Annotated in this window: 50 protein-coding genes, 1 other RNA gene and 1 pseudogene (1 of these 52 cut by a window edge); 34 read left to right on the forward strand and 18 right to left on the reverse strand. The window is 68.2% G+C overall.

Translation table 11 applies throughout. The annotated features are described in order from the left end of the window. The 3 genes from coaD to IPK71_11965 form a co-directional block, all read left to right on the forward strand. Positions 1-145 (forward strand): pantetheine-phosphate adenylyltransferase (gene coaD, locus IPK71_11955; GenBank protein MBK8214447.1); only part of this gene is annotated, 145 nt, incomplete at its 5' end. Positions 146-270: 125 nt separating this feature from the next. Next, positions 271-2,058: an ABC transporter ATP-binding protein gene (locus IPK71_11960; GenBank protein MBK8214448.1), complete on the forward strand. Its 1,788-nt coding sequence runs from the start codon at positions 271-273 to the stop codon at positions 2,056-2,058. Between the two features lie 106 nt (positions 2,059-2,164). Then, positions 2,165-2,845, forward strand: coding sequence for a CBS domain-containing protein (locus IPK71_11965; protein MBK8214449.1), 681 nt, complete (start codon positions 2,165-2,167; stop codon positions 2,843-2,845). 10 nt (positions 2,846-2,855) lie between these two features. Here the strand turns inward: IPK71_11965 and fbp are convergent, their stop codons facing one another. Continuing rightward, entirely contained in the window at positions 2,856-3,869 is a 1,014-nt protein-coding gene (fbp, locus tag IPK71_11970; GenBank protein MBK8214450.1) for a class 1 fructose-bisphosphatase, read from the reverse strand. Positions 3,870-4,097: 228 nt separating this feature from the next. On the opposite strand from fbp, the gene IPK71_11975 reads away from it, so the two are divergent. The 11 genes and pseudogenes from IPK71_11975 to IPK71_12025 all read left to right on the forward strand — a co-directional run bounded on the left by IPK71_11975 (position 4,098) and on the right by IPK71_12025 (position 13,925). Beyond that, a complete protein-coding gene (locus tag IPK71_11975; protein MBK8214451.1) occupies positions 4,098-5,390 on the forward strand; it encodes a hypothetical protein in 1,293 nt (430 codons plus the stop codon). Positions 5,391-5,517: 127 nt separating this feature from the next. After that, positions 5,518-6,210 carry a hypothetical protein gene (locus tag IPK71_11980; protein ID MBK8214452.1) on the forward strand — a complete coding sequence of 231 codons (693 nt, stop codon included), beginning with the start codon at positions 5,518-5,520 and terminating at the stop codon, positions 6,208-6,210. A gap of 41 nt (positions 6,211-6,251) precedes the next feature. Then, positions 6,252-7,286 (forward strand): hypothetical protein, encoded by a 1,035-nt coding sequence (locus IPK71_11985; GenBank protein MBK8214453.1) that lies wholly within the window; start codon positions 6,252-6,254, stop codon positions 7,284-7,286. 111 nt (positions 7,287-7,397) lie between these two features. Beyond that, complete coding sequence (locus IPK71_11990; protein MBK8214454.1) at positions 7,398-7,616, forward strand: hypothetical protein; 219 nt, start codon at positions 7,398-7,400, stop codon at positions 7,614-7,616. Positions 7,617-8,165: 549 nt separating this feature from the next. Beyond that, positions 8,166-8,249 (forward strand): annotated as a pseudogene (locus IPK71_11995) (tyrosine-type recombinase/integrase). 659 nt (positions 8,250-8,908) lie between these two features. Next, positions 8,909-9,619 (forward strand): hypothetical protein, encoded by a 711-nt coding sequence (locus tag IPK71_12000; protein ID MBK8214455.1) that lies wholly within the window; start codon positions 8,909-8,911, stop codon positions 9,617-9,619. 274 nt (positions 9,620-9,893) lie between these two features. Continuing rightward, entirely contained in the window at positions 9,894-10,085 is a 192-nt protein-coding gene (locus IPK71_12005) for a hypothetical protein (protein ID MBK8214456.1), read from the forward strand. Between the two features lie 461 nt (positions 10,086-10,546). After that, positions 10,547-11,695 carry a hypothetical protein gene (locus IPK71_12010; GenBank protein ID MBK8214457.1) on the forward strand — a complete coding sequence of 383 codons (1,149 nt, stop codon included), beginning with the start codon at positions 10,547-10,549 and terminating at the stop codon, positions 11,693-11,695. Further along, on the forward strand, positions 11,688-12,518 hold the full coding sequence (locus IPK71_12015) for a hypothetical protein (protein MBK8214458.1): 831 nt from the start codon (positions 11,688-11,690) through the stop codon (positions 12,516-12,518). The genes IPK71_12010 and IPK71_12015 overlap by 8 nt, the downstream gene beginning before the upstream one ends. Positions 12,519-12,628: 110 nt before the next feature. Then, complete coding sequence (locus tag IPK71_12020; protein MBK8214459.1) at positions 12,629-13,108, forward strand: hypothetical protein; 480 nt, start codon at positions 12,629-12,631, stop codon at positions 13,106-13,108. A gap of 382 nt (positions 13,109-13,490) precedes the next feature. After that, entirely contained in the window at positions 13,491-13,925 is a 435-nt protein-coding gene (locus tag IPK71_12025; GenBank protein ID MBK8214460.1) for a GCN5 family acetyltransferase, read from the forward strand. A gap of 73 nt (positions 13,926-13,998) precedes the next feature. Here IPK71_12025 and IPK71_12030 read toward each other — a convergent pair whose 3' ends face one another. The 3 genes from IPK71_12030 to IPK71_12040 form a co-directional block, all read right to left on the reverse strand. Beyond that, positions 13,999-14,940: a hypothetical protein gene (locus IPK71_12030; GenBank protein ID MBK8214461.1), complete on the reverse strand. Its 942-nt coding sequence runs from the start codon at positions 14,938-14,940 to the stop codon at positions 13,999-14,001. Positions 14,941-15,018: 78 nt separating this feature from the next. Beyond that, on the reverse strand, positions 15,019-15,759 hold the full coding sequence (locus IPK71_12035; GenBank protein ID MBK8214462.1) for a hypothetical protein: 741 nt from the start codon (positions 15,757-15,759) through the stop codon (positions 15,019-15,021). Between the two features lie 517 nt (positions 15,760-16,276). Next, entirely contained in the window at positions 16,277-22,138 is a 5,862-nt protein-coding gene (locus IPK71_12040) for an HNH endonuclease (GenBank protein MBK8214463.1), read from the reverse strand. A 221-nt stretch (positions 22,139-22,359) separates the two neighbouring features. On the opposite strand from IPK71_12040, the gene IPK71_12045 reads away from it, so the two are divergent. Then, on the forward strand, positions 22,360-23,649 hold the full coding sequence (locus tag IPK71_12045; protein ID MBK8214464.1) for a hypothetical protein: 1,290 nt from the start codon (positions 22,360-22,362) through the stop codon (positions 23,647-23,649). A 13-nt stretch (positions 23,650-23,662) separates the two neighbouring features. On the opposite strand, the gene IPK71_12050 is transcribed toward IPK71_12045, so the two are convergent. After that, on the reverse strand, positions 23,663-24,490 hold the full coding sequence (locus tag IPK71_12050; protein ID MBK8214465.1) for a hypothetical protein: 828 nt from the start codon (positions 24,488-24,490) through the stop codon (positions 23,663-23,665). Between the two features lie 237 nt (positions 24,491-24,727). Next, on the reverse strand, positions 24,728-25,645 hold the full coding sequence (locus tag IPK71_12055; protein ID MBK8214466.1) for a transposase: 918 nt from the start codon (positions 25,643-25,645) through the stop codon (positions 24,728-24,730). A 335-nt stretch (positions 25,646-25,980) separates the two neighbouring features. Between IPK71_12055 and IPK71_12060 the strand changes: the two genes are divergently transcribed. The 7 genes from IPK71_12060 to sppA all read left to right on the forward strand — a co-directional run bounded on the left by IPK71_12060 (position 25,981) and on the right by sppA (position 33,451). Next, on the forward strand, positions 25,981-26,556 hold the full coding sequence (locus IPK71_12060; protein MBK8214467.1) for a hypothetical protein: 576 nt from the start codon (positions 25,981-25,983) through the stop codon (positions 26,554-26,556). Positions 26,557-26,860: 304 nt separating this feature from the next. Continuing rightward, positions 26,861-27,934, forward strand: coding sequence for a hypothetical protein (locus tag IPK71_12065; GenBank protein MBK8214468.1), 1,074 nt, complete (start codon positions 26,861-26,863; stop codon positions 27,932-27,934). A gap of 87 nt (positions 27,935-28,021) precedes the next feature. Next, entirely contained in the window at positions 28,022-28,390 is a 369-nt protein-coding gene (locus IPK71_12070) for a hypothetical protein (protein MBK8214469.1), read from the forward strand. 166 nt (positions 28,391-28,556) lie between these two features. Next, positions 28,557-28,961 carry a hypothetical protein gene (locus IPK71_12075; protein ID MBK8214470.1) on the forward strand — a complete coding sequence of 135 codons (405 nt, stop codon included), beginning with the start codon at positions 28,557-28,559 and terminating at the stop codon, positions 28,959-28,961. A gap of 165 nt (positions 28,962-29,126) precedes the next feature. Further along, the gene (locus IPK71_12080) at positions 29,127-30,269 is read left to right on the forward strand and encodes a UTP--glucose-1-phosphate uridylyltransferase (protein ID MBK8214471.1); all 1,143 of its coding nucleotides are present in this window, start codon (positions 29,127-29,129) and stop codon (positions 30,267-30,269) included. A 22-nt stretch (positions 30,270-30,291) separates the two neighbouring features. Next, complete coding sequence (locus IPK71_12085; protein MBK8214472.1) at positions 30,292-30,801, forward strand: DUF2505 family protein; 510 nt, start codon at positions 30,292-30,294, stop codon at positions 30,799-30,801. A 91-nt stretch (positions 30,802-30,892) separates the two neighbouring features. Then, entirely contained in the window at positions 30,893-33,451 is a 2,559-nt protein-coding gene (sppA, locus tag IPK71_12090) for a signal peptide peptidase SppA (GenBank protein ID MBK8214473.1), read from the forward strand. Positions 33,452-33,518: 67 nt separating this feature from the next. Here the strand turns inward: sppA and IPK71_12095 are convergent, their stop codons facing one another. The 3 genes from IPK71_12095 to IPK71_12105 all read right to left on the reverse strand — a co-directional run bounded on the left by IPK71_12095 (position 33,519) and on the right by IPK71_12105 (position 38,026). Next, on the reverse strand, positions 33,519-35,081 hold the full coding sequence (locus IPK71_12095) for a delta-60 repeat domain-containing protein (GenBank protein ID MBK8214474.1): 1,563 nt from the start codon (positions 35,079-35,081) through the stop codon (positions 33,519-33,521). 128 nt (positions 35,082-35,209) lie between these two features. Then, positions 35,210-36,841 (reverse strand): delta-60 repeat domain-containing protein, encoded by a 1,632-nt coding sequence (locus tag IPK71_12100; protein ID MBK8214475.1) that lies wholly within the window; start codon positions 36,839-36,841, stop codon positions 35,210-35,212. Between the two features lie 57 nt (positions 36,842-36,898). Further along, a complete protein-coding gene (locus IPK71_12105; protein ID MBK8214476.1) occupies positions 36,899-38,026 on the reverse strand; it encodes an NADPH:quinone oxidoreductase family protein in 1,128 nt (375 codons plus the stop codon). A gap of 182 nt (positions 38,027-38,208) precedes the next feature. On the opposite strand from IPK71_12105, the gene IPK71_12110 reads away from it, so the two are divergent. Together IPK71_12110 and IPK71_12115 are read left to right on the forward strand one after the other, a co-directional pair. Next, a complete protein-coding gene (locus IPK71_12110; protein MBK8214477.1) occupies positions 38,209-40,047 on the forward strand; it encodes a DUF4091 domain-containing protein in 1,839 nt (612 codons plus the stop codon). A 162-nt stretch (positions 40,048-40,209) separates the two neighbouring features. Next, positions 40,210-41,301: a hypothetical protein gene (locus IPK71_12115; GenBank protein ID MBK8214478.1), complete on the forward strand. Its 1,092-nt coding sequence runs from the start codon at positions 40,210-40,212 to the stop codon at positions 41,299-41,301. Positions 41,302-41,384: 83 nt separating this feature from the next. Here IPK71_12115 and IPK71_12120 read toward each other — a convergent pair whose 3' ends face one another. Then, entirely contained in the window at positions 41,385-42,107 is a 723-nt protein-coding gene (locus IPK71_12120; GenBank protein MBK8214479.1) for a hypothetical protein, read from the reverse strand. Then, the gene (locus tag IPK71_12125; protein ID MBK8214480.1) at positions 42,104-42,796 is read right to left on the reverse strand and encodes a hypothetical protein; all 693 of its coding nucleotides are present in this window, start codon (positions 42,794-42,796) and stop codon (positions 42,104-42,106) included. Before IPK71_12125 ends, IPK71_12120 begins: the two co-directional genes overlap by 4 nt. A gap of 203 nt (positions 42,797-42,999) precedes the next feature. Between IPK71_12125 and IPK71_12130 the strand changes: the two genes are divergently transcribed. Together IPK71_12130 and IPK71_12135 are read left to right on the forward strand one after the other, a co-directional pair. Next, complete coding sequence (locus tag IPK71_12130; GenBank protein ID MBK8214481.1) at positions 43,000-44,202, forward strand: C1 family peptidase; 1,203 nt, start codon at positions 43,000-43,002, stop codon at positions 44,200-44,202. An 88-nt stretch (positions 44,203-44,290) separates the two neighbouring features. Continuing rightward, positions 44,291-46,147, forward strand: coding sequence for a CRTAC1 family protein (locus IPK71_12135; protein MBK8214482.1), 1,857 nt, complete (start codon positions 44,291-44,293; stop codon positions 46,145-46,147). Between the two features lie 4 nt (positions 46,148-46,151). On the opposite strand, the gene IPK71_12140 is transcribed toward IPK71_12135, so the two are convergent. Beyond that, positions 46,152-46,781: a TetR/AcrR family transcriptional regulator gene (locus IPK71_12140; protein ID MBK8214483.1), complete on the reverse strand. Its 630-nt coding sequence runs from the start codon at positions 46,779-46,781 to the stop codon at positions 46,152-46,154. Between the two features lie 66 nt (positions 46,782-46,847). Here IPK71_12140 and IPK71_12145 point away from each other — a divergent pair, with 66 nt between their 5' ends. From IPK71_12145 to IPK71_12155, 3 genes are read left to right on the forward strand one after another with little or no spacing between them, the layout of a single operon-like run. Beyond that, on the forward strand, positions 46,848-47,090 hold the full coding sequence (locus IPK71_12145) for a hypothetical protein (GenBank protein ID MBK8214484.1): 243 nt from the start codon (positions 46,848-46,850) through the stop codon (positions 47,088-47,090). After that, the gene (locus IPK71_12150) at positions 47,090-47,617 is read left to right on the forward strand and encodes a DUF3995 domain-containing protein (GenBank protein MBK8214485.1); all 528 of its coding nucleotides are present in this window, start codon (positions 47,090-47,092) and stop codon (positions 47,615-47,617) included. The genes IPK71_12145 and IPK71_12150 overlap by 1 nt, the downstream gene beginning before the upstream one ends. Continuing rightward, a complete protein-coding gene (locus IPK71_12155) occupies positions 47,614-48,021 on the forward strand; it encodes a hypothetical protein (GenBank protein ID MBK8214486.1) in 408 nt (135 codons plus the stop codon). The genes IPK71_12150 and IPK71_12155 overlap by 4 nt, the downstream gene beginning before the upstream one ends. Here IPK71_12155 and IPK71_12160 read toward each other — a convergent pair. The 3 genes from IPK71_12160 to IPK71_12170 all read right to left on the reverse strand — a co-directional run bounded on the left by IPK71_12160 (position 48,005) and on the right by IPK71_12170 (position 50,335). Further along, positions 48,005-48,802 carry a hypothetical protein gene (locus IPK71_12160; protein MBK8214487.1) on the reverse strand — a complete coding sequence of 266 codons (798 nt, stop codon included), beginning with the start codon at positions 48,800-48,802 and terminating at the stop codon, positions 48,005-48,007. The two genes, IPK71_12155 and IPK71_12160, sit on opposite strands and share 17 nt — an antisense overlap. Positions 48,803-48,899: 97 nt before the next feature. Then, on the reverse strand, positions 48,900-49,427 hold the full coding sequence (locus IPK71_12165) for a hypothetical protein (GenBank protein ID MBK8214488.1): 528 nt from the start codon (positions 49,425-49,427) through the stop codon (positions 48,900-48,902). Between the two features lie 50 nt (positions 49,428-49,477). Continuing rightward, positions 49,478-50,335, reverse strand: a complete 858-nt coding sequence (locus IPK71_12170; protein MBK8214489.1) for a hypothetical protein — start codon at positions 50,333-50,335, stop codon at positions 49,478-49,480. A 118-nt stretch (positions 50,336-50,453) separates the two neighbouring features. Here IPK71_12170 and IPK71_12175 point away from each other — a divergent pair, with 118 nt between their 5' ends. From IPK71_12175 to IPK71_12185, 3 genes are all read left to right on the forward strand, one after another. Further along, on the forward strand, positions 50,454-50,888 hold the full coding sequence (locus tag IPK71_12175) for an acyl-CoA thioesterase (protein ID MBK8214490.1): 435 nt from the start codon (positions 50,454-50,456) through the stop codon (positions 50,886-50,888). Then, the gene (locus IPK71_12180; protein MBK8214491.1) at positions 50,885-51,460 is read left to right on the forward strand and encodes a molybdenum cofactor guanylyltransferase; all 576 of its coding nucleotides are present in this window, start codon (positions 50,885-50,887) and stop codon (positions 51,458-51,460) included. Before IPK71_12175 ends, IPK71_12180 begins: the two co-directional genes overlap by 4 nt. Positions 51,461-51,732: 272 nt before the next feature. After that, complete coding sequence (locus IPK71_12185) at positions 51,733-52,419, forward strand: hypothetical protein (GenBank protein MBK8214492.1); 687 nt, start codon at positions 51,733-51,735, stop codon at positions 52,417-52,419. A gap of 76 nt (positions 52,420-52,495) precedes the next feature. On the opposite strand, the gene IPK71_12190 is transcribed toward IPK71_12185, so the two are convergent. Beyond that, the gene (locus tag IPK71_12190; GenBank protein ID MBK8214493.1) at positions 52,496-53,152 is read right to left on the reverse strand and encodes a hypothetical protein; all 657 of its coding nucleotides are present in this window, start codon (positions 53,150-53,152) and stop codon (positions 52,496-52,498) included. A gap of 169 nt (positions 53,153-53,321) precedes the next feature. On the opposite strand from IPK71_12190, the gene IPK71_12195 reads away from it, so the two are divergent. Together IPK71_12195 and IPK71_12200 are read left to right on the forward strand one after the other, a co-directional pair. Further along, positions 53,322-53,705 carry a hypothetical protein gene (locus IPK71_12195; protein ID MBK8214494.1) on the forward strand — a complete coding sequence of 128 codons (384 nt, stop codon included), beginning with the start codon at positions 53,322-53,324 and terminating at the stop codon, positions 53,703-53,705. 221 nt (positions 53,706-53,926) lie between these two features. Continuing rightward, a complete protein-coding gene (locus IPK71_12200) occupies positions 53,927-54,715 on the forward strand; it encodes a hypothetical protein (protein ID MBK8214495.1) in 789 nt (262 codons plus the stop codon). A 21-nt stretch (positions 54,716-54,736) separates the two neighbouring features. On the opposite strand, the gene IPK71_12205 is transcribed toward IPK71_12200, so the two are convergent. Next, a complete protein-coding gene (locus tag IPK71_12205; protein MBK8214496.1) occupies positions 54,737-55,924 on the reverse strand; it encodes a DUF4238 domain-containing protein in 1,188 nt (395 codons plus the stop codon). 527 nt (positions 55,925-56,451) lie between these two features. After that, positions 56,452-56,797, reverse strand: a transfer-messenger RNA (tmRNA) gene (gene ssrA, locus IPK71_12210); it runs 13 nt beyond the window's last position.

A 56,797-nucleotide genomic window follows, 5' to 3' on the forward strand; every position in this document is an offset into this window, starting at 1 on the left:
CATCGACACGGTGTTTTTGCCGACGCGCACCAACTACGGGTTCGTCTCGGCGTCGCTCGTGCGCGAAATCGCGAGCCACAAGGGCGACGTGTCGCGGTACGCGCCGCTCGCCGTGCGTGAGGCCCTCTCCAAGAAGTTCGCGTGAACGCGGGCGAGGGGCGCCGCACCCCGGTCGAAGGTCGACTCTCGCCTCCGTTCCTGTAAAACCGAAGCGTCAACCATGCCGAAGCCCGTGCTCCACGCCGACGCGACACCAAAGGGGCGCTCCTCGTGAGCACGTCGGCCGCCGGATCGAGCCTCGCCGCGAAGCCGGAGCCCGCGCCGCTCACCTGGCGCGAGCCTCGCCGAATTTTCCGCGGAGCGACGACGCTCGCGGGGCGAAAGGCGCTCACGTGGCTCGGCATGGGGACGAGCGCGTCCCTCGCCCTCGCGATGGTCGAGGTCGCGGTCGCGGTGGTGCTCCAGGTCCTCTTGAAGACGCTCGGGCTCATGTCGGTCAACTCCGAGAGCCTGCCCTTCATCCAGAAGCTCGCGCCGACGAACCTCCAGCTCGGCGGGGTCCTGCTCGTCGTGGCGTTCGTGCGGCTCGTCTGCCAGTACACGAGCACCCAGGCGGCCTGCGTGGCGCAAGAGGCGATCGTGGCGCGGCGGCGCAGGTACGCCATCTACGAGATGCTGCTCGCGCCGAAGCGCGGCCCGGTCAACGCGGCCCTCGTGCAGGCGCGCGTCGGCGACACGGCGCTCAAGGCGTCGCACTTCGCCTACTACTTCTCGAACATGCTCGCCGCGGCGGTGCAGGCGGGCGTGCTGCTGCTCATCATGTTCCTCGCCACCCCGCGCGAGGCGCTGATCGCCCTCTTGGGCCTCGGCCTCGTGGGCGTGGTGGTGCTCAAGGCGAGCCGCAAGGCGCAGGCGATCGCCGAGAAGGTCCCGGAAGAGCTCAAGATTTTGACGGAGGGCATCGAGCGCATCGCCCGCAACGCGACGCTCGTCCGCGTGCTCCGCACCGAGCGCCTCGAGCACCACAAGCTCGCCACCTCGATCGACACCTACGAGAAGCACTTCGTCGACGCGGCCGCGCTCGGCTCGGCCTCCATGGCGGCTACGCCGTTCTTCGGCATGGTGCTCATCTTGGTGGTGCTCGGCATGAGCCAGAACGTGCTGCACACGCCGCCCTTGCTGCTCATCTCGTTCCTCTACCTGTTCATGCGGTTCGTGCAGGCGCTCTCGGTCACCGTGTCGATGTTCTCCATGGCGAACCAGGTGACGCCGCAGTTCCGCGAGTCGATCCAGTACGTCTTGACCCTCGAAGAGGGCGAGTCGGCCGTCGCCATGGAGGTGCGCCCGGCCCCCGAGCTCTCGAAGGAGAACCGCTCGCGCGAGGAGGGCTCGGCCCCGAGCATCGTCGTGTCGGGGCTCTCGTTCCGCTACCCCGGCGCCGAGACCGACACCTTGACCCACGTCTCGCTCGACATCGCGAAGGGCTCGCAGCTCGCCATCGTCGGGCCGAGCGGCTGCGGGAAGAGCACGCTGCTCGGGCTGCTGCTCGGGGTGCTCGCGCCCTCGGCCGGCGGGGTCACGGTCGGTGGCCAGAGGCCCGCCGAGTACTTCGCGCGAGAAGACGTGCGCGTCGGCTACGTGGGGGCCGAGTCGTTCTTGGTCGCCGGTACCATCCGCGACAACCTCATGTATGGTGCACGCATTCCCGTCGGGGACGACGACCTCTGGGAGGCGCTCGGGAAGGCGAGCCTCGGCGAGGTCGTGAAGAAGCTCCCGGGCGGGCTCGAGTACCCCATCGGCGAAGACGGCTCGGGGCTCTCGGCCGGGCAAAAACAGCGCCTCTGCCTTGCGCGTGCGCTCCTCACCGACCCTCACGTGCTCGTGCTCGACGAGGCCTCGGCGAACCTCGACGAGGCGACCGAGCTCGAGATCGCGGGCTCGCTCGCGGCGCTCGTCGGCAAGACCACCGTCGTCATCGTCTCGCACAGGCGGGGCATCCTCCAGCACGCGACCCACCACCTCGATCTGTCCGAGGTGAAGGCGCGCAGCGTGGCGTAACGGACCTGATTTCTGCGCCCTCGCGCAAAGGCTGCGTGGCGGATCTCGGCCATGAGCGGCCGTCTGCGTTCCTCCGTTGGCGCCGAAGTTGCTCCTCGGGATCGCCATGCGCGACGCGGCACTCGGCGAGGGCGACACGACCGAATCGATCGAGCCCGGGATGGGCGAGGTGTTCGTGAGGAGCGCCGTGAAGCGGCGCGTGGTGCTGAGCGGCCACGGTGACGCCGCGCGCGCCGAGTACGTGTTCTGCAAGCAGCGCGGGTGCAGCGTCCCCTTCAGCGACTGCCACGCCTGCCGCCACGTGGTGTCGTTCCCCGAGACCGAAGGTGACGCGCGCACGGTCGTCTGTCAGCTCGCGTCCCCGAAGGGCGCCGATCTCGCGGAGCGCACGGTCCTCGCGGAGCGCACGTTCGCGTGCGTCGAGGGCGACACCCCATTCGCGGCCCTTCAATCTCTCTTCGTGGACGAAGCGGTCACGGGGGTGCCGGTCGTCGATGAAGCGGGGCGCCCCGTCGGGATGCTCGAGAGGTCGGATTTCCTACGCGGGTGCGCGAGCGAGCGGCGGCGCGACGGCCGGGCGGAGCTCGTCGCCCGCGACCTCATGCGCCCCGTTCCCTACACCCTGCGCGAGGACGCGCCGCTCGCGACCGTGGTCGGGCTGCTGACGAACCCGGAGATCGAGCACGTGCCGATCGTGTCGAGCAACGGCAAGATCACGGGGCTCTTCTCCGCGTGCGACGCGCTCCGGTGGCTCGCCCAGGAGACCGGGTATCCCGTCGCGCGCTGACCTGCGACCGTCAGCGTTTGCCGGCGACGAACTCTTTGTAGAATGCAACGTCCTCGGTGGATCCGAGCACGAGCGGCGTGCGCTGGTGCACGTCGGTGGGCTGGACGTCGAGGATGCGGTGGGTGCCCGTGGTCGCGGCGCCGCCGGCTTGCTCGAGCAGGTAGGCCATGGGGTTCGCCTCGTAGAGGAGGCGGAGCTTCCCGGAGGCGGCCTTCTCGTCGGCCGGGTAGGCGAAGATGCCTCCCTTCATGAGGGTGCGGTGGGCGTCGGCCACGAGGGAGCCCACGTACCGTTGGCCGTAGGGGGTACCTCGCGCCGGATCCTCGGCCTTCATGGCGTCGGCCCAGCGGCGGATCTCGGGGGCCCATCGGGCGTAGTTGCCCTCGTTCGCCGAGTAGGTGGAGCCCTTCTTGGGGCAGCGGATGTTCGGCATCGACAAGAAGAACTCGCCCACGTTCGGGTCGAGCGTGAAGGCGTGCACGCCGTGGCCCGTGGAGAGGACGAACACGGTGGATGGGCCGTAGAGCGCGTACCCGGCGGCCACGATCTCGCGGCCCGGGCGGAGGGCGTCGTCGACGATGGGGGTGGGCTCGCGCCGCCGAAGCACGGCGAAGATGGTGCCGATCGAGACGTTGGTGTCGATGTTGCTCGAGCCGTCGAGCGGGTCGAACAGCACGACGTACTTGCCGCCGTGGTTCGAGTAGATGGGCTCGTCGTTCTCTTCGCTCGCGATGACGCCGCAGTGGCCGCTCCGCTGGAGCACGCTCAACATCACGTCGTTCGCGTACGTGTCGAGCTTCTGGACGCGCTCGCCCTGAACGTTCGTCTCGCCCGTGTACCCGAGGAGGCCGGCGAGGCCCGCGGAGCGGACGCGCGAGTTGATGATGCGGACCGCGAGCGAGACGTGGTTGAGGAGGGAGGTGAACTCCCCCGTGGCGCCAGGGGCGGCCTGCATGCCGGCGAGCACGTGCTCGCGAAGGGTGGTTCCGATGAGCGAGTTCGGCGGGCTGGCGATGGAATCCATGGGCAGGCCACACACTATTTTTCTTTTCGGAGGGCGCAAGCCCCGTTTTGGCCCCGTAGGGCTGCGTTACGGCCGCGTAGGACGAGGCGATATTCCGCCTATTTCGGGGGGCTTCGCGTACCCTCCCGGCAAGTGTTTTTTCCAGGGGAGAAGTTTCTACGGCGTGCGTAGGACGAACCAGAAGGAGAACAAGGCACCGTGCAATACCTCGGCTTTTTCCTGATTTTCGTGGCCCTGATCGCTGGCGTGGTCGGGCTCATGCAGCACCTGAAGATGAAGAAGATCCTCGCCGCGCCGTTCAAGAAGACGGGCGAGATCGCCTCGAACCCGAGCGTCGCCGACGCCCAGGGCCGGATCAGCACCGAAGGTGCGGTTCAACCTGGCCAGCAGCAGCTCGTGGCGCCCTGCTCGGGCAAACCCTGCCTCTACTACGAGATCGAAGTCATCCAGCACTGGCACCGTTACGTCACCACCGAGAACGGCACCAAGAAGGAGACCGGCAAGAACACGATCACGACCCAGAAGGTCGGCTCGCAGTTCTTCGTCAACGACGGCTCCGGTCCGGTCGCGGTCGACGCGACCAAGGGCATGGACGTCGAGCTCGAGAAGTCGTTCAACCAGAAGCAGGGCGTCTCGTGGGGCGACGTGCAGTTCGGTCAGTTCCGCACCAGCGTGAGCGTCCCCGGTGGCGACAAGACGGGTGACGGCGTCGAGTGCATCGAGAAGCTCGTGGCCCCGACCGGCAACCTCTTCGTCATGGGCAAGCTCGCGGGCGGCACCATCACCAAAGAAGACGGCATGCTCGGCAAGCTCCTCGCGTCCACCAAGGGCCGCGACAAGCTCGTCGGCTCCACGAAGACCAAGGCCATGGCCGGCTTCATCGGCGCGGGCGTCTCGTTCCTCATCGGTCTCCCGGTCTCGATCTTCGCCGACCCGCCGGCCCCCGGCGTGAACTACTGCGACATCACCGACCAGACCGAAGCCGGCCACAAGTGCACCGGCAAGATCTACAACGACTCCGGCGAGAACGTGAAGCTCAAGGTCACGAAGGCCGGCACCTACCACATCCACGCCCAGGCCCCGTCGACGGTGAAAATCCCGCTCCAGCCGGTGCTCAACGTGACCGACTCGACCGGCAAGAGCTTCGTCAAGGACGAGCACGACGACGCCGAGGTCCACCTCGAGCCGGGCGACTACAAGATCAACATCACCGACGCGTACAAGGGTGACCCCTCGCACTTCAAGGGAGGCTTCTCCTTCGAGCTCGAAGTGAAGCAGACCTCGGTCGCCGCGGCCCTCACGAGCGCCGCTCCGGACGACAGCGCGGCCCCCGCGGACAGCGCCTCGGCCAAGCCCGGCACCGCGAAGCCTGCCACCGGCGGCGGCGCGAAGCCCACGACGACCGCGGCTCCCGCGGGCAAGCCCTCCGCGGCTCCCTCGGCCAAGCCGGCCGGCTCGGCCCCCGCGGCCAAACCCTCGGCGGCCCCCGCGAAGCCCGCGGCCTCGGCTCCGAAGAAGTAACGAAAACGGACAGTTGGCGAATCGGGCAGGGAGCTTCGGCTCTCTGCCCGACGCGCTTTTGTGGGAAGCACTTTCGAGCGCAGGCCGCTATGCTCGAGGCGTGAAGGATCAAGGACCCCGGCCTCCGATGCGCTCGACCTCGGGTGAGTCTCCGCTTCCCGGCAAGGTGTCCGCCGGAGCGCAGATGCCGTCGAAGGGGGGCGTTTCGCCGCGCGCGCCCATGAAGTCGAACCCGGAGCACACCGAGCCCGGGGGATACCAGCTCCCACGCGGCGTCGCGCCACGCGCGCCTTCGGCCTCGGTCACCTCGGTCACCGAGCGCCCTGGCGGTCTCTCCGAGGGAGACGTGCGTATGCTCGCGCAGGCGGTCGCCCGCGAGCTCACGAAGCCGCTCGAGGATCACGTGCGCGCGCTCGAGTCTCGCATCGCCTCGCTCGAGGCCAAGCTCGATCGCACCGAGCGCACGCTCGAGTCGACCGATCCGGGTGGTGTGCCCGCCGTGGCCGCGCCTGCGCCGGTCGCTGCCGCCTCTGCGTTCGTTCCTGTTCCTGTACCCGGGCCGCTCCTCGCCGCCACGCCCGCGCCGAGCCCCGTGCTCGCCGCGCCGAGCCCCGCGCCCGCGCCGGTCGCGCCCAAGCCGGCCGCGTTGGCTCCCGCGCCGAAGGTCGATCCGTGGGCCGCCGACGTGCACCTCTCGAGCGACGAGCTCGGCATGTTCGACGCGGGCAAGCGCCGCTCGCGCATCGCGGTGACGCTCGTGCTCGTCGTGCTCGTGATCGGCGGAGCCCTCGTCGCCGCGATGGTGGCGAGCCGTTCTTAGCAGCCCGAGGGCGCGCCTTCGAGTAACTCCTCGGGCAGGTCATGACCCGTTTCTGCCCAAGATGCAGGCACCCGAGCCTCACCTTCGCGCACGAGGACCGTACGCGCGCCGGCCGCGTGGAGGTGTGGCGTTGCCGCGAGTGCGGGGCCGAAGAGAGCCGACCGACGATCGTCACGACGGCCGTGTTGGTCGCCATGGGGAGCGTATTCCTCGCTGCGCCGTTCACCGCCCGTTTGTCGGGAGGCGAGGGGGCACGCGCGCTCATGACCTTGCTTCTCCTTGGCATGGGCTTCGGGTGCGTCGGTTGGCCGCTCGCGCGGCGGCGGGTGTTCGCGACGAAGGCCACCCTCGCCGAGCCCGGCGCGACCGAGCCTTTGCCGCCCTCGGACGAGCCCCGGGGAAGGTCGTCGGTGCGCTCGGTGGTCGGTGCCGTCGCCGCGGCGATCGTGCTCTTCGCGGTGGTCATGTTCGTGCGTGAGCGTCGAGACCAGGCCGCGCTCGACGAGGCCGAGGTCGCGTTCGACGTGGCGCGCTCCGCCGCGACCGACCACTTCGCCCCGCTCGCGACCCTGGTCGGAGCTCGTGCGCCCGCGGCGCCGTGCGTCGGACCGCGTGTGACTTTGGCGCTCGCGAGCGCCGCGCGTGTCCCTCGTGGTTCGAAGGGAGACACGTCGCCGGCCTTCGTGGAGTCGCCCGTGTTTCGTCTGCTCCACCAGACCACGACACCCGGGCGGAGCGTGTCGGCGCTCGCCGCGGCCGAGGCGGAGCTCACCGCGGCGCTCACGGTGACGCACGTCGGTCTCGTGCGCCTCTCCGAGCGCGACGCGACGAAGGCCGGGGCCGTCCTCTCCGGCACGATCGACGTGGTCGACCTCGCGGCCGCGAAGATCGTGTGCGCGGTGCCGTTCGAGAGCGGCGGGCCGGGCGTGGCCGTGTGGGTGAAGAGCGGCGATCGCGTGGGCGACGACGGGGCGCGGCAGCGTGCCCTCGGGGAGGCCTCGGAGCGGGCCTACTTCGACGGGGTCGAGGCCGCGGTGCGTGCGGCGGGCTTCGCCGGTGTCACGAAGGCACGCTGACGCGGGGCCGGTGGTGGGACCGTGAGAGAGGTGCCGTCGACTCCGTCGTGATCGCGATCCGACCGTCTCGAAAGTCGGATCGAGCCTGTCGAAAGCGGGGGAGGCCCCCTCGTGGAGGCGATCGGGGTGCTTGTGGAGGCGATCGGGGTGCTTGTGGAGGCGATCGGGGTGCTTGTGGAGGCGATCGGGGTGCTCGTGGAGGCGATTTCACGAGGCTCGGGTCGTGAAGGTGCCATGGGCGATGCCTTGCAGGGGGTGCACGACGAAGACGGCGCCGAAGTCGAGACCGAGGCCGGCACATGTGCCGGGAGTTGCGCCGCACGGCGTTAGCAGCCTGTTGATTTTTCGGACCGAGGCCGTTCGACGCCCGCGCCCGAACGCCGAGGCGCGATCCGAGGAGCGCGCGGAACCTACTTTTGTAGGTGAGCACGCACCGCAGGATCGCAACGAAGGCGCTCGGGATGCGGCGGCGAGCGGCCGACGGGAGAAAATCAACGGGCTGTTAGGGCGCGCACAGCCCGCGTGCGGGGGGCGATGGAACGCCGTGGAGGAGATGCATGCGCGTCAGAATGGGGAGCGATCGGCCCGCAGACAAAATGTTCGAGCGCGCGACGTAAAGAGTTGACGCCCCGCGGGCCCTCGTGTGGTCTTGAGGAACGGTGGGCGTGGTGTGAGGGTCTCGCGGTTTCTGGGGAGGGTGCGATGGTGGGGGCTTCGGGGGCTGCGGGCAGGCGAGGGAGGGCAGGGGTAGCGTTCCGGCTTCCGGCGCTGGGTCTGCGGTCCTGTGGCCCGTTCGCGGGAATGGGGCGCTTGTCGTCCGCTGAGCCGGGCCGCCGGGCGAGAGCTTTGGCGGGGGCGATCGGGGTGAACGTGAAGGAGCGCGCCGGCACCGACATCCGTGCAGTCCAAGAGCTCCTCGGCCACGCTGACGTCTCGACCACCATGAGCGACACCCACGTGCTCTACCGAGGGCCTCTGGCCGGCCGAAGCCGCTCGATCGCCTTCGGCTCCGCGAGTCCGCTGGACCGGGGTATGCCGGTCTGCCTAACGCGCCATTTGTGCGCTGGGATGTTGGGGATGAAGAGTGGGAAAAGCTTGGGCCAGACCGGCGAGCTGGCGCATGAGGGTGGATGAGATAGGCTGCAGAGGAGGTCTGGATAGGCTGCGGGCGTCGGATAGACGGGGCTGTCGAATTTACGTTCGAGGAATTCAAAATTGTTCGAGAGGTCTCTATTTCGGGGGAGGGGTCGACGACTTGAACTGGCACGGTCATGATGGGTCTCTTGGGCTTGAGGCGCCTCGTCGCCTCCCCTGTCCAAGAATGGCAACCACTGCCGGTTCGCTGGAACGGCAGGGTTCCTTGGCGGGGACGTCCTCGTGCTCCTTGCGGACAAGAAGCCGTCTACCGCCGGGAACGCTCAGAGTCGATGTCTTCGCGTGGCCGCTTTCGGGATTAGACAGGTCTGCTCAATACTGGCGACGTTGAGGGAAAACCGTAGAACAGCATGCCGACACCCCCTTCATTCACTCGAAGCCGCAGCAGAGGCGAGGCTCATGCCTTCGAACAGAGCGTTGCAGCGGACACTGAACGCTAACGTTAGATCCCGAGAGGTCCCTTCTGCATGAACAAGCTAAATCCAAAAGACGTCGCAGACGACTTTGACGCTGAGATTAGGAAGCTGGTGGACTACTACCTGCGGTCCGCCAAAAGTCTGGTCGGTTTACCGACCGAAAAGTCGGACACCTCTCTGCTGGCAGAGCACGTCTTTCTATCAGGCGCCATCTTGTTCGAAGGAGCGCTTTCTGATCTGTACTTCTCGTACATCAACAAGGACTCCAGCGTCTTCATCGCCAAGAAGCAGAGCTTGATTCAAGATCTAGTCAAACGGGAGTTTGGTGTCTGGTACGCGGGTAAGATCGGCCTTGGGTCCATCAAGCACATTAAGGCCGCCGACCTGTATCCGCTCTTGGATCCACGCGGCCACAACATCACCTTTTACGATGCCAAGCAAATGATTGATCGCGCCGGAAAGAACCTGCTCCCTGCGCACGCAGCAAAGTACAAGGCGCTATCGTCCTCCCATCAGAAAGTCATGAACGCAGCGAAGTTCATTCGAAACTGCATAGCGCACAGAAGTACGTCCAGTTACGAAGCAATGATGGACGCTCTCGTTAAATTGCAGAGCACCAACAAGGCGCTCGCACGGACCGCCGACAAGAAGGTAACCAGCATAGGCGCGTATCTCAAGGCCGCCACCGGCGCGTCGAAGACCACGCGTATCGAGGTCTACCTCTCCGAGCTGAAGGCAATCACTGCTGCGCTTGGGGCTTAACATTTGCTGTAGTGAACTGCCTAGACCCGAGCGCGAGCCGAAGGCGCCGCGGAACCCGGCATACCCGTGCACCATGCACGCAATCGAGAGACTCAAATCCGCAGCCGAAGAGGCGGGGCTCTCGTCTTCGAACAGAGCGTTGCAGCGGACAAAGAACCGGCAGTCGCCCCGCTTCGCGGGCTCCTTTGGTTATTGCCGCTGAACGCAAACGTTAGGCCAACATGGAGTGCCGCGCCACAGAGGCCAAATCAACCTGCGGCAATAGGAGAAGCGTATGGCAGATCAAGAACTCAGAGACAGGACGGGTAGGCTGCTCGGCAAGATCAAGACTCTCTCGGACGGTAAGTTGGAGCTTCGAGACCACACAGGTAGCTTGAAGGGAACCTACAACCCGAAGAACAACGAAACACGTGACAGGACGGGTAGTCTCGTTGGCAAGGGAAATCTTCTCACGACCTTACTCTAGCCATCGATGGTTCGGGCTGCGGCTGCTATCTCAGCAACCGCAGTCCGCAGTCCATCACAATTTGGAGAATCACGCTTGGAAAATTCCACCTTTATACATGAAGACAAGACCTTTGAAGTGCGCGTCGCAATTCTCGATGGTCGGTATTGCGTAAAGGTATTTCTTGCTGGAGCGCAGGTCAGTCCAGAGTATTCAGCGACGCTAGAGGTTGGCCAAGACTATTTTTCGCAGCACCAGGAGAGTATCGTCGGCGAATTGACGAACATTGCGGAAGCCGATGTGCGCAGAGGCATATATCTCAAGGCCTAACAACCGGTTGCAGCGGACGGTCCGCTGCGCGGCCCGCCGCTGAACAGGGGCGTTCGCCGCAGAATTCGGATTGCTCGAGAACCAGAATGAGAACGAGGAGCGACGGCGGTGGTCGCTGTTGGCCCAACAGTTGCTTGGAAGGGGCGACCTTCATGAACCCTCGAACACGGCGCTCCCGACGTATTCGCCGAAAGGCGCGCCGCAAGATGTATGCGCTTGATGGGGCCACCTTGCCTTATGCCACTCTCGAGGATGTTGTGGGCGACTGTCGTAAGCTGGTGGCCTTCATCAGCACAGCGTTCAGTATTCACTGCAAGATCGAACGTCCAGAAGAGCTCCTCCGCTTCGAGGTCAGAACCGACGCCTCGTTCAACGCTAGTTGCAGCCTGGAACCTAACGGTCGCACGCTGGTCTCGGTGAACCTCGGTGTGTTTGTTATTAGCCGTGACATATTCTTTCGGCTGCTATCACATCCGCAAGTCTGGCCCGAGATAGGCGACGCGAGCCTTGAAACCGAGGTTCCATCCCTCTTCGACTACTTTACGAACGCAAATGACTTGATCTGGCAGGGGTCGACAACGGACATGCCGCTTTCCCCAGTCTCCCCGAAGTGTCCTGTGCGGGCCGCCTACGCGGATTGGCTCGACTTCATTGCATGTTCGTTTGTCATCCTTCACGAGCTCGGACATGCATTCCACGGACATCTGGCTGTTGTTGGACCCGGGAACGCACTTCTCGAGGTAGACCCGGAAGGGACGGCGACGGCCGATTGTCTCACGAGACAGGCGCTCGAATACGACGCGGACAACTTCGCAACCAACATGATCCTCCGCTTGCCGAATTGCCCGACCGACCTTCTTGGTCGCACGACGACGCAGCAACAGGACCTCGGTACGGCTATTGACGTATTTCGGGCAGTCGGGACCCAGTTTCATCTGTGGTGCGCTGGCGCGAAGGACATCAGTGTACATCGTCTAGACCTGAATCATCCACCGCCTCGCATACGCCAGCAGGCGATATCAATCACCCTGAGCATGTTCCTGCAAGCACGCGGTATTCCTCCGGCCAAGGGAAGTGGCTTCTCCGACGAGTTTGCTTGCATCGAGGGGAACTATGCTCGTCTAACTGGCCGAGAGATCGACGTTGCGCAGGCTGCCACCCGGTTCTTTGACATGTACGGGCCTGGCATCGTCAGAAGATGGGCGGAGATTCATCCTAAGGTCAACGCCGTGGCGTGGATTCCGATTCCGGCGCCGGGCGATGCTTTGCAAACGTTCGGCCTCAAGGAAACAGATGACTGAAGAAGCGAACAGACCGCCGACAATCTTTGAAGCCGACACAGCAGCGTCGGCATCGGAGCCTTCGGGTCAAAGTGCCGAAGGAGTCGAATTCGACGTTGGCACCGATGTCTGGGTGCCAACCCGCTACCTCGATGGCGAGCAGCCCTTCGCTGTGACCTGCCGTAAGATTACCCAAGTTGGTGAAGACACCGTCGATGTAGCGGGGGGTACCTCGCCGATCAAGAAGGCTAGAGTTCGTAAGGTATTTCGAATTGTCGTTCTAACGTGTGGAGACTTCGCCTCTGAATTCGGAACGCTTGATCCATTGTCGAAAAGTGTCGTCCAGTTTCTTCGGCTTATGGTTCCCGATGAGGCTCTTACTTCGTACAAGATTCGCAGCGCGTCCGAACTCGACCCCCTGTGGAAGCGAGAGCGCGAAGCAGCAACAATTTTGGTTCTCGCCGGCCACGCGTCAGCCGACGGCATGGTGCTCGGCGGACAACCGAACGCGCTCTCTGCCGATGCAATTGTCACGTCACTTGAACTCAATAGCCACGCCCTGCCGCGACGAACAATCGTTTGCCTCGCGTGCCAGACTGGCACCGCCCCATTCGCGAGAACGATCTCAGCCGCCAGCGCGGTGGACCACGTAATTGCGCCATTTAAACCTGTCCACGCGGTGGTCGGGAGCCTATTTGCTCAGACCTTCTTTGCCTGCCATCTTCTTCAAGGACTCACGGTACCTGTCGCATTTAATCGCGCACTCTCGGACCGGAACGTGGCTGATGCCCGGTACCGCCTCTGGACTCGAGGTGAGCTGGCGAAAGGCGCAACGGGTGGATAGAAAGCGGACAACCGCCCACAATCACGCCCCTGCGCAGCGCGGTGGCGGTTGCCGCTGAACGCGAGCGTTGGGCAGACGCGGAACCATCACGCATCTTCTCGGAGCTGATTATGGCGTACAAGCTGGGCTTTGGTAAACATGCAGAACGAACCATAGAGTGGCTCTTCTTCAACGACCCTGGCTACGTGTGGTGGATGATCGCAAACAACGCGGACAAGAACCTCCACGGGGCCGCTCGACAACGCTTTGATGACCTCGTTCGACGAGCGCGCCACCTCCGAGTACCCGGGAAGTGCTGGCAGTGTCGAAGCAGACCCATTGCGCGCATGTTTCTTACCAGGCACATCAGCGGCGGGCTCGGCCGGGTGGACTTCTTCTGCGATACTTGCAAGTATGAGGGAGGCTCTCCATCCTACTCCACAACCCCAGCGTTCTACACGCCCGACTTCTTCCGCGACTACGACAAGACCGGCGGTCGCTTCTTGGTTGACGAGATTAAGTGCGCCTACTTTGGCAATTCTAAACATCGGATGACTCAGTCTCGGATGGAGGAATTCTTCGACACGCCGGGCAACTTCATCAACTTCTGAGCCGCGGGCCGAGGTGCTCAAATGCCGAAACGCTCCCTTCCAATTGTGAGAGGAAGTTGAAGGAAACCGCATGGCTTCGACGGCCTTCAGAAACAGAGTGGTGCACGGGTTGCTTTAGCAGATTTGCTATCGGTCTCGCGGTGCCGAACATGAGTTGGGCAGTCATGTCTACCATAAACACCGCTCCAGGCGGAGGGTCGATTTGCACGATGTCCGATGAAAGCACCAAGTCGCCCTCCCAGAGGTCAGATAGGTCCAAGGCCGACGTTCGCCGCGTTCGCCGCAGGATTCGGATTGTTCGAGCACGAGAATGAGAAGTCTCGATCTCGAGCGAGGATGGAACGACTGGACTGATGCTCGGTCCGACTCTGAAAACCAAAACATGACCCAGTCACTCTATCCAGACGTTCTCGACCCTGACCGGGTCGGGCGGTATCCGGCAGCTGCCAACGCAGGCGGCGGATTCGTGTGGGACGCCGTGCTCGAGTATCGCGTCTGGTGCCACCCTGATCGAGGCGCGCCCGATGCTGAGCACGGAGACGACTACTTCCACGCCTTTTGTTCGGCAGAGGATGCGCTTGCCTTCGCCGAGACGGCGCCCGGCGCGGGGGAGCCGCTCGCCCTTGTCCTCCAAGAGGAGTACATCGACGAGCCCGAGCCGGGAAGGTACGTGCACGTGCCGGAGCGCCGCGTCACCGAGTGGCCGCTCGAGCTCCTTCGCAGGCCCCGGAGGAGCCCGCGTACCATCCCCGACTTCCTCGCACCCGATGCTCCGACGAATCGTCTCGACGTCCTGCGGGGCACGGCTCCCAAGTGAAGAAGCGCGTGGCCGTACGCGCACGAGGCAGCCCCCCCGGCTCCCTGCCCTCGGCGCCCCCCCCGCACACCCATCACGTCGTGGGCGCGGCCTCGTCGTCGGCGTCGTCCGCCTCGCCCGACCTCCCGATGCCGAGCCCTCGGAGGATGGCCGGGGAGACCTGGAGCGTCAGCGCGGACTTCCCCTTTCGCCTGGCCGCCTTGAAGTCGTCCCAGAGCCACTTCATCGCGAAGAGGAGGCGACCTTCGGCCTCGTTCTCGGCCGGAGAGTCGCGGTCGATCTGGGTGGCCGCGCGTTTCGTGGCGGCGGCGTCGTCGAGGGCTTTTGCGGCGGCTTCGAGCGCGTTGGTCGTCTCCGGCGTGATGTCCTGGAGGCGGAGGCGCAGGCCGAGGCCCTTCTCCCTGAGCCACCCCTCGAGCAAGCCCTTGGTCGCGCGAAGCGCCTCGGCCTTGGCGTCGCGGGCCTCGGGCTTGAGCGCCTGCATCAGCGCGTCGAGGCGCGCTGCGTCGTCGCCGAGCGCGCGCCTCGCGGCCCGCCTGACGTCGACCGTGAGATCGACGGCGTTCCGGTAGGCCTCGGTGTCGACCGTGGTCACGGAGGGATTCCTGAGAATGGTGTTGCCTGCCACGAGCTCGGCGAGCGCGCTCGTGCAGTCGAGGAACCAGCGAGCCCGCTTCGGGTTTACGGCCGCATCGGCTGGGTTTTCACCGAGGGTGCGCGCCCACGCCACGGCCATCCGGACCACGTCGCGCGCTTTGGTTCCATTGCCCTTCGCGCGGCAGGTCTCCGGGGAGCTCGTCGCGAGAAAGGCGTCGGACTCCTCGAGTGTGAGCGGCGGAAAGGCGTCCCGCAGCGCGGCGAGCTGCTCGCGCTCTCCGCGGAGCCCCCCTTCGTTCAACGGATGGGCGGCAGCGGAAGGTGCGCTCTTCTTCGAGGAGGCACCCTTGCCCGCCGACGTGGCCTTGGTGGTGGCCGTCTTCTTCTTCGTGATGCTTGTGGATTTCTTCGTCCCCATGCCTGAAGACACTATCCGAGGAGCTGGGCGCGCGTCGAGGGCAAGGTGCGGCCGGAGGGGAGGGCGCGGGAGGGCCTCTCACGCGAAGCGATCGCGGCGCCGACGCGGCATCGAGCCCCTCTTGTCGGCTCCTCCGGGAGCCCCTGGCGTCGAGCTGCCTCGCCCGGTCTCCAGGCGAGAAAAAGCGATTTTTGTCTCTACCCGCTTCCGGGACGGAACCCCGTCCCTTGCCGGGACGAGGAACCCCGTTCCACGCAGCTCTTGCCCCTCCCGCGACCGCTCCGGCGCTGCGCCCGCGGCCGCCCCTCGGCCTGCAGCCGAGCGTATCGCACCACAATCGAACCCCGTTCTCCCGGGGTCGAAGGCTTGGTCCATGACCTCGTCGGCTGCGCCGAAGACCGCTCTGTCCCACGCCGACCGGGGGGTAGCCTTCCGCCAGCTCGTCCGCGACGTCGCCTGGCCCGACTTGTTGCTCCCGAAGGCACCGCCTCTACCGACAGCCGCCGCCGCTCCGGCGGCTGCGCCGGCGGCCGCCCCTCGGCCTGCAGCCGATCGTATCGCGGCGCAGTCGAACCCCGTTCTCCCGGGGTCGAAGGCCTGGTCCAAGACCTCGTCGGCCGCTCCGAAGACCGCTCCTTCGGCCCCACCGACCGCCGCCCCCACCACCACCGCCGCGACGAAATTTCCGTCCGGATCCCAGTAGTTGACCGGGTCTCCTCCCGCGTACGCGTACTGGTTCTCGCCTCCCTCGAGGCCGCTCGGGTCGCGCCTCGTGAACGCTCCGGTCTCCGGGTCGGACTCGCGTGCCCCGAGGTGCAGGAGGCCCGTGTCGGGGTCGAGAGCGAGAAGGGGTGCCCCACCCGCGGGTGCGCGGCCTCACGGCCTCCGCCCCCGCGGCCTCCCCCAATGGCCGTTCTCGGCTTCGCTCTCCAGCGTCACCGCATGCTACTCGCGAACGCGAAGCCTCCGAGCGGCCAGGGGGAGGCACATCGGCGCGCGTGGCGACCCACCCCGGAAGTAGTTCCCTCGACTCACAGGCCCTTTCATCACCCAATCTCCTGGGACGGTGGGAACTACACCCATGCGACTGGTCGACGTTTCCAAGCCTTTCCGTGGGCCGGGCGTTCGGCTTCCCAGTCCGTGGGAAGATCCAGAATTTCGCGAAGGCTGGGGTCATCATCCAAGAGGTGGTTGATGCCGACAACGCGCGGGACTTCTCCCTCCTCATGCGCACCTCCACAGATCAGTTGCCAGTCCCCGTCGGCACGAGAAACGAACAGCACAGAACTCCCCTTTTCGAACACGTGCGAGCACACGAACGCCAGAACTTCCCTGCTCATCGGTTCCACTCCTCCGGGGTCTTGGCGCCCTTGGCGCGGTTGCATGTGCGGCAAGACGCGGCGAGGTTATCGGGCGTCGTTGGGCCACCCCTTGAGTAGGGGTCCCGGTGGTCGGCCTCGTAGGAGTTCGGCCTTCCCGCCGTCGGGTCGATTTCCTGCCCACAGTATTCACATCGCGGAGCTCCGTGCGCGTCCTTCGCCTTCTCCAATCCCGCCGCGCGATCAGCCTTCGAGAAGGAGCGCTTGCTCCCCCTTACCGCCGCCCCGATTCCCCCCGCGACCGCGCCCGCCGCGGCTCCGGCTGCGGCGCCGCGTTTCGCCGCAGCGCGTATGGCACCACAATCGAACCCCGTTCTCCCGGGGTCGAAGGCCTGGTCCAGGACCTCGTCGGCTGCGCCGAAGACCGCTCCCTCGGCCCCACCGATCGCGGCCCCCGCCGCCGCTCCCACAACCACCGCCGCGACGAAATTTCCGTCCGGATCCCAGTAGTTGACCGGGTCTCCTCCGGCGTACGCGTACTGGTTCTCGCCTCCCTCGAGGCCGCTCGGGTCGCGCCTCGTGAACGCTCCGGTCTCCGGGTCGTACTCGCGTGCCCCGAGGTGCAGGAGGCCCGTGTCGGGGTCGTGCATGCCGCCCACGAACCCGAACGGCTGGAACCCGGGGCTCGTGTCGCTCGTGACCTTGCCGAACGGGTCGTATTCCAGCGCTTGCGCCACCACGCCGCTGAACACGTCCACGACGAACCGCACGCTCCCGCGCTCGTCCTTCAGGAGCGCGTACGTCGCGCCACCGCGCTCCATCAGGTCCGGCCCGAGCTCCCCGCGCGCGTACACGTACCTCGTGACCACGTTCCCCGAAGCGTCCACCTCCGCCGCGGGCTGCAGCGCGTTTCGGTACAAATAGCGGTTCTCGACCGTCCCGCTCCGACGCTTCGCCACGCGCCGCCCGTACGCGTCCAGCTCGTACTCCACGCGGATCCCGCTCGGCAGCTCCACGCTCGCCAAGTGCCCGCGCCCGTCGTACCCGTACCGCGTCAGGCTCGCGCCCTCCGCCTTCGTCGCTCGCTCCCCCTTGCCCGTGTACGTGTAACTTGCACCCGTCTTCGACACCACGCGGTCACGCCCGTCCGTCGTGACGCCGCTGTCGGTGCGGTTTCCGTTTCCGTCGTACGTGTAGGCATGCGTCGTCGTTCCGTTTCGCGTCACGCGCGAGAGGCGACCGCGGGCGTCGTAGGCGTAGCCGTACGTCACGCCGTTCTCGCGCTTCTCCTCGAGGCGGCCGAGCGCGTCGTACGCGAGCGCCATGTCGAGCAGCACCCCGCTCGCGCTCCGCGCCTGGTAGCTCGCGAGCTCGCCGTACGCCGTGTACCCGAAGGTCTCCCCCGCGAGGCCAACGCTCAGGCTCGCGAGGCGGCCGCTCGCCGGCTCTCGCGTGAGGAACATCGAGCCCGCTCGCACGAGGATCCCGTCCGCGTCGTACCCGAACGACACCACGTTGCCCGATGCGCTCTCCGTCGCCCTTCGCAGCATGGTGTCGTACGTGGACGAAACCACCCCGGGAGCGACGCCGCTCGCCGTCACGTCGCGCAGGAGCGCGCCGTCCCACCCGAACGCGAGCCCCTGCCCACCGCTCGTCGTGAGCGTGCGGAGCTGGCCACTCGCACCGTCGTACGCGAACGACACCTCACCGCCCGCGTAGACGAGCCGCGACGGCCTGCCTGCGCCGTCGCGCACGATGTCCGTCGCCGTGCCGTCCTCGTAGGTGACTTTGGTGAGGTCGCGATCTCCGTCGTACCCCACCGCGATCGGGCTCGCGCCCGGGGCAACGTACGTGGCGAGCTGCCCGTCTTTGCCGTAGGTGAGCGCGTGCGCCCCCTTTCCGGGTGGCGTGACCTGAGTGAGGTCGTCCATCGCGCTCCACGCGTACGCGCTCTTCGCGCCATCGGTGTGCACGAGCCCGATCGCGCGGAGCGCTCCGTCACGCTCGATTCCCACCCGCCGACCGACGGGGTCCTCCACGCTCGCGAGTGCGCCCGCGGGCCCGTACCCCAACGTCGTACGGCGCGCCCCCGTCGTCGCCGAGGCGAGCCTGCTGCGTGCATCGTACACACGATCGGTCGCAGGGAAGCCGGGGAGCTGCGAGCGCACGAGGCGCCCTTCGGTATCGACGATGGCCGTGAACGTGCGGCCCGCAGGCGACGTCGTGGTCCAGGTGCGGCTCGGGCCGTCGTACACCGTGCGCGTGACGCCGTCGGCCGTGCGGCGCTCGCCGGACAGGGTGACGATGGCGCCCGCCGCGTCGACGTTCGCGCTCCATGTGCTCTCCACCGTGCGCGTGAGCCCGCTCGGGAACCTCACCACGTGGCGTGCGGCATAGGGGGCGAGCATGCCGAGGCGCGGGTCGGCCTCCGGCACGACCTCGACCTCGGTGCCATCGGCAAGCTTGGCCCGGGTCTCGCCCGTCTTCTTCGTCGTCCAATCGAACCGCGTGCCATCACGGTCGAAGAGGCTCCGCACCTCGTCGATGCCGGCCCCGGCTCGAAACACGTGCGATTCGCGACGCGATAGGCCCGTGGTCACGTCGACCTTCGTGCCCTCGGGCACGGTGCTTTGGGCGAACGAGAAGCGGCGGCTCTCGGCGTCGGCGTCGGTCACGAGCTTGCCGTCGCCGTCGTACGACATGGTGTGCACGCCGCCCCCCATGTCGACGCGCTTCGTCAGCAAGCCTCCCGGGGCGTACTCGAGCTGCTCTTTGCGACCGAGACCGTCCGTCACCGTGCCGAGGAGCCCCTGGGCGTCGTACCCGAGGGTCGTCACCTGTCCGAACGGGGCGACGATTCGGGTGGCTCGCCCTGCTCCGTCACGGGTGATCGCGAGCACGTTCTGGTGGCGATCCTCGAGCTTCACCAGGCGACCCTCGGCGTCGTAGGAGAACGTCAGGATCGGCGTGGTGGTGAGCGCGTCGAGCGTGCGAAGGTGACGGCCTCGGGCGTCGAAGACGTACACCTGAGAGCCCGACTCGTCCGGAAGGAGCGTCTCCCCCGAGGTCGTGCCTGGAAATGGGGATTTCAGCGTCACGACACGGTTCTGCGACTCTTCGGTGGCCACGAGGGTGCCGTCGCTCGCGAGCGCGAGTGTCCGCGTCGAGAGCGCGAGGAGCCGCCCGCCCGAGCCCTCGAGCGAAGGACGATCACCGCCCCCGGCGTAGGCCTGCACGCGCCCCCGGTCGATCCGCCGAATGCGAAGATTCCCCTGGTCCGATACGTAAACGACTCCATCCGGGTCGACGGCGAGGGCCGTCGGACCTCGGAACGTCGCGCTCGCGGCCGGGCCCCCGTCACCTGCGCTCCCGGCGTCTCCCGATCCGGCGAGCGTGGTCACGAGACCGGACGGATCGACGCGCCGGACCCGATTTCGCCCTTGTTCGGCGATGAAGAGAGCACCGTCGGGCCCGACCGCGAGCCCGCGCGGGACGAGCAGCGACGCGCGACGCGCGGGGACCGACTCCCCGGCCTCGGAGCCGCCGCCGACGGCGAGCTCGATGCGCCCACTCGGGTCGATGCGCGCGACGGAGCTCGTGGCCTCCATCGTGACGTAGAGGCTCCCGTCGGGCCCCTCGGCGAGCGCCGTCGGGCGCGACACCGTCGCCTCGGTCGCTAGGATCGGATCGGCCGTGACGGGCTTTGCTCCCCCGCCAGCGATGGTGCGTACCGTGCCGTCACGTCCGACACAACGGACGGAGTCGGAGTATTGCTCTGCGAAGCACACCCGACCATCACGCAGCACGGTCACCGAGCGAGGGGTGTCGATGTTGGCCTGGGTCGCGGGCCCGCCATCTCCCGTGTGGCCCTGCGTTCCCGTGCCTGCGAACGTGGAAATGACCCCGTTTTCGATCTTTCGAACACGATGTCCGAGGCTCTCCGACACGTAGATCGTGCCTTTGGCGTCGACCGCGACGCCATCCGGTGAGGCAAGATCGGCTTGGGTCGCCTGACCGCCGTCGCCCGCGCCGCCGAAGCGCCCACTCCCCGCCACGATGCGCAACGTGGCGCCCAGCTCGGTGGCATACCGGGTAACACCCTCAACGCGGTAGAGAACTCGGCCCGCCGGGTCGTCCAGGTGATGCTCGGACAGCGACCATCCCCCGAGGCCGAGGGAGGTCTGATCGCGTGCCCCCACGGGCACTTCGTACCCGCGCCGCAGGCCCACCTCTTGTCGCGTCTTGTCGCCTGTCACGGCTTCGCCGTCACCGTAGGCGCCGAACGTGCGAACGTTCTGGTAGACCCCGTCGTAAACGAGGCCCACGCGCACTTCGGCGACGGTCTGGCCAGGCCAATCGCGCCCGTAGGCGTCTTTGCCATTCCACGTGAAGGTGTGCGTGAGATTCGGTGTGAGCGGCGCGTACGTCTTCGTCTCGGTCACGCCGAGCACGGTCACGGTCACCTCCGCGCGCTTTGCCGAAGGCGGAACCACGGCTCCCGTAACGGGCACGGTGACGGTACGAGCGTCCTTCCGCCCGGGCATGCGGTCGGAGTGGTAGTGGAGGTAGACGCCCGTACCGACGAGGGGCAAATCCTCGGCGAGCGTGCGCCTTTCGCACTCGAACCAAGAGCCGCCCGAGCCAAAACAGGGAATGCCCGGGCCGCCCTTGCCGTCGCCGTCGGGCGGGAAAATGGAGTCGAGCGGTGGGCCGAAGGCCCAGTTGAGGTCCCACGCCGAGAAGTGCGCCATCGGCACGCGGAGGTAGCTCTTCCCCGTAGAAATGCCGGCCTTCGCGAGCTCTGCGAGCTCACCCGACGTGATCCCTGCGGCCGCGAGCGCTTCGGCACCGTCGGCCTGGCCATCGCCGTCCGTATCGAGCGCCGGCCCCGGGAGCACCGTCACCACGCGCCCCGAAGCTTCGGCCTTCCAGCCGGCATCGCCGTCTTCGAGCACGCCGGCCGGCACGGGCGCACCGACCTTCATGCGGAGGAAGTTGTCGACGTACGTGATCACGGGTGCACTGAACGTCACCCTCGTATCGAGCCCCGCCTCGTCGAAGGCGAACGCCGACGCGTAGGTGTAGGCGCTCGCCGGGGGCAGCTCCCCGGGCATCGCAGACGGGCCGGAGCGACCGCGTGTGTACTCGGTGATTCGCAGGGTGGCGCGCTCGAGCGGTGCCTTGTCGCCATTCGGTTTCGTGACCTCGGCCCGTGTGCCGGGAGGCACGAGCACGATCGCCGTACGAGGGTCGCTCTCGTCCCGCGACGTCTCCCCGGCGGCTACCTGCCAGGCGCTCGCGCCAAGGGTGAGCGGTGTCGCCTTGGCAGAGGGGGCGACGAGCGTCACGTCGTCGAGGGCCACGAATCGGTTCGCGCGGGGGGAAGCGGACCTGTGGGCGACAAGCTTGCCCTCGGTCTGGAAACGAAGGCGCGTCGTTGCGCCGCCGAGCACGACGAAGTCGAACCGCCCCTCGCCGTCCGTCTTGGTCTCTCCGAGCTTGGGCTCGCCGGGTGCGCGCACCTTCGCCCCGGCGATGGCCTTGCCGGCTTCGTCGAGGACACGCCCGCGCACCACGGAGACACGAGTCGCGTCGAGGTATGCCTTGTCGACACCCGTTTGCCGCGGACAGGCGCCCTCCGTCAGGAACCGCACCGCCTCCGCGAACGCCACGCCCGCCGTACCGTCGATCGGCGGCGCCGCGCAGGGATCGACCCACGGCCCGCCCTCCGACGCCGGCGGCACCCCTTCCCCACCATCCGGCGAGCCCCCGAGCGGAACCGTATCGTCGCTGCACCCACCGCACGCCGAGAGCGCGAGCGCGAGCACGACGAGGAAAACGAAGGGCACGGGCAACGACGGACGCGCGAACCGAGGCATTCGCGAAGAGGATCACGAATTAAGCACTCGGTCAATCTGCGGCGCTCCAGGACGTGCACGTCCGGATCGTCGATTTCTCGCGGGTCTCTCGGCTTGACTCGGTTGGTTGACGCCGCGCGCTTTGGTCCCATTCCCCTCTGCTTGCGCCGCCGTCACGAGGGCACGCTGACGCGCGGCCGATGGGGTTTGCAAATCGGCCCATTTCGTGGAAATCCGGGCCGATGCGCACCCTCGCCGCGGCCCTCTCGGTCTTCGTCCCCGTCGTCCTCGTGGCTCGCCTGGTCGGCGCGTGTGGCGGAGACTCGGGCGCGGTGCCCGACCCCACGGCCGACGGTGGCAATGGCACCTCGCCCTCGGCTGAGGCCGGAGTGGCCCCCGACGGCGCGCCCCTCTCGCCCGACGGTGGCCTCGGGATCGTGACCTGCCACGCGGCCCCGCGCGCCGATGGGCCTCGAAAAATGCTGGTGACGAGGCCACGCTCGAAAGAGGCGAACGGCGCGTACGGCACGCGCGCGAAGACGCTCGAGGTCCTCGACGTGTCGGCCGACGGCGCGCTCTCCCGCCCCGGCAAGGTGCTCGAGATGGCGGGCCCCACGCAGGGCATTCCGTCGTTCACCCCCGACGGCGCCGTGGCCATCGTGCCCATGGGCGAAAAGGCGGGCCTCGCGTCGATCGTGTTCGACGCGCAGGGGAACCCGAGGGTCGTCACGGCGAGCTTCGCGCCCGACGGGAAGCTCTACGCGGATCGTGTGATCATCGACGAGACCGGCTCGCGCGCCTTCGTGCTCGACTCGAACGTCGACAAGAACGGCGGCGGCATCTACGAGGTGCGCATCGCGTGCGACGGCACGCTCTCGCTCGTGGGCAAGGTGCTCGCCTCGGAGAAGGCGTCGCAGGTCGCGCTCCTCTCCGGCACGAAGGGCGTGTACGCCGGCGGAATTCTTGGCAAATCCGAGGACTTGCACGCTTTCGAGCTTCCCGCCGCGCCCGGTGACGCGAAGGCCACGGCGAGCCTGTCCGTCTTCGGCGATGGCAAGAGCGTGGCCTCGAGCCTCGCCGCGACCCCCGACGGCAAGTACGTCGTCGTGACCGACACGGGGTACGAGGTCGGCAATCGCCTGGCCGTGGTCGACGTCGGCACGTTCACGACGAAGCAGCGCCTCACCGTGGACGCGCCCGAGGCGTTCGTGGTCTCGCCGTTCGGCAACGCGATGATGCTCGTGCAGAGCGACACGTTCGACGCGTACGTGCCGGTCACCTACGCCCCGGACGCCCCCGCGCCGCTTACACTCGGCACCAAGATCTCGGCCTCCAAGAAGGTCGAGCTCCCCACGCGTCCCCAGGTCATGAAGAACGGCGCGCTCAAGGGCTTCGTCTACGTGGTCGAGGTGTCGGGGATTCGTACGCTCCGCTTCGACGCCCAGGGCAAGCTCGCGGACGTGGGGCTCTTCTCGATGGACGTCGACAAGGATCTTTTGAACGCGCCGTTCGCGCTCGGTGTCATGCCGTAGACCGGCGTCGTCGTCACTTGCAGGTGTAGATGGCCTGGTTGAAGCGCCGGATGGAGCTCCGCTGCAGCTCCTCCGGGTCTTTCCCGCAGAGGTTCGAGAGGCTCTTCATCTTCGACTTGCACTCGGCGAGTAGGTTGTTGGCGACGCGGATCGGGGGCTCGTGGTTCGTCCCGCTCGGATCCGTGGGATCGGGTTGGCAGATGCCGCGGCGGATGAAGTCCTGCATGATGCGCCGGCCGTGGAGGCACTGCGCGTTGCGTTCGATGCGGGTCTGGAGCGTCGTGCACGTGGACTGGTCGCGTGCCGTGGCGAGGCTCACCGGGGCGCACGAGGTCTCCGACGCGTTCGGGTTCCGGAGGTCGAGCGAGCCGCACGCGTTCTTGTAGCGGCGGTAGAGATTCGAACAGAACCGCGGCGAGGTGGTCGCGCTCACGGTCGAGCACGTCGACGAGCCCGTGGACGCGAGCGGGATGCGCTGCGAGCCGGAGGTGGAGGCGGAGCAAAGCAGGTAGGAAGCCGACCCGGTGAGCACGGCCGCGATCGCGGTGAGGGCCGTCGCTCCGGCGGGGACCACGCATACGAGCTCTCCCGCGCCCGTGACGGCGAGCGCGCCCGCGCAGGTCGTGGTCCCTACGAACGCCTGCGAGGCGACCACCGCGAGCCCTGCCGACGCGCCCGCCACGAGAGAACAAGCCTGCGCGCCAGTGAGGGCCTCGGCCGACTCGCCCGAATCGTCCCCCTCTGCTCCTGGGTCGGCCTCCTCGGGAGGGACCTCGGCCGAGCACGCGAGGGCGACGAAGGGCACGACGAGCAGGGCGGCGAGGGGGCGGAGCGTGCTCATGGCGACACCTCTCGCAACCCTCGTTCCATGCGGTTTCCTCGGGAATTTTCATGGTGAGGCCGATCGGGCCGAAGGAACGTCTCGTACCTCTCCTGGGTTCGGCGGGCACCACCTCGACGCCATCGCCAGATCCGACCCGGGGAAGTGGCCAGATCCATGGCCAGATGGCCAGATCCGACCAGATGGCCAGATCCGACCGACGACCAGATGGCCAGCCAGATCCGACCGACGTTGGCGCTAAGTGGTTGAAATCACATTCACCCCCAGCTCGCGGACAAGTCGCCACGTCCCCGCTGGGAAGAACACATCCCGCACGGCATTCCTCATCGCTCGAAACGCCTCCCGGTACGCCCCCAGAAACGCCGCGCGCTCCTTCAGCGCCCGCGCCGCCATCTCGACGTTCCCACCCGCCGCGAAGCTCGGATTCCGCGCCCCCACCTTCTCGAACGACGACGCGCGCGTCGTGTGGGGCACCGCGAAGATCCACGCGAGCGAGCGAACGAACTTCCCCGCCTTGCGGGCCACGATGCGCGCCTTCTCCACCGCCGCGTTCACCGCGGACACGATGCGCGCCCGCGCCCCCTCGTGGCCCGAGCTCGCCTCGAGCGCAGGGGGAACCGTGATGGAGATCTCGGCCGCTGCAGGCCAGCGCGTGTTCTCCGCGTCGAGGTACAGCTCGGGACGCGCGACACGAATCGTGCGCGTGCCGATGTCCGTCGCCGCAAGCGTGACACCCGGCCAATCCTCGGGGCTCGCGGCGAGCCCCGCCTCGACCACGTTCGCGAGCGTGTACCCAATCTTCTGCAGCACCGCCTCTTCGCCGTAGAGCGCGACGATGCTCGCGCCCTCACGTGAAAAGACCTCCTCGGGCCACCCACGCAGCACCTTGATGGCGTTCGCGAGCAGGCGATTTCGCTGCGAAAGAAAGTCGGGGAGCCGGCCGCGCGTGTCCGTGAGCACCTCGTGAAGGTGGTTCGAGAGCATCTGCACGGCGTGGATTTCGATGCCGAATTCCGCGGCGAGCACGGCCGTCGCGTACCAGTAGAAGGCGAGCAGAATTCGCCGCTTGTCGGGGGTGAGGAGGAAGTAGCGGCGGGTGGTCCTGCGCGTGACGAGGTAGGTAGTGCCCGGGACGATGCGGCGAGGGTTCGACATGCCCCGGCCCATTTCACTTTGTGGGCCAACACGAAGTGGCTGAAATTGCTGGGTTTCGTGCCGCGGAGATGATGGCCAGGCCACATTTCGGGGTGGCCCGGGCCAGGCCTTCGCGTCCTTTCGCGGACTTGGCGCGAACGTCGGTCAGATCTCCCCCCGCGGACTTGGCGCGAACGTCGGTCGGATCTCCCCGCGGACTCCCCCGCCCGATCTCCCCCACCACCGCGGTCGCCGCCGTCCCCGTCCCCGTCCCCGTCCCCGTCCCCGTCCCCGTCGGGTCGGATCTTCCGCCTGGCGCCGGGGAAGGCGCGAGGCGCGTCGGCGTACTTCAAGGCATGTCGCTCCCGACCCTCGCATTCCTCCCCGACCACCGCAACGAGCTCGTCGACGCGCTGCCCGAGGCTTTCGAGTCGATCGGCAAGTACTTCGACCTCCGCGATGCGGAAAACGCGGCGCCCATCGAAAATGCCCGCGCCGTCGCCGCCGCGCTCGAGGGCGTCGTACACTCGAGCGACACCGACTGCGACTACTACCCGTGCGTGCTCTCGGGCGTGGACCCGGACAGCGACGCGTTCTTCGCGGCGCTCGGTGTGACGCGTGACGCGCGCTTCTCCGTCGGTGGCTACGACAACCCCAAGCTCGAGGTGGTCCGCGCAGGCTCGGGCGAAGGGGAGCGGTCGGCCCTCGCCCTCCTTACTCGGCTCGGCGACTACGAGCTCGGTCGCCTTTCGGAGTACATCGAGGAGTCCGACCAGAAGGCGATCGGCACGGCCATCGCCAAGCTCGAGTCGCTCGGCCCCATCGTGGGCGTGCAGCTCTGCGCCGACGACCACGCGACCAAGCTCGTGCTCACGCTGGCCAAGAGCGGCGGCGTGTACGTGGGCGTGGCGGTGGTACGCGTCGAGACCTGACCAGCGCTCGGCAACCGATCTCGGCGCACGAAGGCGCGGCTCGGTTCGTCGCGCATGCTCGTGAGGGCGGGCGCGGTCACCCCGGTCGATATCGTGGCCGATTCGATGGGCCGGCTCGGCGTTGGCGAGGCGAACCGTGCTGGCACGCGAGCCGTCGGTACACGCACGCTCGTGCGTATCCTGCCGTGCCACCCTGCGCCATCCTGAGATCGCGCGGCCACACGGAAGCGCGCCGGGATCGCAAGAAAGTGCCGCGCGGTTACGTCTCGAAAGCGGTGGCGCGGGATATGCTCACGCGGCGCACATGTCGAATCCCCTGCACGCCGCCTCCCTTCGTCGAGTCTTTCGTCGCATCCTCGCGGGGGCTCTCGCCGCGCCGCTCCCGCTCGCGCTCGTGGTCGCGTGCAGCTCCACGGGGACAGCCGAAGGCGACGCGGGAGCCGACGGCTCTTCCTCCGGCCCGTGCCGCGTCGTCGCCCCACCCGATGCCGCACAAGGCGCGTGCCAGGGGGTCCGCCAGCCCCCCCCGTACTTCGTCGCGTTGACGGGAGATCTGACCACCTGCGGCTTCGGCGACGGCGGTGTCGGGAGCTCGGATCTTTGCAGTGATCTCTGCGGCGCGCGTGTGAGCTCGTGCACGAACAACGGGGGATTGGTGAAGTGCGAGCCCTACCCGTGCGCGGTCGACGGGCGCAGGTACCACGAGCTCGCCGATGGCGCGGCCCCCGCCGGCAGAGACGTCGCGAGCTGCCTCGCCCGAATGGCCTTTTTCGAAGCAGCTTCGGTCGATGCGTTCGCCCTGCTCGAGCGCGATCTCGGTCTCTTGAACGCTCCTGAGAGCCTCGTCCGTGGCTGCCGCGAGGCAAAACGTGACGAGGCTCGTCACGCGCAACTGGCCACGAACCTCGCCACGCGGTACGGCGCGCGCGTCGTGGCCCCGGAGCCGCCGAGCGCTCCCCCGCGCTCTCTCGAAGCCCTCGCGACCGAGAACGCCGTCGAGGGGTGCGTGCGTGAGACGTTCGGAGTGCTCATCGGAATGTGGCAGTCGGTCTCCGCGCCCACGGCCGACCTTCGTGCCTTCTTCTCGGCTCTCACGACCGACGAGCTCCGCCACGCGTCGCTCTCGGCACGAATCGACGTGTGGGCGCGAGCCGGCCTCTCCGCCGACGCGCTCCGTCGTGTGGATGCCGCCAAGGACGCGGCGCTCCGCGAGCTCGAAGCCTCTCTCGGCGCTGCCGAGCCCGTCCCGGGAATGGGGCTCCCCTCCGCGGCCCAGTCCCTCGCGCTCTTCCGCGCGTGGCGCCAAGGCGAGACACACGTGCCCAGCGCGCCGCAGCGTGCGCCCGCGGTGCGCGCGCCTGAGGTCCGGGTCGTCTGAAACAGGGACTTCGGGTCCTCTCGAGATTCCCGTGGATCGAGAGCCGTTGGCGCTCGCGACGTGCGCGGGTAGGTTGGGCAGCATCGCATGGCGGAAATCGACACGTGGTTTACGCAGCTCGACGCCGTCGCCGCGGCTCGAGCCGACCAACCCTCGTTCCACGTGTTCGCAGAGGGGATGCACTCGGATCTCCGCGGTCAGGTCCTCAGCCTGGCAGCGGATGAGCGCATACCCGTGTGGACGGCGAAATGGCCGCACCACGTGTTCGTGGTCCTAGCGATCCGCGGGAGCGTTCGTGCTTCGCTCCCTTCCGGGACCTTTCCCATGCGGGAGATGTCGCAGCTCGTCGTCCTGCCAGGCACGCCGTGCGAGCTCCATGCGGTGACCGACGCCTCGATCCAGATCATCAGCTTCCTGTCCATGGCCCCTCCGGCGGGCGTGCCTGGCGTGCCGTAGCGTCGCGCTTCCCGGGGCGTGCTGGCAGCACGCGAGCCCGAGCCGAAAGGGCATCGCGTCATGGGGACGACGAGCGTCACCCCATGGTTGCACCATGGGCGTGTCGATGCTTCATTAAGTCATGGCCGGAAGTCGAGCAGGAGTGGGGCGTATCATGTGGGAAAGCATGAAAACGTTCTGCCGCGGCTCGCGTGACGGTGGTCTTCGCGGCCACGGTGGCTCCACCACGAAGCTCCCCTTGCTCGTGTCGAGCGCCGCCCTAGTGCTCCTCGGCTTCGCGGCATGTTCGAGCTCGCCTCCCGCAGAGGGCGCCACGTGCACGAGCTTGCCGCTCGTCCGGTCCTCCGGGGGTCGGCGCGTCGACGAGCTGCCAAGCGGGGCCTGCTCGGCCAAGGAGTCGTGCTCGGTCGGCGCGCATCGTGTCTGCGCGTGCAGCGAGATCGGCCCGTACGACGACTACGAGTGCCAGTGCGACGGGGCCCGGTGGACCTGCACCGTGACCTCACGCGCTTCGTCGGTCTGCTCCCCATGCCCCGACGGGTCCCCGCCCGACGCGAGCCGTCCCGATTGACCACCTCGCCCAGCGCGCGAGCCCCTCTGTTTGCGCCGAACGAGGTCCTCCGAGCCCTCCGCCCGGTCCTCCGCCCGCCTCCGGCCCGGCCAAATCGCGCGGGGCCCCGTGCGGAGCGCTTCGATCGCTTCCATCGCCTGCGAATTCACGCCATGCTTCGCCCTCATGACCGCTCCCGACAGCATCGAGGCCGAGCTCGCGGCCCTTCCTTCGGCGCTCCGCGCGCGCCTCTCGGCCGCTGGTTTCCGTGACGACCGCCTCGTGGCCCTGTCACACGCGCTCTCCGACAAGGCGGCCCTCTTCGCCAAGAACCGCCTCACCGGCGAAGTGACCCCCCCGAGCGACGGCGAGCTCCTCCCGCTGCCCGAGCCCGGCTCGCCCGAGCACGACCGCCTCCGCGCGCTCGGTCAGGCCGCGATCGACCGCGGCGAGCTCGCGTTCTGCGTGCTCGCGGGCGGCATGGCCACGCGCATGGGCGGCGTCGTGAAGGCGCTCGTCGAGGCCTTCGACGGCAAGACCTTCCTCGACCTCCGCCTCGCCGAGAACGCGAGCGCGGGCAAACGCGCGAAGGCCCCCGTTCCCCTCTGGCTCATGACGAGCGAGGCCACCGACAAGGCCATCCGCGAGGCCCTCGCCGCGCGCGACGCGCCCGACCACGTCGCCGTGTTCATGCAAGATCTCGGGCTCCGCCTCACGCCCGAGGGCCGGCTCTTCCGCGAGGACGACGGCGACGTGAGCGTCTACGCGACCGGCCACGGAGACTTCGTCGACGCCCTCCGCCGCACGCGGCTCCTCGATGATTTCCTCGCGCGCGGCGGAAAAACCGTGTGGATCGCGAACCTCGACAACCTCGGCGCGTCGATCGACCCGGTGGTCCTCGGCCGCTTCCTCGACTCGCAGAAGCGCGTCATGGTCGAGGTCTGCGAGAAGGCCAAGGGCGACCGCGGAGGTATCCCGGTGCACGCCCAGGGCAAGCTCCAAGTCGTCGAAGAGTTCCGCCTCCCCGAGGGATTCTCGGGCGACAGCGTGCGCGTCTTCAACACGAACACGTTCCTCGTCTCGGCCGAGGCCCTCCGCGGCCTCGACATGCCGTCGACGTACTTCGCGGTCGAGAAGAAGGTCGAGGGGCGCGTCGCCATCCAGTTCGAGCGCCTCCTCCAAGAGCTCACGGCGTTCCTCGACGCGGGCTACGTCGTCGTGCCTCGCGAGGGCGCGCGCTCCCGGTTTTTGCCCGTGAAAGACCACGACGAGCTCGCCCGTCGGCGCGCCGAGATCCAGGAAGTCGCACGCGCGCGGGGCATGGTGTAACCTCGCCGGCGAGGAACGTTCGGTGCAATTCGAGATAACCCACGAGCTTGACATCCCCCTCGACGCCGTCGAGCTTGCGTTCCTCTCTCCCGAGCTCGGCCCCGGGATCGCCCAGAAGCTGCCGCACATCGAGTCGCTCGAGCAAAAGTCGCATTTCGTCGACGACTCGCGCCTCGAACGCGTGTGGGCCTTCCGCGCGAACGTGAAGATCCCCGCCTTCGCGCAGAAGTACGTCACGCCCGAGATGTGCGCCTGGGAAGAGACCACCGTGTACGACATTCGCCGCCACGCGGGCTCCTGGCGCGTGCGGGCCTCGGTGAAGCCCGAGTGGCAGAAATTCTTCGCGTCGAGCGGGAGCTACCTGCTCGAGCCGCTCGACGCCGGTCGCACGAAGCGCACCGTGCGAGGCACACTCGAGCTCAACGTGTCGCTCGTCGGATCCATGGCCGAGAAGCTCATCTACTCCGAGCTCGTCAAGAAGACGTTCGACGCCGAGGCCGCGACGCTCCGCGATCTCTCGACGCTCGGCTGAGCGCATGCCCCTCGAGCGCCGGCGCCGCTCCCTCGAACCGCCACGCACGGCCTCGCCCGAGGCCCCTCATCCCTCCACAAGGAGCCCCATCGTGAAGCGTCTCCGCGCGAACGTGTCGTCGTTGCCCGTCCTCGCCGCCCTCGGCGCCATGGCGTCGCTGCTCGTGACGGGCAAGGCCTCGGCCGAGCCGTTCCCCCAGCGCGGCGAGCGCATCTTCTCCCCCGGCCGCAGCGCCGCGAGCGAAGACTCGGGCGAAGCGCTCGTGCTGAACCCGGCGAACCTCGGCCACCTCACGGGCAAAGAGCTCCGGTGGACCGGCGTGCGCTGCACCGACACGCAGAAGGTCGCGTGTGGGCACTCGTTCAACTTGTCGTCACCGCTGGTGTTCGGGCTCGGCGGCGGGTTCCGTGTAGATTACATCTCTCCGCCGAGCACGGTGGGCGCGCCCTACTACGGGCAAGACTACGTGTGGCTCACCTGGGGCCTCGGCTACAACGTGTCGAAGGCGGTCTCGGTCGGCGTGAGCCTCCAGTCGTCGTTCTCGCCGAACCCCAACGTGGGCGGCATGACGGCGCTCTCCGCGGGCATCTCGTACCGCCCGAGCCCGCGCCTCGGCTTCTCGCTCGTCGCCCACGATTTCAACGGCCCCGCGTCGCAGCCGGTCCCCACGGGACCCGAGCGTATCGGGCTCCCGGTGCTCGATCGTCAGTACATGGCCGCGGTGGCCTTCCGGCCCACGGGCACGCGCGCGCTCGAGGTGGGCGCCGAGGTCCGCTACTACGACGGCTCCGATCAGGCCCGCCCGCGCGTGGTCATGGGGGTCGACATCCCGGGGGTCGGCCGCGCCCGAGGCGACGTCGAGGTGGGCAACCTCTCGCAGAGCGATCCGTCGTACCTCGCCACGATCGGCCTCGAGCTCCAGCTCCGTGGCGTGTCGCTCGGCGGCGGCGCCATCGTGGGCAACGCCCTCGGAAAGAGCACCGACGCAGGGCAGTACCTCACCGCCTCGCTGGCCGACTTCGAGAGCCCCGCGGGCATTCCACGAAGCGAGCACGGCGTCTCCATCCGCCTCGAGGCGACGCCGGGCACCCGCAACCACGTGCGGCTCTTGCGCAAGCTCTGGAAGATCTCCGAGCGCTCCGACATCGCCTCGGTCACGCTGCTCGTCCGTGACGAGCCGGCCACGTCGTTCGCGCACGCCGAAGAGCTCGCCGACGCCTTCCGTGTGCTCCGCGCCCGCGGAAAGAAGGTCATCTGCAGCTTCGAGGACGCAGGCCCCAAGGCGCTCTACGCCTGCGCGAGCGCCGATCGCATCGTCTTGAACCCGGCGGGTGGCGTGCGTTACGCGGGCCTCAAGTCGACCCACATCTACCTCGCGGGCCTGCTCGAGAAGATCGGCGTGAAGGCCGAGTTCGTGCGCATCGGCGCGCACAAGTCGGCGCCCGAGCAGTTCATGAACAAGGGCGCGAGCGAGACGGCCCGCGCCGACCAAGAAGACTTGCTCCGCAACACCGAGGCGGTCTTCGTCAAAAACCTGTCTCTTTACCGGAACATACCCGAGGCTAGCGTCCGCGAGAGCACCAAGAAGGGCCCGTTCGTGGCGCTCGAGGCGCGCGACGCGAAGTTCGTCGACACCCTCGCCTTCGACGACGAGCTCGACCGCGTCACGAGCGACGTCGTCGGCCACAAAGTCTCGGTCTCGAAGTACGAGGACGAGGTGGTCGCGCCGATGCGCTTCGGCCAGCGCAGCAAGGTGGGGCTCCTCTACATCGACGGCGACATGGTCGACGGCCGCTCGAGCAAGGTGCCGCTCATCGGCATGAAGCTCTGCGGGAGCTACACGATCGCCGAGTCGGCCAAGAGGCTCCGCGAGGACCCGACGGTGAAGGCGGTGGTCCTGCGCGTCGAGACGCCCGGCGGCTCGTCGCTCGCGGCCGACGTGATGTGGCGCGAGCTGCGCCTCTTGGCGCAGAAAAAGCCCCTCATCGTGTCGATGGGCACGATCGCGGCGAGCGGCGGGTACTACGTGGCCTCGGCCGGGACGAAGATCTACGCGCTCCCGCTCACCCTCACGGGCTCGATCGGCATCTTCTACGGCAAAGCCGACGTGAGCGAGCTCTTGTCGAAGCTCGGGGTGAACGTCGAGGTGCGTAAGGTCACGCCCCGCGCCGACGCCGAGTCGTTCTTCCGCCCCTTCTCGGACGACGAGCGCAAAGAGCTCGATCGCAAGGTGCACCAGTTCTACGACGTGTTCCTCGATCGCGTGTCGCAGGGCCGCAAGATGACCCGCTCGGAGGTCGACGCCGTCGGCCAGGGCCGCGTGTGGGCGGGCCAGCAGGCGCTCGACAAGAAGCTCGTCGACGAGATGGGCGGGCTCCGTCACGCGCTCGAGTACGCGCGCAAGGCGGGCCACTTGCCCGACGATGCTCCCATCCAAGAAGAGCCGCCCATCGAGAAGACCTTCCTCGAGACGGCCCTCGAGATCGTGGGCATTTCGCCCGGCCCCCTCGTGGTGGACGGCCTCCCCCTCCAGATCCGCGACGCCGTGCGCGCCGTGGCCCCGATGGCGATCTACACCGACTCGACGCCCCTCGCGCGCACCGAGTGGGAGCCCATCGGCGAGAGCGGCAAAGACGACGACGACAAGTAGCCCCCCGTCGTCTATGGGAAAAAACCGAGCGCTGCGGCCCCCACCGCGGCGCTTCGTGTTTTCGGGGCTAAGGCCAGTACCGCGCCACGAAGGGACCGGCGTGAGAGCTAATGCCCACCACGATGAGCCGACCATCGGGCAGCGTCGCGAGCGCGCGGATGACCGTAGGGGAGGTCTTGAATGCGGGCGGCGGGTCGAGCCGTAGCGTGCCTCCTTTAGCGAACGAGGTGTCGATCTTCCCGTCGGGTAGGATGCGCTCGATCGTCGAGTAGTACTCGCTCGAAGTGCCGCCTGTCGTCGACACGTACACACGATCACCCGCCACCGCTACCGACGTATCCGAGAAGATTGCCGCCCCCTTGGTGATCGAGTAGCGCACATCGCCTGTCGTCCGCGCTGCGACGCGCCGGATGCAGGTGGCCTGTGGCACGGGCCCGGAGCTTTGCTTCCCCACCATGATGACGTCGCCGTCGCTTGTCAGTGCAGACTCGTCAATCTGGCAATCCGAGCCGTACGACCTCGCACCGCCCGTTCCGAACGTCGGATCGGGCTTTCCGTCGGCCAACAACCGGACCCCAAACCCTCCGGCCACGCCGAATACCCCACCCCCCGGGAGCTCGAAGACGGAGCGCACCGACTCTCCATCGGGCGTCTCGTAAGGCGAGAACCGCAAGTCACGAACGCCGTTTTGGAGAAACTTCTCGATCGAGCCTTTTGGCGTCCCGCGTGTGATTCCACCGACGAGGAAATCACCATTCGAGAGGACCGTGACCGAATGCCCATAGGACGATTCTGGGTCACTGAAGGCATCGGCTCGGTAGACGCCTGCCTTGGCAAAGGACGTATCGGGGGCGCCGCTGGGCAGCAGCCGCAAAATGGTAAGTTTACGCGGGTTTCCGCCCGTCCATCCGACGATGACGATCTTCCCGTTCGTAGGGTCGAGCGCGACCGCTTCCGCCTCGCCCGGCGTTGGAATGAACGGGCGGACGGCAGTCTCGAACGCCGAATCGATGGTTCCGTCCGGGTTTAACCGTCGCACCATCCATGGTGTTTGCGACATGAACACTCCGCCCACGACGACGATCTTTCCGTCGGTTTGAACGACGGCGGCGTACGGCCCTCCTTCCGTCTGGGGCAAGAGCACCTCCCCATCCGTGTCGAAGGTGGTGTCGAGTGTCCCCGAGGCACCCGCCACGAGGAGCGGGAACGTCAGGCCGGGGGCGCCCTTGGCCTCGATCGTGAGCGCCGCGTCGCCGAGCGTGGCGTCCGCGGCGGCCTTCAACACAAGCTTCGCCGCAGTGGAGGTGCCCGCGAACGCCGCCGGTTCGGCCGTCACGCCCTTGGGGAGCCCCGTGACGGACACCGCGACGTCTCCCTCGAGGCCGTCGCGGGTGAGCGTCAGCGCGATCTCGACGGTCCCCCCTTGCCGGAGCATGGCGCGTGGAACGCTCGCTGCGAGCTTGGGCGAGCCCACCCCTCCTTCGCCGGGAGGCGCTGCCTCGGGGAGCGCGCCGTCCTTGGTGCCCGCGTCGAGCACCCCCGCCACGGGCTCGTCCCCCGTGCAGGCGCCGAGCGCGTGCCACCCCGCCGACACCACCAGCAGCGACCCCACGAGACCGAGCTTCCGCATGACTTCCTCCGTGAGCCGCGCGGACACTCGCACGGCCCCCGCACGTGGTCTTAGCACACGTGGAAGCCTCGGGAACGACCCTCGCCGTGCCGCGCGAGCACGACAGAAACACGAGGAGATCCCGCGGCTTACGGCCAGAAGCGCGCGATGAAAGGGCCCCGGTTGCTCGACGCGCGGCTGCCGACGATGAGGACGCGGCCGTCGTCGCCCGTGGTCGCTCCCTGGATCGAGTAGATGTACGTGTCGGGCGTGGCCGGGTCTTCGAGCTCGTAGGTGCCCGCCGAAGCGAACGTGCGATCGAGGTTGCCGTTGGGCTGGCGCCGCTCGAGGATCGCCACCTTGTCTTGGCTCCCGCCGCCGTTGCCCGCGGCGTACGTCGTGTTGCCGGGGCCCGACGCGGCGGCCGTGAACTGCTCGCTGTTCCCGCCCCCGATGCTCTGCGTGTAGACGAGATCGCCGTTGCCCTGCGCGGCCACGCGGGTCACGCAATACGACGGGCCCCGAACGTCTTGGCCGGTGATGACCACGTCGCCGTTCGTGGCGAGGGCCGACGCGGCGCCTCGGCAACCCGACGCGTAGATCCGCTTTCCTTGGTTGCCGAACGTCGCGTCGGGGGTGCCGTTCCCGAGGAGCCGGAGGCCGATCTGCGCCGGAGGCGACACCGAGGCCTCGGTGCCCGTGACGAAGAACGCGCTCCCCGCGAGCGGCAAGAGCCCCGTGAACGCCGAAGCCGTGGGCGAGACGTACGACGCGAACGCCGGATCGCGCGTCCCGTTCGGCAGATACCGATCGACGATGCCCGTGCCGCCGCCGCCGCCCTCGGTTCGTGTCCCCGCGACGAGCACCGTGCCGTTCCCGAACGCCACGACGCCGTTTGCGCGCGAGCCGTTCGGGTGCGTCACAGAGTCGACGATGAGGGTGCCGGCGTTCGCGAAGCCTTGGTCCGCCGCGCCGTTCGGGTTGAGCCGCACGACCGCGAGCCGCTCGGTCGTGCCCGCGCCGCCGGCCACGACGATCTTGCCGCTGCCCGGTTCGAAGGCCACCGCGCGCGCCATGCCTTGCCCCGGCACGGCCGCGGCCGCCGCGGTGTTGAAGGCCGCGTCGGGGGAGCCGTCGGCGTTGTAGCGCTTCACGTACCAACCGCCGCCCGCGGCGCCGCCGTTCTGCGCGCCCACGGCCACGATCTTCCCGTCGTTTTGGACGCGCGCGGCATAGAACACCGCGGTGGGATCCGCCGTGACGAGCACGAGCCCGTCGTTGTCGAAGGTCGTGTCGAGCGTGCCCGACGGCCCCGCGACGAGCAGGTTGAGCGAAGCCGGAGCGGCCCCCGAGACCTCGAGCTTGATGGGCGCCTCGCCGACCGTCGCGTCGTTCGCGGCGACGAGCGTGACCTTGGTCGTCGACGCAGCGGCTGCGAACACGGCGGGTTGGGCCGTGACCCCTTTGGGGAGGCCCGTCACCGTGACGGCGAGCTCACCCGCGAGGCCTTTGCGCTCGATCTTGGCGTCGATCTCGACCATGCCTCCTTGACGGACGAACGCGCGCGCGTCGGCGGTGATCTGCGCCTGGGCCTGCGCGTCGGGGGCGGCCCCGTCGGGAGGGGGCAGCGTGGAGGTGTCGGGGGTCGTCGTGGCGGCGTCCTGCGGGGTCGCGGCGTCTTGGGGGACGGCGACCGGGTCGTCCCCGACACACGCCGTGAACGCCCCCGCGAGCGAAGCCGAGACGACGAGCAGCGACACCGTAAGACCGACCTTGCGCATGACTTCCTCCAAGAAACCTAGATTCTACAAGACCCACGCGCGCGTGGGGAAATGCCCTCACCCGATCACGAGCACGCCGCCGCCCGTGATCTCGCCGTTCCACTTGGCCATCATGGCGGCCTTGAACTCGTCGAAGGGGTAGCTCGCGCTCACGAACGGGCTGATTTTACCGTCTTCGGCCCACTCGAGCACCTTCGCGAGCCGCGGCGCGCGGAGGCTCGGATCTTTGGCCGTGGCGATCGCGGTCGGGCACCCGAGCACGTCGATGCCCTTCATGAGGATAAGGTTCGTCGGCAGCACGTTCGCGTTCGGGGCGCCGCGCCCGCCCTTGCCCTTGGCCACGAACGGGGTCGACGCCCAGCCCACCACGAGGAAGCGCCCGCCGAACGTGAGGCAGCGCAGGCTCTCGACCGAGATGTCTCCTCCGACACCGTCGTACACCACGTCGACGCCGCGCCCCGCGGTGAGCTCCTTCACGCGATCGCGCATCGACGCGACGCCGCCCTCGGCCTCGGAGAGCACCAGCGTGTGATCGGCGCCGCGCTCGCGCACCACGCGGAGCTTCTCGTCGGAGCGGCCGGTGGCGATGACCTTCGCGCCGAGGATCTTCGCGATCTCGACCGCCGCAAGCCCCGTCGCCCCCGAGGCCCCGTGCACGAGCACGGTCTCGCCGGCGAGGACCTTCCCGCGTGCGACGAGCGCGTGGTAGGCCGTCTCGTAGTTGCCCAAAAGGTTGCATGCTGCATCGAGTGAGAGCATGCCCGGGACGCGGATCACGGCCTCGCAGGGCGCGACGGCGTACGACGCGAAGCCGCCCCACTTCTGGTACGCCCCGAGCGAGCGCGGGCCCGCGAGCAAACCGTCGACGAGTACCTCTTCCCCCTCGACGAGGCGCGTCTCTCTCTCCGCCTCCGGCCCGACCCACACGACCACGCCGGCGTACTCGAGCCCTGGCGTGTACGGGGGCTTCGCGAGGTGCTGGTACTGGCCGCTCGTCATCATGAGATCGACCCAGCCGACCTGCGCCCTTCGCACCGCGACGACGACGTCCCTCGGGGAGAGCTCGGCGGGCTTCGGCGGTTCCATCGGCACGATCGCGAGGTGATTTTCGATCGCCTCGGGCGGCGTCTCGCCGAGCTCTTGGACGACGACCTTGCGACCCACGGGGAGATTCTCGAGCGCCATCGCGTACGAAGGTAGCCTGCCCGGCGCCTCGGGGCCTCCAAATCGGCTTGCAAAAGGGGCGTTCTGCGATAAGGCCCGTGTCGGGGCGGCGTCGGTCGACCTCGATGGGGCAGGTGGCCCTCTCTTTGCATCTTACACGTTTCAGGTGCTCGTCGTCGGGCGCCACTCGATCGAGGCTCATCATGCGCACGTCCGTCGGCTCTTCGCTCGTCCTCCTCGCGCTCACCGCGTCGGCCCTCGGCGTCGCCGGGCAGGCTTCGGCCGACCCCGCGCCCCCCGCCGATTTTCGGCTGACGCTCCTCGACGACGGCGAGCGCATCCCGCGCGACGAGACGGCGCCGCTCCCCGAGTCCGTCTACCCCGGTGTCGCCGAGCTCTTCGCGCTGCGCGGTGAGGTGGTGGCGTTCCAGGCGGTGGTCGAGAGCCAGACGCCGAACGTTCGGGACTTCTCCGTGACGCTCGGGCCCTTCGCGAACGGCGACAAGACGGTGAGCCCGCGCGTCGAGACGTTCGCCGAGCAGTTCGTCGAGATCAAGCGGACGACCGGGGGGACCCGTGGCTCGGGCGTCGCGTTCCGTGCGGGCGCCGAGCCCGAGCCGCGCCTCCTCGGATTCTACGCGGACGCTCTCGTCCCCGCCGTGCCCACCAAGGCCAAACAAGGCGAGCGTGGCGCGCTGTGGGTCGACATCGCCGTCCCCGAGGATGCCGCGCCCGGCGTCTACGACGCGAACCTGACGGTGAGCTCCGGTGGCGCCCTCGTGACGCGAAAGGTCCGCCTCCGTGTGCTCGACGGCGCGCCGATCCCGTACGGAAAACACGCTCCGACCGTGTACTACGACCCCTCGAACCTCGAGGCGCGCATGGGCAACCGCAACGCGGAGCTCCAGATGCGAAGGCTCTTCCACGCGCATCACGTCGCGGCCTTTCGAAACACGCTCGTCGCGGCCGACGTCGACGCCGACGCGCCGTACCTCACCGGCGAGGCCTACGATCCGGCGAAGGGGTACGTCGGCCCCGGGGCGGGCAAACCCGAGGGCATCGAGGTCATCGGCGCCTACGGCGAGCTCGAGGACGCCGACCCGCAGAAGCTCGCGGTCGTCACCGAGATGGTGAAGAAGCTCGATGCCCTCAAGGTGCTCGACGACGCCTACCTCGACGGCGGCGAAGAAGACTTCACGTTCCCCCGCACGTGGCGCACCGCGCTCGACGCCGATCCGCTCACGAAGCGCCTGCGCGTGGGCGCGGCCTGCCACAGCGATCCGACCACCCTCCTCCCCGAGGTCATCCTCCTCCAGACGGAGGTCTTCGGGACCGAGACCGCCGCGGCCGCCGTGAAGCTCGGCAAGCGCGTCTGGGCGAACAACGGGAAGCGCCCTCACGGCGGCGCGATGGTGCTCGACACGCCCGCGACCGACCTCCGCGCGAACTCCTGGATATCGGCCCGCTACGACATCTCGCGGTGGGTGTACTGGGAGGCGACGTCGTGGACGCAGCGCGGGGGCGGCAAGCTGCCCGACACGAACACCGACCCGTACACCGTGGCCGAGTCCTTTCGGAACGCCGGCGGCAATTTCTCCAATGGTGACGGTATCTTGGTGTATCCCGGTCGGCAGGTTCCGCCCGGTATGACGACCTTCGACAAGGACGAGGTCTTCCCCTCGGTTCGCCTCAAGAACGTTCGCCGTGGCGCCCAGGACGCCGCCTACGTGGAGCTCGCGCGCGCGAAGGACAAGGCCAAGGCCGACGCGGTCGTCGAGCGGATCGTGCCCGTCGCGATGCGCGCGGCCCGCGGAGCTGCTTCGTGGCCGACCCGCGGGAAGGACTACCTGGACGCGCGTCGAGAGCTCGCGGCATCCTTCGCCGATTTCTCGGCGCCCGCCCCGGTCGAGCCCGCCGCGTCTCCCTCCGCCGAGGAGAGCTCGGGGTGCACGACGTCTCGCGGCGGCGCGGGCCTCCCCTCGTTCGTGGCCGCTGGCGTCGCCGTCGTGGCGGTGGCCGCGCGCAGGCGTCGTTCGCGGTGACCCGAAGGTAAGGGCGCGCTCCGGGCGCGCCCCGCGTGTAGCGCTCGAAAGGTGCCGAGATCGGGCGGATTTCGGCCCTTTTGTGCGCTCGGACGGGTGGCATGTCGATTGCCATAGGGCCGGCGACGACGACGTTCGTCGCCTTACCGAAAGGACCCGACCATGCTCTCCCGTGCTCTCCGCATCGCCACGCTCGCCACGGCTTCTCTCTCTTTCTCTCTCGTCGCGGGCTGCGCGGCCGACGCGACGCTCGAGCCGACCTCGGAGGCCTCCGAGCCGGACGCCCTCGTCGGGAGCACCAGCTCCGCCCTCAGCACCTTCGACTGGAGCCCCTCCGTCAACGTGGGCCCCGACTCGCAGGCCGCGTGGTACGGCGGCGCGATGGCGACCCTGAACGGTGTAACCTACATGGTTCACTCTGGGGACTCGTCTCCGGAGAACCTGTGGTGGACGCGCCTCGACGGCGGGCAGTTCGCGGTCGACGTCCAGATCCCGAACCAGTACGCCTCGCAGAAGGTGAGCCTCGCGGCCTTCAACGGGTATCTCTACCTCTTTCACAATGGCCAGTCCGACACGACGGCCATCTGGGTCTCCCGCTTCGATCCGGCGACCCAGACGTGGACGCAAAACTTCAAGCTCCCGTTCACGAGCAGGTTCACGCCGGCCATCGCGGCCTACGGCGGGCGCCTCCGCATGGTGGGCACGAGCCCCTCGACGAACCAGGTCTGGACGGCCACGCTCGACGCGAGCGAGACGCTCTCGCCGCAGTCCTACGTCCCGAACGTGTATTCGGCGTCGCGCCTCTCGGCTGCGGTATTTGCCAATCAGTTCCATGTCGCCCACAGGAACGGCTCGACCACGAACCTCGCGGTCACCCGGTTCGACGGCACGAGCTGGTCGCTCCCGGGCATCCCCGCCGTGGGTGGTGGGGCCTTCCTCCAGGGCTACGAGGCGCAGATCGCCGCGCACGACGGGTACCTTCACCTCGTCCACACGCGCCCCGGGTCGCTGTCGGTCTACTGGACCTATCTGAATGGCACGTCCTGGGCCCCCGAGGTGACGCTCGGGACGCGCTACTCGACGACGCCGCCGTCGCTCGCGCAAGGTGGGACGGGGCTCGTGCTCTCGACGACGTACAACTACCAACCGAGCGGGCAAGCGCTCTCGCGCCGGCTCCAGTTCTCGCAGTACACGAGCCCGAGGACCTCGGGGCCCATCCTCGTCGATCCTGGGCCCATCCTCGTCAACCCCTGACGTGCGGAGCGTGTGCGGTCGGAGTCCGACGGCGAATCGTCGGACTCTTTTTTACCCAAGGCGCCCCCGGCAGCCGCTCGCGCTCAACGGGCCATCTTTCCCATCTTCACGTGGGGCGGCGGAGGCTTCTTCGGAGGAGCCTCCGGTGTCTCGTGCCCGAGGAGCGCCGCGCCACCCATGATGGGCCTCGCGGTCGGAGGAGGGAGAGGCTCGGGGACGCTCGTGGCCTCGACCGTCGGGATGGCGATCACGGCCGGGGGCGGGGGGACGGGCTCCGGGGCATCGTCGGTCATCACCCACGCGAAGGCCGCCATCGTCGAGGCGACGCCCATGCCGACCAAGATCGCCGCTGCGAGCTTCTGGCGCCTTCGTTTGCGCTCTCCGACGGGGCAGTCGGCGGTGAGCACCGTGCCGTCGGCGCGCTGGTAGAAGCGCACGCACACCTCGCCCTCGCGGTCGTGCACGGTGGCGATGGCCTCGTCGCGGGTCATCGCCGTGAGGTTGTAGACGTTCTTCCGGCACTCGCCGCAGAAGCGCACCTTGTCGTCGCCGACCATGCTCGACCACGAGGCCTCGCACGGGGACGCGACCGCGAGATCGTCGAGGGTCGTGAGCCTACGCTTCGCCTTCGTGCGTGTGGCCTCGAGGGTCGCGAGGACGCGTCGGCTCTCGCGGAGCTCGGTCTCGACCAGCGCGACGTGCGCCGTGAGCTCGTCGGACCTGCGGCGGCGCTCTTCGAGTGTGCCGAGCTCGGCCTCGAGGGCGGCGATTTTGTCGGCCAAACGGGACGCAGGATCGTGGCTCATTTCGGCTCCTTCACGGGCGTGATCGTCTTCTGGGAGCCGCTCGGCGGCGGGGTCGGGGCGGGGGCCGTGACGGTGCCCATCACGTGTGGCGTGGAGGCGTCGTCCGCGGCGGGCACGGGCTCGGCGAAGCCCATCTTCCCTTGCACGAGGGTGTCGTCGTCGTACGTGGAGAGCGGGGTACGCGTCGCGCGGAAGGCCCCGAACCCCGCGAGGGCCGCGCCGACGCCGGCGACCAAGGTGAGCATGCCCGCGACGCGGAGCCGCTTGCGCCGAACGCCGACGGGGCAGTCTTGGGTGAGCACGCGCCCGTCGCGCCTGCGATAGAGCCTCACGCAAAGCTCGCCTTCGCGCTCGAGCACGAGCAGCTCGGCCTCCTCGCGGGTCATCGCCGAGAGATCGTAGACGTGCTTCTCGCACGCGCCGCAGAAGCGGCTCTTCGTGTCACCGACCATCGCGTCCCAGCTCGCCGAGCAGGGCGACGCGATCCGGATCGTGTCGAGCATCGGGAGCGCGCGCTTCTCGGCCGCGCGAGTCCGCAACGTGGTGAGCGCTTCGAGGTGCCTCTTGAGGCGCGCTTCCTCGGCGACGAGGGCCTCGCTCCCTTTTCGTTCGGCTTCGAGGCGGGCTCTCTCTTCCTCGAGGGAGCGGGTCTTTTCGCGGAGGGCGTCTTCGGTGCTTCGGTACGTCACGGTCTCGTGAGAACGCTCGGGATCGGAAAAAGTTGCCGAGAACCTCCGTGCCTCGAAATTGGGTAGGACAGGGTGACCAAGGCTGGATCACCGGCCCATCGGACGCCCGGCGCGAGGGCCGCCCGAGATCGCAAAAATCCCCGAAAAAGCCGGCGCGTGGGGTGTGCTGAAATGTGGGCACGGATCGTGCGAAGCGAGCAGGCATGCCCTCGCGACGCCTGCTCGGGACGGTGACCGTGTTGCTCTTGGCCATGCAGACCGCGTGCTCTGCCGAGGTCGGCGACGAAGGGGCCGCGGAGGAGGTGAGCCAGTCGGAGGACGGTGTCGTCGGTCAGGACGAGCTCGAGCTCGGGGCCGGCCTCCCGCGCGCGGACTTCTCGCGACCGCTCCCCGCTTCGGCGAAGACGACGAGCCTCGTCGCGTGGGATACGCCCGCGAAGGGCCAGGGGAGCCGAGGCTGGTGCACTGCCTTCGCGACGGTGGCGGCGATCGAGAACCTCGTCGGGCGGCACCTCGGGGCGAAGATCGATCTCTCGGAGATCGACCACTACCAGTCGTACCGGCGCTACGAGATGCTCACGTCGGTGAAGACCGCGGCCAAGGTGCCCATCGCGCCCGAGGCGGCGTGGCCGTACGACGGAAACCCGGTCCCCGACTACCGCGCGCGTCGCGTCGCGAAGGTCGCCCAGTACGCTGCTCCCGAGTCCCTCGCCGAGGTGCTGGCCGAGCTCGAGGCAGGTCACCCGCTCGTCCTCGGCATCACGACGTACAGGAACTTCGGGGCCGACGCGAGCGGCCGAGTGCCCATGCCGAGCGGCTGGAAACGCGGAGGGCACGCCGTCGCGGTGACGGGCTTCGTGCGCGACACGAGCTACGCCGGTGGAGGCTATTTCACCTTCAAAAACTCGTGGGGGAGCTCCTTCGGCGCGCGTGGGTATGGCCATTTGCCCGTCGCTTATTGCCAGTCGTCGCCCTGTTACTTCTTGGCGATTCGGAGCGTGACCTACGACGGTCGTACGACGCCCGTGTCCTTTGCGGGTTTGCCTCCTGCTTCGCCTCCGCAGACGCCCTCGCCCGAGCCGGCTCCCCCGCCGCCCACGGGTGGGGCCTCGGTCGACGACACGACGGTGCGCACGGTCGCCATCCACGATCCGCGCGATCCGGCGCGCTTCTGGCTCTCCCTCTCCGCGTCTCCGGCCGTCCTCTCCCAGGTCGTCGAGGCGCGCTACGACGTCGACCCGACCTTCGGCTCGGGCAGGTACGCGACCTCGCGCGACCGTGGCACGTCCTTCAAGACGACGACGGTGTACCGCACCTACGACCGCGACTGGCGCACCACCGGCACCGAGCTCCGGCTCACCGATGGGCGACGTGTCGCCATCGCGGGCGCGGTCGTCCGCTTCTAACGACGCAGGGTGGGCGAATGTAGGTGCCCGAGGGGTGGTTGCCCGAATGAGACGTGCGGGGACGGCCGATCGCGTCCAAACCGCCCGCATGCGCACGCGCCTCTCTCGTCTTCTCCTCGGTCCGAGCCTCGTTGCCTTCGTCGGCCTCGCGGCCGCATGCTCGACGACCACGACGGTCGACCCCGAGACGACCGACGGTGGCGCCGAGCCCCCGGGCACGCCCTGCGAAGCGCGCTCCGCGAAGGCCCCCGAGCGAGACTTCTTCAAGGACATCTCCGAGAAGAGCGGCATCCAGAAGGACAACTTCGTCCCGAGCCCCGCGACCCCGATCCCCATCAACGACCACAGCCGCCTCGCGATGGTCGACGTCGACGGCGACGGCTGGGACGACGCCGTCATGCACTCGCTCTTCCCGAACCCGCAGAAGGGCATCCCGTTCGATCACCTCGTGTTTCGGAACAAACACGACGGCACCTTCGAGGATATCTCCGAGGCCTCGGGGCTGAAGGCGGTGCAGGCAGGGTTCTTCGCCTTCGCCGACGTCGACAACGACGGCGACCAAGACTGCTTCGCGGGGCTCGACATCGAGCTCGCCGGGCAGACGAGCGTGCTCCTCTTGAACGACGGAAAAGGGAAGTTCTCGGTCAAAGAGAAGAGCGGCGTCGAGGGGCTGAAATACGCGTCGAACGCCGTGTTCGCCGACTTCGACAACGACGGCAAGGTCGACCTCTTCGTGGGCAACGGGCAGACGAGCTTCAGCGCGAAGAACGCGCTCCTTCGTGGCAACGGCGACGGGACCTTCACCGACGTCACGGCGGCGAGCCTGCCCGGAGTGCCCGCGCAGCCCTCGAACGGGCTCGTGGCGTGCGACTACGACGACGACGGCGATCTCGACGTGCTCGTGTCGACCTACGGCGTGAGCGTCAAGAACGGCTGGAACCAGCTCTGGGAGAACGACGGCACCGGAGCGTTCTCGAACGTCGCCCAGGAGCGCGGGTTCCACGCGCTCGCCACCGGCACGTACTGGAGCCCTCGCGCGGGCAAGGGGCGCGACGCGCAGCCCGTGTCCGCCGACAAAATCGTCGGCTCGAACGGCTTCGGCATCGACTGCGCCGACGTGACGGGCGACGGCCTGCCCGACGTGTGGCTCGCGACGATCAGCCACGGCGACGGCGCGGACGAGAGCCGCCTCTGGAGCGACCCGACGCAGCTCCTCGTGAACGGCGGCAAGGCCAAGTCGTTCGCGTTCGAGAACCAGTTCCTCGACCGCGGGCTCCCCTACAACGAGGGCGACATCGACGGCGCCACGGTCGACTTCGACAACGACGGCCGCCTCGACCTCGCGCTCACACGCACCGACAAGTACGAGGCGAACTACTCGAACCCCGAACAAAAGGGCTATTTCGGCCTCTTTCGGCAGAACGACGACGGCACCTTCGTGAGCCTCGGGCTCGCCTCCGGCATCAACGACACGGCCGAGGGAGGCAAGCGCGGCAAGGGAGGCCAGAACCTCGCGTTCGCCGACATCGACCACGACGGCGATCCGGATCTGCTCTTCGGCGCGCGCGACATGGGCGGCGGGCGGGCGAACCTGCTCTTCGAGAACACGATCGGGCAAGACGCGCAGTGGCTCGCGATCTCGGTGCGAGGCGACGGCAAGAAGGTGCACACGGACGCGTTCGGCACGAAGGTCACCGTGCGCCTCGGCGACCGCGTGATCGTGCGCGAGAAGAAGTCGAGCCGTGGCACGTACGACAGCATCGACGGCTCGACGCTCCTCTTCGGGCTCGGCGGCGCGAACGCGTGCGTCGAAGGGAAAAACAAGGCCAAAGTCGAGATCCGCTGGCCCGACGGCACGGTCGACACGTTCGGCGCCGACACGTTCGCGCTCCGAAGCTACGTGCGCGCGACGTACGGTGAGAAGAAGCTCGTCGTCACGAAGTGACCCGTCACCGCTCCGCGCGTGGGCGCGTCGGGCGGGCGGGCGCCGTGTCCGGCAGCATGCGCTCGAGCAGCTCGGCCCACGTCGCGGGGCTCGTCGGGGCGCCCCCGTGGGAGACCCGCGCGTACTCCCCGATGAGGGTCAAGTAGAGCGCGCGCGCCCTATGTTTTGCTTTGGCGCGCGTGACCCCCGCCGAGACGAGCAGGTCCTCGACGTAGCGCTCGCGTCGTTCGTCGACCCTCGCGAGGCGCGCGCCCGCGGAGGGATCGTGCGCCCCCCACGCGCGGATCGCGTGCTCGGCGTCGGGGGCCTCGGGGGCGCCTGTCGTCACGCGTAGGAGCTCCGCGAGGCGCGCGCGTGGCGCCTCGGAGGACGCGTCGACCCGAGCGATCACCCCGAGGGTCGCGCGCCGTTCCCAGTCTTCGAGGAGCGCGTCGAGCAGCGCCGCCCGATCGCGGAAATGCCAATAGAAGCTCCCCTTGGTCACGCCGAGGCGCGCCGCCAAGGGCTCGACGCGTACGCCCTCGACGCCGCCCCGCGCGAGCGCCTCCCACGCCGCGGCGAGCCATGCCTCGGGGCCGAGCGCGCGCGCCGAGGCCGTTTTCGTGGGTCGTTCGCGGGGTCGTCGCTTTTCCATACGGTACCGTATTGAAGAGCGACCATGCCTGCCCTATGGGTCCATACGCAAGCGTATGGAGGTCCCATGAGCCACGGAGTCTGCGCCGCTACCCTCGTCGTCCTCGCCCTGCTTCACTCCGCGCTGGGGGAGAAGCTGCTCCTGCGGCCGCTCCTCACGTCGGCCCTCCCGCGCGAAGGGCTCCCGCTCGGGCGCGCGTTCACGGCGCGGACGCTCAGGTTCGCGTGGCACCTGCTCAGCGTGGCGTGGCTCGCGCTGGCGTTCTTGGTCGCGCAGGGGGCGCGTGGGCGCTCACGAGCGTGGGCGTGATGCTGCTCGTCTCCGGGGCGCTCGCGCTCGTGGTCTCGCGTGGGCGGCATTTCGCGTGGGCGCTCTTCTTGCTCGGGGGTCTCGCAGGGGTCGTCGGGCCGCACGTCGGCGCGGTCGCGCCCTACGCGGCGGGGGTAGCGGGCGTGGTGCTCTTGGGGATCTCCGCCGTCCACGTCGCGTGGCTCTTCGGAGCACGCTGGGGGATACGGGCTGCCATCCCGGAGATCGCAGGGAGACCGGCGTTCTCGCCGCCTCGAGCCCTCACGGGGGTGGTCGCCGCCGTGTTCGGTGGGGCGGGGGCGTTCGTGCTCGTCGCCGCGCGTTTCGGCTCGGCCCCTTGGGCATGGGTCACGCTCGCCGGGGCGGCGGTGTTCGGGCTGCGGGCCCTCGGAGATTTTCGCCTCGTCGGGCTCACGAAGCGCGTCCTCGGCACGCCGTTCGCGCGGTGGGACGATGGCCTCTTCACTCCGCTCTCGCTCCTCCTCTCGGTGTGCTTCGCGATCGTGGCTGCGCGGGGGCTCTCGTGAGGCGCTTCGCGGGGCGCTGGCTCCTTGGCGTGTCCGCCGTGCACACGGTGTTCGCGCTCGTCGTCTTTCGGGCCACGCTGGCGAGCATCGTTCACGCGGGCTTCGCCGACGCGATCGGCGACGACCCGATGCGAGGCGCCGTCGCGTGGTTCGTCCTCTTCGGCGGCGTGCTCGCCGTGGCGGGCCTTGCGATCGACGCCCTCGAGGCGCGCGATGCGCCGCTGCGCGCCGTCGGCCTCGCCACGCTCTCGCTCGTCGCGCTCGGCCTAGTGTGGATGCCCGTGTCGGGCTTTTGGCTCGCGCTCCCCGCGGTCGTGCGCATGCTTCGTCGCCGCCCAGTGCCCTCGGTCGGAGCGGGCGCCCCCGTGGAAGGGGGGCGCGACGTGCTCAGCGGTAGGCCGTGAGCTTCTCCAGGCCCTCGCGGGCGCGTGTAGCCCAGGTGCTCTCGGGGGCTTCACGGAGGGCCAGCTCGAAGGCCGCCTTCGCTTCGTCCACGCGCCCCAAGGGACGGAGCGCCTCGCCGAGGTAGTAGGCGCGAATCGCACGAACGCTGGGGGGGCCGCCGAGGTCGAGGGAGCGCTCGAGGTGCACGCGCGCCTCTTCGTGGGCGCCCGTCTTGACGAGGCAGATCCCTAAAGTTCCGAGCTGGCTTGCTTCGAGCGCGTCCTGCCCGACGATCTTCTCCCCGCTGCTCGCGGCGCTCTCGGAGAGCGCGATGGACTCTCGCACGAGCGTGAGCCCGCGCTCGGCATGGCCCTCTTCGGCGAGGCAGTACGCCAGGTTGTTCGCGTGCCATGGTCTCCAAGGCGCGGCGAGCTTCTCGCGGTCGATCGCCTCGAGCACGCGGAGCGCGTCTCCGTTTCGTCCAACGGACGTGAGGAGCGCCGCCTCGTTCACGCCTAGCTGCGTGAGCATGGCGGGGTAGTCGGCGTAGGCTTCTTTGAGGCTCGCGACGTGCTCGAGGGCCTCTCCGGTCCGCTCGGCGGCGATGGCCCGCACGAGGCGCTCGCTCTCCGCCGCGACGGCGCGACGCCCCCACGCGCGCATGCCCCACAAAGCGACGAGCGTGGCAGGCAGGATCGTCACGAGACCGAGGCCCGTCGTTTGCGCCACCGAGAGCCCGGCCACGCCCGCGCCGAAGAGGATCCCGAATTGCCCGAGCCGAAGCCGAAGACGCAGACGCACGACCGCTGCATACCACACGCGCGCGCAGGCTTCGTTGCGGCCGCACGCGCGAATAGTCTCGTGGTTTCGGTGGTTTACGAGGGAAAGGCGAGGCCGCCTAAGGCGTGACCGGGGGCGCGCGCCGTTTGCCGATGTGCCCACCGAGGGCCGAGAAGGGCGCGGAGAGCACGAGCGTGGTGACGAAGCCCATGAGCCCCACGCTGCCGAACGTGAGCCCTCCGACGATGATCGCGAGAGCGACACCCGCGATCGCGGCCTCGCGTGGACCGAGGCCCTTCGAATAGCGACCCACGAGGAAACCGCCCGCGGCCGACGCGAGCGCGAGGGCCAACGCGTGAGGCACGGCGAGCGCGAGGCCGACACGAAGGCGCAGCTCGGGGGCCGCGGCGAGCGCGACACGCATCGCCTCGGGGCTGGCCGTGACACCGAGCGTGGACGCGACGAGCTGGTTCGACACCATCTGCGCGAGGCCCATGAGCGGGAGCCAAGCTCCGAAGGTGCCCACGGTGCCGAACCCGACCCAATGCCAAGGAGGGCGTTCTTCGCCGTCACCCTCGGCGCTGCCGTCGGGCTCGCGTGGCGACGAGGTCGCTTGGATGACGGGGAGCCTGCGTTTTTCGGCCACGAGGAGGCTCTACGGGAGTGGAGCCCTCACGTCAAATCTCGAGGTGTACCTCAGCCGCCGTTGTTCCCGCTCGCGTCCTCGAAGAGCTCGGGTCTGCAGCTTCGCACGGCGCTCGGGTCGAGCCGGGGAATGGGCGCTCCGTCGGGGAGAGCGAGGTACACGCACGCGCCGCGGACCTGCCCGACCTCGGAGGTGGACAGCACTTCGTTCGCGCAGAACCCTGAGCCTTGGAGGCGAAAATCGCTGATCGCGAGGCTCGTCACGCGGACCGCGCGACCCATCGGGAAGGACGGATCGAGCGACTCTGGGGGGAGGTCGAAGGAGGTCGTCGTCTTTCCGGATGCGCGATCTCCGTCGGCGGTGAGCACGAGGGGAGGGAGCGTCGAGAGGGCGCGGGTCTTCTGGTATTGCATCGAAGCGTAGGCCAAGGGGCGGAGCACGAGCGTGCCTCCCTGCCTCGGGGAGAACGAGATCTCGGCGTCGAGCTTCATGAGGCCGCTCGACATGTCGGTGCTGCACAGCGCGAGGAAATGCGCGTTCGTCGTGGTGGACGTGCACTCGGGGCGCTCGGAGAGCGTCTTGGTGCACGCCTTCCCGCACGCCTCGGCTTCGGCCGGGGTGCCCTTCCAGCAGTTGCTCGCTTCGCCGTAGAGGGAGACGAGCCCTCCGACGGCCTCGGGCGCGATGTCGGCCATGCAGTCGATGAGGGCCGCGCAAACGCCCTTTGGCGTCGTCGGGAGCCCGGTCGCGCCGTCGGCCGCGACACCGCCGTCGGACGAGGGGGAGCTCGTGGCGGGCTCGGTGCCGGTCGGTGTCGAAGGCGTGCTGGAGCTGCACGCCGAGAGCGCCAGAGCGACCGTGAGCGTGGGGATGGAGACGAAGGAGAAAGCGAGGGAGCGACCGTTCATGATGATGGGTGGAGCGGCTTCGGTCGGGAGGTCGCGCACATTTTTTGTCGATTCGAGTCGCTCGGACGTGGCAGCCCGTTCAGGCGCTCTTGGGCTTCCGTGTGGTAGAGAGGCCGGCATGGCGCGAATCACCCCGGATCCGGCCGTCGCGACGACGGTCCACACGTTCCGCGTCCGCTTCTGCGAGACCGACTTGATGGGCATCGTGCACCACGCGAACTACCTCCAGTACTTCGAGGCGGGGCGCGTCGAGTGGCTGCGCCGCCGAGGCATTCTCTACTCGGAGTGGGTCGGCGCGGGTGTGCACACGGCGGTCGTCGAGGCGCTCACGAAGTACCACGCACCCGCGAAATTCGACGACGAGCTCTCGTGCGCGACGACGCTCGCGGAGGTCGGTGGGGCCTCGCTCGTGTACGCGTACCGCCTCACGCGCGGGGAGACGCTCATCGCGACGGGCCACACGAAGCTCGCCTGCGTGGACGACGCGCAGAGGCTCGCCAAGATGCCCAAAGACATGCGCGACATCTTGCTTCGTCCCGAGGCCGCGGGGTGAAGGTCGGTGTGCTCGCGGGCGGGGCGTCGAGCCGCATGGGGACCTCGAAGGCCCTCATGCCCGGGCCGACCGGAGAGCCGCTCCTCGTGCGTGCCGTGCGGGTCGGGAGAGAGGCGGGCCTCGACCCGTGTGTCGTGGGCCAGGGCTTGGAGCTCTCGCGCGTGGCCGAAGAGCTCGGGGTGCCGATCGTCGGCGACGCCGTGGCCTCGTCGGGGCCGCTCTCGGGGCTCGTCGGTCTCTTGCGTCACGCTTCTCCGGAGCCCGTGATCGTCGTGGCGTGCGACATGCCGTACGTCGAGGCGGGTGTGCTGCGCGAGCTCGTCGCGTCGCTCGCAGGTCACGCGATCGTCGCGTCGCGCCGCGAGGGCCGATGGGAGCCGCTGCTGTCGGCGCTCGACCCGGCGCGTGTGCTTCCCGTGGCCGAGGCGAGGCTCGGGCGTGGGGCGCTCTCGTTGCAAGGTCTCTTCGACGAGGTCGGGGCCGCCGTGTGCTCGCTCGACCCTGCCGTGCTGCGCGACTGGGACACGCCGGACGACGTGGACGCGGGCCCCCTCGCCAAGCCCCGCGGGTGACCGGGACCGGCCTGGGCGCGGGCCTTTGGGGCGCCGTCGGGGCGACCGACGTTGACGCCAAGTACGCGAAACGTGGGTCGTGGGGCGCCCTTGGGGCGACCGACGTTGACGCCAAGTGCGCGAAAGGTGGTCGCGGGGCGACCGACGTTGACGCCAAATACGCGAAAGGATTGGTTTTCCAAATTCGCGCCCCTCGGCCTTCGAAAAAAGCGTCACGCCCTTCGTAACGTCGCGCCCCTGCCCCCACTCACGGCATGGAGGTCGTGAAGCGCATGAAGAAGGTCGCCTTGGTGGTCGGGCTCGCGTGGCTTGGGGTAGCGTGTGGAGGGTCCGACATCGACCCGATCGCGGCACCCGACGCCGAAGCTCCGGCTCCCGGTCTCGACGGTGGCCCGAAGCCCACCGACCCTCCGCCCCCCGACCCGCGTGACGCCTCCCCCGAGGCCTCGCTCCCCGACGCCGGCCCACGCGACGCGGCCCCCGAGGACAAGCGCATCGACCCGATCGAGGTGGGGCGCACCTGGACGTACGACGTGAAGGTGCTCGGCTTCTACCCGGCGTGCTCCGCGGGGACGCACGTCGCCACCGCCAAGAGCGCCGCGCAGAAGGACGGAAAACGCGCCATCACGGTGTCGTCGCTCTGCAAAAACGCGGGCGACTACGAGTACGCCGTCGAGGGCGATCGTGTGTTCACCTACGTCGCCGGCTGGCGCCTCTCGCTCGACGCGCCCGTCACCGAGGGGCACACCTGGAGCGACGGCGTGAGGAGCTACGTCTGGCGATCGAAGGGCACGCAGACGGTGCCCGCGGGCACGTTCTCCGACTGCTGGTCGGCGACCGTCGTCGCGTCGTACACGTCGTACACCGTGTTTTGCAGGGGAGTGGGCCCCGTCGAGTGGCACTACGAGGACGGCTTCGGCAACGGGTACGAGGCCGTCCTCACGGCGAAGGGTTTCTGACTCGCGGGAGAGACCGACGACGAGTCGTCGTCAGCCTCTTTCCTGGCGCCATGTGCTGGCGAGAGCCTCGCGCGTTTCAGACCGCGGCGACGTGCTGGAAGCCCGCGGGGATCTCCTCGGTGACCGAGTAGTCGACCTTGAAGAACGCATCCATGCGGAGCTCGGCGCGCGAAAGCTCGGTGAGGGCGGCGACGTCGAACGTGCCGAGCGGATCGTCCTCGCCGGTGTCCTCGTCCCAGAGCTCCACGGTGGCGTCGCCCTCGAACGGGAAGCTCACGTGGGCCTCGAGCGACTGCCCGTTGTCGAGCCGCACGAACGAGTCTTTCGCGTTCGGGAAGCGCACCTCGTTCCCTCCCGATTTGACGATCATGTAGACCTCGGTGGCGTCCATCTCTTCGCTCGCCTCGCAGCGGATCGCGTGGATGTTGACGTAACGCTCGTCGAAGCGGGCGGGGCTCTCGGTCACGCTGAAAATAAGCTGAACGGTGGTGCTCCCGAGCGCGACGCCGGCCGACGTGTGGGGGGTCGCGTCCTTCCAGGTGAAGGTGGCCTTGTCGCTGCCGCTCGTGAGGGTGAGGGTGCACTCGTCCTCGAACGCGAAGGCCTTTCGGACCTTCCACGACTCGCCCTTCGCGAGGGTCTGCGGCTGCGTCGTCGTGGCGCCTGCCTCGAGCGTGAGCGTGAGCGGTTCGGTGCCGGCGTGCGAGACGGAGTAGACGTTGAGGTGCTTCACGGTAGGCCTTTCGCTAAGGGGGTTTGGCAGCCGAGGTGCGCGGATGCTGGCACGTTTCGCCCGGGCGCGGCGAACGAGCACTTGCCGGCGCGGCGTGTCGACGCGAGCCCCGGAGCTGCGGTACCCTCCGTCATGGGAGCCGCGTCGTGCGCCCACCCGAGAGAACGCCATGAAGCTCCGCACCCGCGCCAACACCCTTCGTTTGCGGCTCACTCAGACCGAGGTCGCGCGCATCGCCGAAGGCCACAGCGTGGAGGAGCGCCTCTACGTCGGTCCCACCGAGGCCGACGTGCTCGGCACCGAGCTCCGTCCGACCCCGAGCCTCGAGAGCATCGGCGCAAAGTTCGAGGGCCGAACGCTCGTCGTCGAGCTCCCGCGAGGGCTCGCGACGGAGTGGGCGCGAGGGGACGAGGTCGGCCTCCGCGCCGAGGTCCCCGCACCGGGCGGCAGGACACTCGGTATTTTGATCGAGAAAGACTTCGCCTGCCTCACGCGCCGCGCCGCCGAAGAAGACGAAGACGCGTTCCCCAACCCGAATACTTCGTGCTGTTGAGGGGGTAGCCCGAAGGCTCGGCGGAGCCTTCGAGGCCCTGCCTGCGTGACATTTCTTCGGGCTGAATCTCGGGCCGCGCGGCCGTTGCGCACGCGTGCAGGAGCCCGAAGGTGAGGGAGATCGCGGACCCGCGCGGTGCCGGTGTTCGGGTAGAGAATGTTCGATTCGCCTAGGCATCCTCCATCGCACCGATCTAGTGTTGTCGGTTGGAGGACTGCGGAATGTCTGGCGCTATCGTGGTGCGGTTCGGCTTGCTGGCCGCGTTCTTGGGGCTCGGGTGCGGGGGGACGATGCTTCTCAAGAGCCCGGTCGCCGAGCGATGCCGAGACGCGGGGCTTCGTGGGTGCGACGATCTCGTGGATGGTGTGGTCGGCTACGTCGACGGAGCCGACAAGGACGCCGCGAGGCAGAAGCTCCAGAAGGGCGCGGCGCAGAACCAGCCCGAACAGGTCGGTGAGTTCGCCGCGAAGCTCCGCCTCATCACGAAGCTACCGGGCCTCGAGGGCATGTCGGGGCCGCTCGTGGAGGTCGCGGCGATCCTCGATCCGAGCGCGTCCGATGCGCCTCCGGGAGCAAAGCCGGTGGCTTCTGGCGCACGCGCGGCGCTCCCCTCCTCGAGCGGCGCGCCAAGCGGCGGGACCGACGATGCCCGGACCAAGACGACGACGGCCATCGTCCCCGGTCACGCTCGGGCCTACGCGTGTGCTCCGCTCTCCAAGACGAGCCCTGCCTACGCAGGATCGACCTGCGTCCGTATCGGTATTGGCCCCATGGTCGTCACGGACGTGGTCGTCGGTGGTGCGTGCGCGAGCGACGTCGTCGTGCTCGCCGGGAGCACCGACGCGCCTTCGTGGGTCGTGGCCTCGGCGCCGCGTGAGCGCATGGATATGCACGGGGCGCGGCTCGTCGTCGCTCCCGAGGACGAAGTCGTCGTCGCGCTCCACGCCCCGAACGCGACTCTCCCGCGGGACGCCTCGTGTGGAGTCACGTTGTCCACGCGCCGCCCGTGACGAAGTGCGGCGGTTGCGGAGCTATTTTCCTCGCGCGCGACGTCGCGGCGACGGACGTTCGTACGGTACGACCTCCATCACGATGCGCGGCTCGACCCCCGATCGGAGCGGGACCATCTGCGAGTAGAACGTCTCGATTCCCATCGCCTTCCCCGCTGCTACATGCGCCTTGAGGAAAGGCGGCGTAGGGATCGGAACGAAGGCAACCGGTAGCACGCGGCTCACGCGCTGCCATTCAATTTCGGCGAAGCCGACTGACTCTCTGCGCGAATTCATCGATGGTCGCCTTCCCAGGAACGTCATGGCATAGGCGTACAACAGCATGTAATGGCGCAGGACCCTCGGCTCCTCGCTGATCGAGAGCGGCTCAGCGACGATGGCAGCTGGTCGGGACGCGCCCATCATACGATGGAGCGTCCGTACCTGCGCCTCGTCGCCCCCGTAGAACTCATCGCGAGCCTGTCTCGCCAGAGCTTCGTTCAGACTCACCGCGTCCTCCGCCTTGAGGTCGGTGTGGTAGATCTTTCCCATGATCCAACTGTCGCCGACAGTGTCGTTCGCCTCGAATCGTGGCCGACGGTTGGGTGCCTTCGTGAGGACGAGGGCTGCATCCTTTCGAAGCGGAATGACGAAGCCAGCTTCGCCCGACTGCATGTGCAGCATTCCAGCACGCGCCACGTCGTTGCAAATGAAAGGCACGCCCGGCGGCGCGTGCAGGACCGTCCACGACGATCGCATGACGATCGTCAGCATCGTCTGTGCGTCCCTCAGCCGGAAGAACTTGTCGTAGTTGACGTCATTCCGTGCTGCTGCACTCGCGAGTGGCCCGAGCCGATGTGGTAGTCGATCCGCAAAGTCGATTCCGCGTGTGAATACGTGCGCCGCGAACGGGACGAGAACCTCCATCCAGACGTCCGCGGACAATGGCTTGATTGTTGTGTTGATCAATTCGTCTATCGCCGTTGGGACCCGCGGCTCAATCTGTGACCAGTATGTGTCGACAAATAGGGGGTCGGTGACGCCGTCGACCGTGTGTGCGGTATACAGATGCTTTGCCGCAGCGACGCCCTCAGCCTTGCGGGGATAGACATCCTTGATGCCGCGACGACCGACCCAGAGTCGAGACTCGCGAAGCCGCGGCGCAGGCGCTATCGCGAATCCACCAACGTACGCGGCAGGTAGATAGTGTTGCCAAGGGCCGGCAGACATTGCACCTCGTGGTCGACGGGTTCGTCGAAATCAATCCTTGTTTCTCAACCCCGTACCTCAATTGCGTCCGGGCTTGGAGGTTCTGCAGTCTGCAGTAGCAGCAGCCTCAAGAAACTCTGCGTACCGGACTCCGAATATCGCCGCCGCTAGGTATGTCGCTGCCGCGTGCTCGTCCAGCGCGTGCTTCTCTCCGCGAGTCCCGGTGGGCTCGAGGCGGATCGCCCGATGACACTCCCGGCAAGGCAGGTGGGGTGGCAGGTGGACGAGCCGACCGTTGTCCACGGCAGACTCGGGCGCGGCTGAAGGGGCGTGCGGATCGCTCACCTGTGGACAGTGCGCTCCTCGTCCCCCAGGTGCAAGACCGCCCCGTCTTCGTTGCTCCACGGTTGGCATGGTGCAAACATGTCGACCGCCGAGGGCGCGGTGTCCAAACTTACGTAAGGATTGTGGAAATTGGCGATCGCTCGTTCACCTCGGCGCAACGGATGCACAAAACCACGGAGACCTCGGCTTGCGCCGAGGTCTCGTAGTGGAGGCGCCGGGAATCGAACCCGGGTCCGAAAATGCTGCGCTTCTCGCGTCGACGTGCGTGTCTGGTCTTTTGATTTCACCCCGGGGCGCGACGGCCAGCAGCCTTTCCCCGAGGTTATCTACCTGTTTGTCTTCGCCTTCGGCCCCGGTAACCCGGGCTTGGGCTAGTCAGATCGATGACGCCCTAGCCGAAGCTCTGACGGGCTTCGGGTCGGACGGCTCTATCCGTTTTTCAGGCGGCGAGAGCGATTGCGTTGTCGTTCGCAATTAACGTCCCCACGAGGATTTACGTGGTTCGCGAGACCCACGGCACGCAGCAAAGAAGTCACCATCTCCGTCGAA

Source organism: Myxococcales bacterium (assembly GCA_016712525.1).
Lineage (GTDB): Bacteria > Myxococcota_A > Polyangia > Polyangiales > Polyangiaceae > JAAFHV01.

What these genes read in the sequence shown, in the direction of transcription:
- IPK71_12070 (MBK8214469.1), top strand. Translation starts at nt 28,022, where the DNA reads ATGGCGGAAATCGACACGTGGTTTACGCAGCTCGACGCCGTCGCCGCG.
- IPK71_12115 (MBK8214478.1), top strand. Translation starts at nt 40,210, where the DNA reads ATGCTCTCCCGTGCTCTCCGCATCGCCACGCTCGCCACGGCTTCTCTC.
- IPK71_12145 (MBK8214484.1), top strand. Translation starts at nt 46,848, where the DNA reads ATGAGCCACGGAGTCTGCGCCGCTACCCTCGTCGTCCTCGCCCTGCTT.
- IPK71_11965 (MBK8214449.1), top strand. Translation starts at nt 2,165, where the DNA reads ATGCGCGACGCGGCACTCGGCGAGGGCGACACGACCGAATCGATCGAG.
- IPK71_12095 (MBK8214474.1), bottom strand. Translation starts at nt 35,081, where the DNA reads ATGCGGAAGCTCGGTCTCGTGGGGTCGCTGCTGGTGGTGTCGGCGGGG.
- IPK71_12105 (MBK8214476.1), bottom strand. Translation starts at nt 38,026, where the DNA reads ATGGCGCTCGAGAATCTCCCCGTGGGTCGCAAGGTCGTCGTCCAAGAG.
- fbp (MBK8214450.1), bottom strand. Translation starts at nt 3,869, where the DNA reads ATGGATTCCATCGCCAGCCCGCCGAACTCGCTCATCGGAACCACCCTT.
- IPK71_12200 (MBK8214495.1), top strand. Translation starts at nt 53,927, where the DNA reads ATGTCTGGCGCTATCGTGGTGCGGTTCGGCTTGCTGGCCGCGTTCTTG.
- IPK71_12175 (MBK8214490.1), top strand. Translation starts at nt 50,454, where the DNA reads ATGGCGCGAATCACCCCGGATCCGGCCGTCGCGACGACGGTCCACACG.
- IPK71_12040 (MBK8214463.1), bottom strand. Translation starts at nt 22,138, where the DNA reads ATGCCTCGGTTCGCGCGTCCGTCGTTGCCCGTGCCCTTCGTTTTCCTC.
- IPK71_12030 (MBK8214461.1), bottom strand. Translation starts at nt 14,940, where the DNA reads ATGGGGACGAAGAAATCCACAAGCATCACGAAGAAGAAGACGGCCACC.
- IPK71_12005 (MBK8214456.1), top strand. Translation starts at nt 9,894, where the DNA reads ATGGCAGATCAAGAACTCAGAGACAGGACGGGTAGGCTGCTCGGCAAG.
- IPK71_12110 (MBK8214477.1), top strand. Translation starts at nt 38,209, where the DNA reads ATGCGCACGTCCGTCGGCTCTTCGCTCGTCCTCCTCGCGCTCACCGCG.
- IPK71_12010 (MBK8214457.1), top strand. Translation starts at nt 10,547, where the DNA reads ATGAACCCTCGAACACGGCGCTCCCGACGTATTCGCCGAAAGGCGCGC.
- IPK71_12025 (MBK8214460.1), top strand. Translation starts at nt 13,491, where the DNA reads ATGACCCAGTCACTCTATCCAGACGTTCTCGACCCTGACCGGGTCGGG.
- IPK71_12185 (MBK8214492.1), top strand. Translation starts at nt 51,733, where the DNA reads ATGAAGAAGGTCGCCTTGGTGGTCGGGCTCGCGTGGCTTGGGGTAGCG.
- IPK71_12170 (MBK8214489.1), bottom strand. Translation starts at nt 50,335, where the DNA reads ATGAACGGTCGCTCCCTCGCTTTCTCCTTCGTCTCCATCCCCACGCTC.
- IPK71_12135 (MBK8214482.1), top strand. Translation starts at nt 44,291, where the DNA reads ATGCGCACGCGCCTCTCTCGTCTTCTCCTCGGTCCGAGCCTCGTTGCC.
- IPK71_11980 (MBK8214452.1), top strand. Translation starts at nt 5,518, where the DNA reads ATGCGCTCGACCTCGGGTGAGTCTCCGCTTCCCGGCAAGGTGTCCGCC.
- IPK71_12060 (MBK8214467.1), top strand. Translation starts at nt 25,981, where the DNA reads ATGTCGCTCCCGACCCTCGCATTCCTCCCCGACCACCGCAACGAGCTC.
- IPK71_12020 (MBK8214459.1), top strand. Translation starts at nt 12,629, where the DNA reads ATGGCGTACAAGCTGGGCTTTGGTAAACATGCAGAACGAACCATAGAG.
- IPK71_12075 (MBK8214470.1), top strand. Translation starts at nt 28,557, where the DNA reads ATGAAAACGTTCTGCCGCGGCTCGCGTGACGGTGGTCTTCGCGGCCAC.
- IPK71_12050 (MBK8214465.1), bottom strand. Translation starts at nt 24,490, where the DNA reads ATGAGCACGCTCCGCCCCCTCGCCGCCCTGCTCGTCGTGCCCTTCGTC.
- IPK71_12130 (MBK8214481.1), top strand. Translation starts at nt 43,000, where the DNA reads ATGCCCTCGCGACGCCTGCTCGGGACGGTGACCGTGTTGCTCTTGGCC.
- IPK71_12000 (MBK8214455.1), top strand. Translation starts at nt 8,909, where the DNA reads ATGAACAAGCTAAATCCAAAAGACGTCGCAGACGACTTTGACGCTGAG.
- IPK71_12015 (MBK8214458.1), top strand. Translation starts at nt 11,688, where the DNA reads ATGACTGAAGAAGCGAACAGACCGCCGACAATCTTTGAAGCCGACACA.
- IPK71_12195 (MBK8214494.1), top strand. Translation starts at nt 53,322, where the DNA reads ATGAAGCTCCGCACCCGCGCCAACACCCTTCGTTTGCGGCTCACTCAG.
- IPK71_12120 (MBK8214479.1), bottom strand. Translation starts at nt 42,107, where the DNA reads ATGAGCCACGATCCTGCGTCCCGTTTGGCCGACAAAATCGCCGCCCTC.
- IPK71_12205 (MBK8214496.1), bottom strand. Translation starts at nt 55,924, where the DNA reads ATGTCTGCCGGCCCTTGGCAACACTATCTACCTGCCGCGTACGTTGGT.
- IPK71_12100 (MBK8214475.1), bottom strand. Translation starts at nt 36,841, where the DNA reads ATGCGCAAGGTCGGTCTTACGGTGTCGCTGCTCGTCGTCTCGGCTTCG.
- IPK71_12045 (MBK8214464.1), top strand. Translation starts at nt 22,360, where the DNA reads ATGCGCACCCTCGCCGCGGCCCTCTCGGTCTTCGTCCCCGTCGTCCTC.
- IPK71_12140 (MBK8214483.1), bottom strand. Translation starts at nt 46,781, where the DNA reads ATGGAAAAGCGACGACCCCGCGAACGACCCACGAAAACGGCCTCGGCG.
- IPK71_12065 (MBK8214468.1), top strand. Translation starts at nt 26,861, where the DNA reads ATGTCGAATCCCCTGCACGCCGCCTCCCTTCGTCGAGTCTTTCGTCGC.
- IPK71_11985 (MBK8214453.1), top strand. Translation starts at nt 6,252, where the DNA reads ATGACCCGTTTCTGCCCAAGATGCAGGCACCCGAGCCTCACCTTCGCG.
- IPK71_12080 (MBK8214471.1), top strand. Translation starts at nt 29,127, where the DNA reads ATGACCGCTCCCGACAGCATCGAGGCCGAGCTCGCGGCCCTTCCTTCG.
- IPK71_12055 (MBK8214466.1), bottom strand. Translation starts at nt 25,645, where the DNA reads ATGTCGAACCCTCGCCGCATCGTCCCGGGCACTACCTACCTCGTCACG.
- IPK71_12150 (MBK8214485.1), top strand. Translation starts at nt 47,090, where the DNA reads ATGCTGCTCGTCTCCGGGGCGCTCGCGCTCGTGGTCTCGCGTGGGCGG.